Raw genomic sequence first — 57,671 nt, forward strand, 5'->3', positions numbered from 1 at the left:
CGGGACCGCGAGCATTGAAGCGGACCACCCACGGGACCGCGAGCATTGAAGCGGACCACCCAGTCGCGCACGATCTGAACTGTCACACTGCCGAGCCGAGCGGCATCGGCGCGTGAACCGCCGTCATAGATCGATGCGAGCGAAAGAAGCCGCCGCGCCTGATCGGCATCACGCGTCTGACGAGCTAGCCGCCGCAACCTGACCCCGTCGAAATCCGACCGCAATGAAAGCGCTGAACCCATCGCAAACCTCCTGTTTGCTCCACAGATTCAGATTCGTCCGTCGTTGGGAATCCCCAAGAGAGTCAGTCTTACCGACGACTGGTATAACGTGGCTTATGCGGGTAGCAACAACCGTAGTGATGGCATACGACGCCCGCGGCCACCCTTTGGAAAAACGACCTTCAGGGCTCGTTGAAGGCTGAAACATAGAGAATGATCCTGCCTCTGGGATCATTTTTGAAAATCAGGCCGCCTCGCGCCTTTGATCTTCCAGGAACATAGTCCATTACGGTGCTGGCTCTCTCGACGATATCGGAACCATCACGGATCTCGCCGTTGACAGCGACCTGCGATGCGGTTGCGCTTGCAACATTCGAAACTTCGAAAGACACCTGAAACCCGTTGCTGCGCTGTTCAGTGATGACTACGGTTGCGGTGAGGTCAGGTGATGTATCCTGATCTTTAAACGCGTCTTTTGCGATCCAGAAAATCACCACGAGTACGATTACTGCGGATACCAGTCCGGTGACCCACTCGACCCAGTGCGGATGGTTTGCCTCGAGACGTTTGTCGCCGATTGTTTTGGTCATGAAACCCTCAAAGGATAAGTCGAGCGGCAGCCGCTCCGATCGCACCGGGAAAACTCAGGATGACGATCGCCATGAGCACCTGCGTGGAACCCAAGTCGTCAGTGCGGTGGAACGTCCAGAGACAGTAGGCGCTGATGGATCCTGCTATCACGTAGCCAGGTAAGGTAAAGCGCACAAAAGCATGCCAACTTGGCGTACCCTCCGCCAGATCGTGGCTTCCATGAAATGACAGCGCGTAAACGAATCCATGCATGACGATTAGCGACGCTGCGATGATGACAAGGCCGTGCCAAGGCGTCATCTTAAACGAAAGCAAGATCATCTCCTCGGTGGGCGCCACGTTCAGATTTAAAAACAGCGCACCAACCGCCATCAGAAAGAGCTCGCCGCCATAACTTGTCTCGCGATTTTGAACTGGATCATCGTCATCCTCAGTTTCTTCATCGTCAGATTCGCCGCCCAGTTGGCTCCTGCCCAACATGGCGCCAATGCTCGCCGGCACCCCTAGCAGAGCAATCATGCCCACAATCTCATGTGAGGTTTGACCAGTCCGCAACACGCCTATGGAAGAGAGGATCAACGTGCTCGCTACCATACCCAATGCATAGGCGATAACAGCATCTCGGACAGATTGCCCCCAACCCGAAGTCTGCTCAAACCCTATGCGGCGAGACAGGACTATCAACAGAGGCAAATTGATCAAAAGAAGCAGCAACAGTCGGGTGCGATCCATGTAGAAGCCAAGCTCCCACATTTCCATCGTCATAAACATCGGCAGAGCGAACAGAAGAGCGCCCGCAACGCCGCGCGCGATTCCAGCGAGAAATTTGCTTGTATCGAATCCACCACTTGCGCCGACTTTCAAACCCAATCTCGTTCTCCACAGAATGACTCTGGTCATGCGCGAGGACCGGATCGTCGCAATGCCGAACCTTAACAGCATCGAAGAGTGGACGCGACGACAATCACGTCACGCTAATCAAAGACTTTTCAATATCCAACCCTCCTGATAGGTTCTGACTTTGTTCGCGGTCATTTTTGACGCATCCATCGCGGTATATGGAGCTTCGTCTATACCGAATTTAAAGTAGGCGCACATCAAGGATAACGGCATGGCGGTTGCCTATCTGGAAAAACTGAACGAGCAGCAGCGCAAGGCCGTCGAGCATGGCGTTGGGCTGGCTGAGGGCAACACGGCAGGGCCTCTGTTGATCATTGCTGGTGCAGGCTCCGGCAAGACGAACACGCTCGCACACCGGGTGGCACATCTCATCGTCAATGGTGCGGACCCGCGCCGCATTCTCCTGATGACCTTTTCGCGCAGAGCCGCCTCGGAAATGGCCCGCCGCGTCGAGCGCATCTGCCGCAATGTGCTGGGTGCCAATGCCGGTGTCCTGACAGACGCCCTTGTCTGGTCCGGTACATTCCACGGTATCGGTGCGAGACTGCTGCGGATGTATGCCGAGCAGATCGGTCTCAACCTGGACTTCACAATCCACGACCGGGAAGACAGCGCTGATCTGATGAACCTCGTGCGGCACGAACTCGGATTTTCCAAAACAGAAAGCCGCTTTCCGACCAAGGGCACCTGTCTTGCGATCTATTCACGCGCAGTCAACTCGGAGACGCCGCTGAACGAGATCCTGCGCCAGCATTATCCATGGGTCGCCACATGGGAAGAACAATTTAAGGAATTGTTCGGAGCTTATGTCGAGGCCAAGCAGGCGCAGAACGTGCTCGATTACGATGATCTCCTGCTCTACTGGGCGCAGATGGTCAGCGATCCCGATCTCGCCGACGATATCGGCAATCGCTTCGACCATGTCATGGTCGACGAGTATCAAGATACCAACAAACTCCAGTCGTCTGTCCTGATGGCGCTCAAGCCCGGCGGGCGTGGCCTGACCGTCGTCGGCGACGATGCCCAGTCGATCTATTCGTTCCGGGCAGCGACCGTTCGCAACATTCTCGACTTTCCAACATCTTTCAGCCCTGCCGCCGATGTCATCACACTCGATCGCAATTACCGCTCGACCCAGCCCATTCTGGCGGCAGCCAATGGCGTGATCGAATTGGCGCGCGAGCGTTTCACCAAAAACCTGTGGACCGAACGGGAGTCGCTCGAGCGACCCAAACTCGTGACCGTCAAGGACGAGACCGAACAGGCCAATTTCATTGTCGAGCAAGTTCTGTCCAATCGTGAGACTGGCATGACGCTGAAACAACAGGCGGTCTTGTTCCGGACGTCCAGTCACAGCGGTACGCTCGAAGTCGAACTCACCCGTCGCAATATCCCCTTCGTCAAGTTCGGTGGCCTGAAGTTTCTCGACAGCGCCCACGTGAAGGACATGCTGGCCGTGCTGCGCTTCGCCCAGAACCCGCGTGACCGGGTTGCGGGTTTCCGTCTTCTCCAAATGTTGCCGGGCATCGGTCCCAAAAAAGCTGGCACCATTCTCGACACGATCGCCTCCGACCCCGAACCGCTCCTAGCACTCGCGGAAATTCCACCACCACCGAAGACAGGCGAAGACTGGACATCATTCGTTCAATTGTTGGGAGGGCTTCGCAAAACGCAGGATGGCTGGCCGTCGGATATCGCGCAGGCCCGTCTCTGGTACGAACCCCATCTCGACCGCATCCATGAAGACGCCGATACTCGCAAGGCCGATCTCCTGCAGCTCGAGCAGATAGCCAGCGGCTATCCCTCGCGCGAACGTTTCCTGACCGAGCTGACGCTCGACCCGCCGGATGCCACCAGCGATCAGGCGGGCGTACCATTGCTCGACGAAGACTATCTGATCCTGTCGACCATCCACTCGGCCAAGGGACAGGAATGGCGTTCCGTCTTCATGCTCAACGTTGTCGATGGCTGCATACCGTCGGACCTGGGGACAGGAACGACGCAGGAGATCGAGGAGGAACGGCGTCTGCTCTATGTCGGCATGACGCGGGCCAAGGACAGCCTGTCGCTGATCACGCCGCAACGATTTTTCACACATGGTCAGAACTCGCAGGGCGACCGGCACGTTTATGCATCTCGGTCCAGGTTCATCCCCGCGACATTGCTGCAATATTTCGAACCGATGGCTTGGCCGAAGGTCTCGGCCGCAGCATCTGAACGCAGTGCCCAGCAGATCCGCATCGATGTCGGGGCACGCATGCGCGGCATGTGGAAATAGGAGCGACCGATGTGCAATCTCTATAACGTGACCACGACACGTGACGCAGTCCTGCAGTTCACTAAGGCATTCCGTGATCTGGCAGGGTGGAACGAGGCGAGCTTCGACGTCTATCCTGGCTATCAAGCTCCGGTTGTCCGCGCCGCTGCGGACGGAGTTTAAAAAGCGCTTGCAAGCGCGACGAAATTCCCAACTTGTGAATTGATAAACTTCCCAATCAACTCCCTTGATCGCTCGGCCACTCCGAGCAGCTTCCTGGTCGACGGTTGAATGCTTCCAGTCAAGTTTTTTCTGAGCGTGAAGCGTCAAGCAAAAGAATTGGTATGATCATTGCGCATTATCGAAATTCATCATACATATTTGCAAGGCCTACACTTGGCTGATTTCGATTTATGGTGACCGACGTGCCCGAAAAGCAAAAACGTAGCAAATCATCCGGGTCTCTTGTCACCAAAGTCAGTGTGAGCCTGCGACAGGCTATTGCGTCTGGCCAATATGGGCCCGGCGACCGCTTGCCCAGCGAGATCAAGATGACGGAAACTCATGGCGTTAGCCGCACCGTCGTTCGGGAGGCGGTGACGGCTTTGCGTTGTGATGGATTGGTGGAAGTTCGTCAGGGTGCGGGCATTTTCGTTCTTAGAAAAGAAACAGATCGCTCTTCGGTAAAGATCGACAAGGCGAGATTGTCGTCGGATCTCGAAGTACTGGAAATTCGTACTCCACTTGAAATCGAGGCTGCAGGGCTTGCCGCACTTCGCAGGTCGCCGTCCCAGGAAGAGGTGATCTTCGATTGCCATGCCAAGGTGCTGGACTGTATTGAGAACAATCAGTCAATCCGCGAGGCGGATCTGGCACTTCATTTTGCGATTGCGGCAGCGACCAACAATCCTCTGTTCACGCAATTTCTGGAACTGCATGGGCAGGCGGCCATTCCGCAATCTCGCTTCGTTCCCAAGCAGCAGGAGGTTGACCAGACCACCTATCGACAGCTGATCCACAGAGAGCATGAAGCGATTATCGTTGCGATTTCAGACCGCAACGATCAGGCGGCAAAGCTTGCCATGCAGGAACATCTGCGCGGCAGTCAACTCCGCTACCGCGAGATGATGCGCGATCTGCGCGGCATCGCTGCGAACTAAAACACATCCGTACCCCAGACCTCTAATTGCGTGAGCGCCGGAAAAGGCGATGGATCGTTTGCTTTTTTCAGGTCATGCAGCCGTACCCATTCCACAGTGCGCGGCGGCATGGCGAAGGCTTGAGCAGCGCCGGATTTGACCAACGGGATTGTCAGCACGTAGCCATCTGAAAACGTCATGCTAGCCTCGTCCCACCAGGAATCGTGGGGAAAATCTGCCCTCAGATACAGCGTGACCTGATCAATGAGCACGTGTCGCCCGAATGCCAGAGTAAGCGTTGCCGCCGGGTCTTGATTGATGCCCCAGCTGGTATAGGGCCAGAAGCCGTGATCCGTATTGGCCTTCTCACCATCTATGGCGTTGCGGGCTGCAAAGACGGCCTCGCCGCGCGTTTCCACATTGGCTTTCGCATGGGGAAATAGCGTCGTATTGTCGTGGTGATCGAAGGGATTGAACGCCAGGTTTCGGCGCGTCAAAGCCTCATCCGGGTGGGCGCGACAGGCGGAGATGCGGTGGAGATTTCCCAGAAATGCCTGCGGCGGATAAGTCTTGCGCGTTAGGCCGAAGGGAACAGGCAGCGAGAAATCCGTGCCAGCCATAAAGACGCGCGCGGGCGGCACGCCGGCATCAAGGCAGAGCTCGATATGGCCAGGCTCTGCCGCTTCGACCACAATCCTGTCGCCTTCAGCGTATTCATCGCGATAGACCAGAAAGACCTCGTCGTCGGACCTGGCTTGCGACAGCACCTTGCCTGATACGTTGATAACTTTGAGTGTGAGCTTCATTGGCATTCTCCCTTAGCGGATGACGAGGCGAAGGCGCTTGCCCTTGAGCGGAATGAGTGTTCGGTGGATGGTGTCAGGCCATGATTGGCGCAAGCGCGGATCATCGATCTCAATCAATTCGATGGTGGGGACCTCCGCACCTTCGATATAGATGGAACCGAGGTCACCCAGAACCAGCGTGTTGCCAGCAATGCGAGGTTTTTCGACCGTCATTAGAGACAAAACGGCATCGCGCTCGCCATCATAGTCATCAATGATCTCAACATGCTGACCACGGATGAGCCTAATGGTCCTGGTGTAGCTTCGCACAGCGGCCTCGGGCGGATAGGCACCTCCGAGCTCCAGCGAGATTTCGGCATGCGTTTCAGTGAAATCGACGCAGAAATCGCGGGCTGCAAAGCCCTCGCCATCCTTCTGCATCATACCACCGAAGCTCGGCAAAGTGTGGAACGCCGACTGCATCGTCCAGATGCCGTACCGCTGCGGCGAGAAGGTTTTGGCCGTATAGGTTTCCACGCCGACATCGATGAGGAAGGGGCGTCCTTGCTTGTAGAGCGTGATGCTGCCGACATCGTTGTGGTTATGGCTTTCGCCATTGTTGCCGCCCTTGACGGCGAGATCGAAGATATCGTCGCGGGCGATGGCGAGTTCTATGCCGGGGTAAAACATATCGACTTTGGCGGGTGGCGTAAAACGAGCCTCGGTTAGTTCCTTTTCTGCCAGAACCGTTTGCACACGATACCATAGGTTCCATTCATCCTGCATCAGATGCTTGGACGAGCGCTTCCAGCGATCTACGGCGAAAGCCTGAAGCGACGGCGATGCAATGGTTTTGCCGACGAGATACTCACGAAGGCCGCTGGTTTCAAACCGCGCCGGGGCGTCTGCAAAATTGAAGAACTGGTTATCGGCCACATGCATGTGCCGGATGAATTCGGCCATGTTGCGGAGCTTGTTTTCGCGCAAAAGCGCGCCTGTCACGCCGGGCGCCGCTTCTTCCAGAACTGCCAGTCCTGTGAACTGGCACAGCGTCGCATGGCCATAGTAAAGAGCGCCCTCTTCGCATGCTCCATCATCCGCATAGTCTTTTTGGAAAGCGTCGAGACTTTTCAGGGCCTGTTCGACAACGGCACGACGGGTGGACTGATCGGTCGGGCGCAGGAATGTCGACAGAAGGACGTTCTGCGTGATCCACGCCGTCCAGTTGTTCATCCGCTCATCGCCATTGCCCATCCACCAGAAGTGGCGCGAAAGGTAGGGCTTTATGATGCGATGGTCGATCTCGCTGGAAATCCGTGCCACAAGGATGGCGTCCAGTTGGGAGGCGAGCAGGTCCGAGACGAGTGCCAGGTTGGCGGCCGTCTCGGCTGCGAAGAGATCGATAATCGGTTTTTGTGGGTCCGGTAGCGGAGTACGCGGACCGCCACGGACATGGGAATTATGCGCTGGCAGCTGCCAGCCGCTTTCCTCGCAGATGAGCCACAGGCCGTCGATGATCTCGGCTAAGAAACGCCCCTCGCCCTCCATACATTCACCCAGAACCAGCGCGTTCAGCTTCAGGCGGCGCGCGAAATAGAGCGCTTCGAAGCGCGAGCGGTTGCCGTTTTTTGTGTATTCCAGATAATCGCTGGCAAAAATGGTGGACCACGGTTCATCAAGCGCGCGTGTGGCGACATCGATCAGCTCCGCGCGACTGGCCTGCGACGCGGAGCGACGAATGCGCTCGACCGTGACATCGGCTGCAAAATCACCCAGCCTATCTGGCAGGAGCGGTATCAGTTCTGCAAACACGCCCTTAACCTCCCGCGCGTTCGATCTTCGATACGAAGCCTCCTATCATACGTCTTTTCAAATCTCCAGATAATTTGTCTGACTTTAGGTGAAGTTGTTTGACCAATACAGATTTTGTGTTATCAAAACGGCTGGAGGCATCGGGTGAAAATCTGATTGCAGGAGATGTTGCAGCCGGTCTGCGCCGATCATGACGACGGCCGGCCGACAATGGGAGGAATGCCGTGGCCATTGTGACCGCGTCCGACACACAGGCGGCCCCATACCGCAAGAAGAAGGTGCGGATCGTTTCCAAGAGACGACGCCGGATCGAAAATGCGCTGATCGCCTATTCCTTCATTGCCCCGAATTTTCTCGGCTTTGCCATCTTCACGCTCGGCCCCATTCTCTTCGCATTCGCGTTGGCCTTCATGCATTGGGATGGCTCCAATGCCATGAGCTTTGCGGGGCTGGATAATTTCTGGCGGCTATTCGAAGACAAGGCGTTCATCTCGGCCTTCTGGAATACGATCGTCTACACCGTCGTTTCCGTGCCTGCCACGCTAGCCTGCGCGCTGGGACTGGCCGTCCTTCTCAATCAGAAAATACTCGGGCGGGATTTCTTTCGCACGGCGATGTTCTTTCCCTATGTCGCGTCGCTTGTGGCCGTGGCTGTCGTCTGGAACATGATTTTCAACCCCGAAATGGGGCCGGTCAACATGCTGCTCTATACGCTGGGCATGGACCCGGCGGATATGCCCGGCTGGGCGGCGGACCGGCATTGGGCCATGGTCACCGTCATTCTCTTCGGCATCTGGAAGAGCATGGGTTACTACATGGTGATCTATCTCGCCGGACTTCAGGGCATCAACTCCGAGCTTTACGAGGCGGCGGGGCTGGATGGCGCCAATGCCTGGCAGAAGTTCATCCACGTCACACTGCCGCAACTGGCACCGACGACGTTTTTCGTCACCGTCATGCTGACGATCCAGTCGTTCAAGGTTTTCGATCAGGTCTATATGATCACGCAGGGCGGACCTGGCACATCCACGCTCGTTCTCGTCTACCACATCTACAACGAAGCCTTCATTTCCTGGGATCTTGGCTATTCCAGCATGATTGCGCTCGTTCTGTTCTTCCTCGTACTGGCCGTTACCGTCGTCCAGTTCAAACGGCAACGAGAGGACTGAGGCGATGCGCATCATGGGCCGGAAAGTCACCGTGGGAACGATTGCCGTCTATGCCACGGTCATCGCGATCACTATCGTCATGCTGCTGCCATTCGCATGGATGCTGTCGGCATCGCTCAAGCTTAGCCGCGATGTGTTCGCGTTCCCCATCGAATGGATACCGGCACAGCCACGCTGGGAAAACTACACGGAAATCTGGACCAAGATTCCGCTGGCTCTGTTCATCTACAATACATCTAAGCTGACAATCATCGTCACCATCATGCAATTGCTGACGTCCAGCTTCGCGGCGTACGCCTTTGCCAAGTTGAACTTTCCCTATAAGAACACGCTGTTTCTGGGCTATATCGCCACCATCGCCATGCCGTGGCAGGTCTATATGGTGCCGCAGTTTCTGTTAATGCGCGAATTCGGCCTCAACAACACGCATCTGGCGCTGATCCTGCTGCAGGCCTTTACCGCGTTTGGCGTGTTTCTAATGCGCCAGTTCTACATGTCGATACCCAACGAGTTGTGCGAGGCTGCGCGTATCGACGGCATGAACGAATACCAGATCTGGGCGAAGATCATGCTGCCGCTCTCCAAGCCCGCTCTGTCGACGCTGACGATCTTCACCTTCGTCACGACATGGAACGACTTTCTCGGGCCGATGATCTATCTGACGAAAACCGAGCTGAAGACCATCCAGATTGGGCTCCGCATGTTTATTTCGCAATATTCGGCGGAATATGGGTTGATCATGGCCGCCTCCGTGGTGGCGCTGATCCCGGTTCTGATCGTTTTCCTGGCACTGCAACGCTTCTTCGTCGAAGGCGTCGCTTCCTCCGGGATCAAGGGTTGATATCATGCTGAATTTTACCAACACCCAACCAAATCCGATCACCTCTGCCGAAGTCGATGCGGCGATGGCCACAGCCGTTGAACAGGTGCGACGCAATCTGCTGGAATTTACCTACAAGGCGCAGAACCATTCCAGCGTCGGCAATTTTTATCCAGCCGTTGCCAACGACCAGTGGACCGCCGGTTTCTGGCCAGGGCAGATATGGCTGGCCTTCGAGCACACGGGCGACAAGGTTTTTCAGCATGCGGCGCAGATACAGGTGCAAAGCTTTCTGCACCGGATTGAAAACCGCATCGAGACCGACCATCACGATATGGGCTTTCTCTATTCGCCCTCCTGCATCGCTGCGTGGAAATTGGTCGAGGATGAGGATGGCAAACGCGCAGCCCTGATGGCTGCCGACCAATTGATGGAGCGGTTTCAGCCCATCGGACAGTTCATTCAGGCATGGGGCCGCAAAGGCAACCCGAATGAATATCGCTATATCATCGACTGCCTGTTGAACCTGCCGCTGCTCTATTGGGCGGCCGAACAGACGGGGCGCGAGGACTACCGCGATGTTGCGCTGGCCCACGCCCGCACGACGCTCGCCCATTCCGTACGAGCGGACGATTCCACCTACCACACCTTCTACATGGACCCGGAAACCGGCGCGCCGGTTCGCGGCGTGACGAAGCAGGGTTATAGCGATGAGAGCTATTGGGCACGCGGCCAAGCCTGGGGCATTGCAGGAATGGCGTTTTCCTATCGCTACGAGCGCCTACCCGCCTATCGCGATGCGTTCGAGCGGCTACTGGCCTTTTATCTGAAGCGCCTGCCGTCCGATCTCGTGCCCTATTGGGACCTCGTCTTCACGGAGAAAGACAACGAGCCACGCGACAGTTCGGCAGCGGCCATCGTTGCCTGCGGCTTGTTGGAAATGGCCGATCTGGAAGAGCCTGAGAAAGCCGAGCAGTATCGCGACCTAGCCCGGCGCATGGTGAACAGTCTTGTCGATAGCTATTCGGTCAAGGACCCCAAGATTTCCAACGGGCAGCTTCTGCACGGCACCTATTCGAAGAAAACGCCGCACAACACCTGCCGCGGCGAAGGCGTCGATGAGTGTGTGTCGTGGGGCGATTATTATTATCTGGAAGCCCTGACGCGATTGTCGCGCAACTGGGCCTCCTACTGGTGAGCGCGTGAGGACGATATGGCAAGCATTTCGCTGAAAAAACTCAACAAGACCTTCGGTGCGCTCAAGGTTGTCCACGATATCGATCTGGAGATTGCCGACAAGGAATTCATCATTCTGGTCGGCCCTTCCGGCTGCGGCAAATCCACGACGCTACGGATGATTGCCGGGCTGGAGGAAATCTCCGGCGGCGAGCTTCGTATCGGCGAGGACGTGATGAATGACGTGCCCTCCAAGGACCGCGACATCGCCATGGTGTTCCAAAACTATGCGCTTTATCCGCATATGACGGTGTATAAAAATATGGCATTCGGGCTGCAACTCAGAAAAGCGCCACGCGAGTTCATCGATGAAAAGGTGAAGGAAGCCGCCAATATTCTCGACATCACCCATCTTTTGAACCGCAAGCCGAAAGCGCTTTCCGGCGGGCAGCGGCAGCGCGTCGCCTTGGGCCGCGCCATGGTCCGCAACCCGGAGGTCTTTCTTCTCGACGAGCCGCTGTCCAACCTCGACGCCAAGCTGCGCGGCACGATGCGTGCTGAAATCAGCAAGCTGCACAAGCGGCTGGATGCGACCTTCATCTATGTGACGCATGATCAGATCGAAGCCATGACGATGGCCGATCGCATCGTGGTGATGAAGGACGGACACATTCAGCAGGTGGATACGCCACAGCAGCTTTACGACCGGCCTATCAATATGTTCGTTGCCGGCTTTATCGGCGCGCCGCAGATGAACATGCTGCCGGTGACGTTGAAGCGCAACGGTGAGCGTTTCACCGCCGTCTTCGATGGGAAGCCGATGCCTTTGCCCTCTAGTATAGATGCCGAGAGGCTGCGCCCTTACGAAAACAAGGACGTTATCCTTGGCATTCGTCCGGAGAATTTTCACGAGTTTGCACCTGCCGATATAGACGCAGCCAATACCGTACCATTCAATGCCACGTTGGAACTGGCCGAGCCGATGGGATCGGAGGTTCACTTAAACCTCGTCGCAAGCGGCAAGGCGCTGATCGCGCGCGTCTCGCCGCGCTTCAAGGGCAGACTGGGCGACGATATCACCCTCATTGCCGATCTGACCGGCGCGCAGGTGTTCGACCCGGAAACGGAACGTTCCATTCTCTACTGAACCGCTGGGAGGCGCATGATGCAATGGCTTGAGGGACTATGGACAAGGGAGGGAGCCGGGATCGACAAGGATGCCCCGCGTCCCACCGGCCTTGCCCTGTTCTTCGATATTCTGAAACGGGAATGGTGGGAGCTGGTGAAGCTCAATCTTCTGTTTCTGATCATCAGCCTGCCGTTGGTCACGATCCCTGCGGCGACGTTCGCCATGGCGCGAGTGTCCCGCTCCATCGTATCGGATGAAAACACTTATCTGCTGCGCGATTTTGTTGAGGCTTTTCAGCACTACGCTTGGCGCGGCACGGTGCTGATGCTGGCCATTGCAGCCATGATGGCCGCGAGCACCTATGCCGTGACAACCTATGCAATAGCGGTGCCGGATGCGCTGATCTACAGCCTACCATTGGCGATCAGCGTCGTCGTGACGCTGTTTATCAGCCTCGTATCCGCCTACGCCATCGTGCTGACGGTGACACGTGATGTGTCGCTTGTCAGTTTGTTTCGGCAAGCGGCATTGCTGGCGCTGGTAAAACCGCTGCCGATGCTGGCAGCACTGGCTTTCGTCGCCGCTCTCTGGCTGGCCCATATCCTGTTCTATCCGGTGTCGGTGTTCATGCCCGCCACCATCAATTTTTCGCTTGGCATCTTCGCCATCTGCTTTGCAGCACGGCATATCGAGACCTTTGACCTCAAAGGGACGCGCTACCGATAAGATCAACAAACCACACACAGTCCGGGAGGAAACCGACTATGAATTTTAACACGACACGACGTGCATTCGCTTTGGCCACCGCAGGCATTGGTCTTGCCATAGGTATGGGAGGGGCAGCGTTTGCGCAAAGCGATGCGCCGGTAACCCTGAAATGGGCGCTGTGGGATCTTGACAAAGGTGCCTATTTCAAACCGCTGATGGATGCCTACAAAGCCAAGCACCCCAATGTGAGTTTCGAGCCTGTCGATCTGGGTTCGCAGGACTACACGCAGATGATTTCGACGCAACTGACCGGCGGCTCGAAAGACATCGACATCGTCACCATCAAGGATGTGCCGGGTTACGCCAACCTCGTGCGTGCGGGCAACATCACCGATCTCAGCAGCTACATGAAGGATCAGAAGATCGACCCCGCCAGCTATGGCGGGCTGATCGAGGAACTGACGGTAGACGGCAAGATCTACGCCTTGCCATTCCGTTCCGATTTCTGGATCGTCTATTATAACAAGGACGTCTTCGACAAGGCGGGCGTCCCCTACCCCACCAACGACATGACGTGGGCGCAGTTCGATGAGATTGCCACCAAGCTCAAGGGCGGCATGGGCCAGAACCGCACCTACGGCGCGCTGTTGCACACATGGCGCTCTACCGTGCAGCTTCCCGGCATTCAGGATGGCAAGCAGACGCTGGTCGATGGCAAATACGAATTTCTGAAGCCCTGGTACGAGCGGGCGCTCGCACTGCAAAAGAGCGGTGCGATCCCCTCCTATGCATCGCTGAAAACATCCAACACCCATTATTCCGCGCTGTTCTTCAATGGCACCATCGGCATGTTGCCGATGGGAACGTGGTTCATGGGCACGCAGATCGCCAAGGTAAAGTCAGGCGAATCCAAGAGCGCCAATTGGGGTATCGTCAAGTTCCCGCATCCCGATGGCGTTGAGGCTGGCACGACGGCAGCGCAGATTTCCGGCCTGTCGGTCAATTCCAACTCCGCGCATAAGGAAGCGGCGCTTGATTTTATCAAGTTCGTGACCGGCCCAGAAGGGGCAGCCATCGTCGCCTCGACCGGGACCTTCCCGGCGCTGAGATCGGACACGGTTGCACAGACCATTGCCGCTCTTCCCGGCTTTCCGCAGGACCAGAACAGCAAGGATGCGCTGAAAGCCGGTAAGGCCTATCTGGAAATGGCCGTCAATCCGAATGCTGCTCGCATCGAGGTCGTGCTGAACCGCGTCCATGATGCGCTGATGACAGACAACATCTCCATCGATGACGGCATCAAGGACATGGACGACGGTGTCAAAGCCATCAAGTAAGCATCAGGCGGTCGCAGGTCTCTTGCGACCGCCGTTTTTATGATCTGTTTTTGGAAGACATGCCGTGCATCACGATAGCGCCAAGGCCAACCCGCTTTTCAACAATCCGCTGCTTACGAGAGACGACCTTGCTAAAGCGGTAATGGATTTGTTCAACCCGCTTCTTCCGTATTTTTCCGAGGGCGGGGCGCGAGTCCGGCTAAGCGCCACGGGTGCGATCTTCGATTATCCGGCAGCGGAACTGGAGGGATTTGCAAGACCGCTTTGGGGCATCGTTCCACTGGCAGCGGGCGGATATGACTTCCCGCATTGGGACCTGTACCGGCGCGGTCTGGCGAATGGTACCAATCCTGATCATGCCGAATATTGGGGCGATGTTGCCGACCGCAACCAGCGGCTTGTAGAACTGGCGGCCATCGGTTTTGCACTGGCCATGGTGCCTCAGCACATCTGGGAGCCATTGGACGAGGCCGACAAAGAGATTGTCGCCGCCTACCTGCTGGCAGCGCGGGAACGGGAATTCGTAGATAATAACTGGAAGTTTTTTCGTGTTCTGATCGATCTTGGTCTAGAACGGGTGGGCGTGGCCTTCGACACATCCAAAACGCATGCCTATCTCGATGAGCTCGAGGCTTTCGACATTGGCGATGGCTGGTATCGCGATGGACCGGTGCGGCGGGTCGATCATTACGTGCCCTTCGCCATGCATTTCTACGGGCTGATCTATACGGTGCTGGCCAAGGGCGATGATGCGCGCAAAGCCCGGGTGCTTCTACGCTCCAAACGCTTCGCCAGCGATATCCGCCATTGGTTCGGCCCGGATGGCGCTTCGCTCGCCTTTGGCCGCAGCCAGGCCTATCGTTTCGCAGCGGGTGGCTTCTGGGGCGGGCTTGCCTTTGCCGATCTTGAGGCGCTGCCATGGTCTCAGGTCAAAGGCTACTATATGCGCCACATCCGTTGGTGGGCCAGGCTGCCGATCTGTGATCGCGACGGCGTTTTATCAATCGGTTACGGCTACCCCAACCTGTTGATGAGCGAGAGCTATAATTCCCCCTGCTCGCCCTATTGGGCGCTGAAGTTCTTTCTGCCACTGGCACTATCCGCCGACCATCCATTCTGGACAGCACAAGAAGAAGAGCCTGAAACATTTGACGAACCGATACCCTTGCCACAACCGGGCATGGTCGCGTTCCACACGCCCGGCAACGTCGTCATCCTCTCCTCCGGCCAGCAGCACGACAAGATGCGCGGCGCGCAGGAGAAATATTCGAAATTCGTCTATTCAACCCGTTATGCCTTCAACATCGAAGCAGACGACAGGCATTTTGCGGCGGCCAGTTTCGACGGAATGCTGGGACTTTCGGACGATGGTGTGCACTTTCGCACGCGTGAGACGATGGAAGAGGCGTTGATTGCAAGGGACTTCCTGTTCTCGCGGTGGAGGCCATGGGCGGATGTCGACATCGAGACGTGGCTCGTGCCACAAAACCCTTGGCACATCAGGTTGCACCGCATCCGCACCCCGCGTCCGTTGCACACATCCGAAGGTGGATTTGCCATAGAACGAGCCGATTTCAACCGGGACCGAACAGAAGAGGGAGAAGGCCGTGCCGTCTGCTACGGACAGAGCGACACAAGCGCCATTCTCGATCTATCGACTGGCATCCGGCGGACAGGGCTCTGCCATCAGGCAATCGCCAACACCAATCTCATTCACCCCAGAACCCTTGTTCCGCAATTACGAGGCACCATCCCGACAGGCGAGACGCTTCTTGTAACAGCCTGTGTGGCGCAACCCGCCACCAAAGCAGCGGAATCGGCATTGGCCACATTGCCCCTTGCTCCTGATGTATCAGAGTTGGAAGAGATGTTCAGGCGCGATGGACGGCGGGTTCCAGCCTTCGCCCTCAACGAAAATCGCGAAGGTTGATGCAGATGACGGACGAACCGCCGGTGATTTCCCAAAGGTCTGATCGGCTGGATATCGTGACCTGGGAACGGACACAGGAGGATATCGACACTCCCGACCATCAGGCACGTTTGCAAGGCTTGAAACACTCCGCCAATGCTCATTTCGGGTCTGGAGTTTACATCGCCGCCAAAGCCGAGGTGCATACCGACAGACTGACGATGGGCGCGCAGTCGTGGATTGCCGGTCATGCCATCGTGCGCGGTGACATTGAACTGGGCGAAAACGTATCGATTAATCCCTACGTCTGCATTTCGGGAAAGGTCACGATCGGCAATGGTGTGCGTATCGCCTCACATGTCAGCATTGTCGGTTTCAACCATGGTTTCGATGATATCGAGACCCCCATCTACCGCCAACCGCTGACCTCGATTGGCATAGAGATCAGCGATGACGTCTGGATCGGTGCCAATGCGGTTGTGTTGGACGGCGTGAAAATAGGACGCGGCGCGATTATTGCCGCTGGTGCCGTGGTGGCGAAGAACATTCCTGCTATGGCCATTGCAGGTGGTGTCCCCGCCCGCGTTTTGAGATATCGTGGAGAAAAGGCAGCGCAGGCTTCCAAACCGCCAGAAACCGATCGCCTGCTACGTGAAATCGGCGAGAAAATCGCAGGTGATTGGCAGGCTGTCATTCGCTTCTATGAAAAAGACGGAATCTATCGTTCAGCCGATGCATCCGGGAATGACGTCGAAAGTGTCAGGCATATGTGCGATGCCATCGAGATCGCCGCCGCTTTCGGGCAACAAGAGACCGCTTTTGATGCCGAAAAAACCGTGGCCCACCTTCAGGCTATGCAGGAAACCGAAACGGGGCTGTTTTTCTCCGCCAACCAACGCCACTCTCTGCCGCCGGAACAGGACCCGGATGTCCTCTACAATATTTTGGCTGTCGGATATGCGCTCGAATGTCTCGGTGCTGCCCCGACAAAACCTATTGCTTTCGTTGAGGATATGAGTGCTGACGATCTCATTCATCTTCTCGAAACCCTGCCTTGGGGAAGCCGGGCATGGCACTGTGGTGCCACCCTAGACGCCCTCGCCACAGCGCATTATTTCAACAGGCGCTACTTTAGCTCCGGCAACAACCTCGCCGGTCTTTTCGGTTGGCTGGCAATGAATGCCAACAAAACCACTGGCCTATGGGGCGATCCGACCGCCGCACAGGGTCTGCTGCAACCGGTCAACGGCTTTTACCGGCTAACCCGCGGCTCCTACGCTCAGTTCGGCTTGCCCGTTCCCTATCCGCAGACGACAGTCGATTCAGTTATCGCCAATTATCACGCCTATGGCACGTTTCAGGGAAAGGACTACAATGCCTGCAACCTGCTCGATACGATCCATCCACTTCTTTTGTGTCTGAAGCAGAACGATCACAGGCAAGACGAGGCAAAAGACATTGCCCGCGAAACGATAAGACGAACCAGTAAAACCTGGCAAAAATGCAGGGGATTTGCCTTTGCGGAGGGTCATCCTGCCGGATTACAAGGCACGGAAATGTGGATGTCTGTTCTTTGGCTTTCTGCGAAGCTACTGGGTAATGAACACTTGTTGCCGTTTCAACCAAGGGGTATTCATCGCTTCGAACCAGCGACCATCGTCGGCGAGTTTCGTGATGGCAAACGGCATCTTCCAAAGCGAATTTAAGTTACATGAATTGACCCCAGTTATTATGCGCCGCACCGTTAGGAATTCTTGCCTGACCTGCGCAATTTAGAATTCTGCGACCTTGCCCCAGACAGAGGTATTCAGCCGTCCAGGTTGGTATGGAACCGGGTCGACAATGGGTGTTGCCCCGGTCACGATATCGGCGACCAGATGCCCTGCCCCCGGTCCGATGCCGAAACCGTGGCCGCTGAACCCGGCCGCCAAAATGAGGCCGGGAACGGTTTCGACCTCGCCAATCGCCGGTACGCCATCCGGTGTGCTATCGATGAAACCGGCCCAGCTGTTGGCAATCGTTGTCTTTCGCAATTCCGGCAGCAAATCCTGGGCGCGACGAAAGGTTTCGTTTATTTGCACTTGGTCGGTTTTAGGGTCGAGAATACGGTTCTTTTCCATCGGAGTGATTGCATCCAGATGCCATTTCGTCAGCGTCTCATGGCCCGCCTTCCAGCCTTCCAGCCCACCGAGGGCCAAGCTTTTGCGGCGCTTGAGAAACATCGGCACGAACTCACGGGAAAAGCGAAGCTGCTGGGGCGTGGGATCAACCCGTGCCCTGCCGCTGATCGCCAGTGTATAACCGCCATCGCCACGGCTGGTGATGGAAACATCCGCCGTGTGCAAAGCATCAGGCAGACCTTGCGCACCCGGCGTGACCGATAAAATAGAAGAGCGGATAGCGGCTTGCGGAAAGCGGACGCCAAGCTGGTGGCAGAATGACGATGCCCATGCCCCGCCAGCCAGAACCACGGTTTTCGTACCGATCGTTCCGTGTTCGGTCACGACACCGGAAACCTTGCCTGCTTGCAACTCCAGACCGCGTGCGGCACACATCTGATGGACGGTTCCGCCCAGTTGGATGAGCGCGCTCGCCACTACGGGTGCGGCCCTTGATGGGTCGGCTATGCCGTCTGTCGGTGAAAATACGCCGCCTTTCCAATCCCGGTTGGTGGCGCGGCCTCGTTCTTTTGCTTCATTCGCACTCAGCATATGGGTGGTTACACCGACGGTGCGGGCAAAATCACGCCAACGCGCCCAGCCCTCGAGCTCAGCCTCATTGTTGCTCAGATAGAGCAACCCGCAGCGCCGAAAGCCGGTCTGTTCGCCCGTTTCCTGGCCGAAACGCTCCCAAAGCGCCAAGCTGTGCGTCGACATTGGCAACTCTCGGGCATCCCGGTTCTGCTGGCGGCACCAGCCCCAATTGCGGCTGCTTTGTTCGGCACCGATCAATCCCTTTTCGACCAGCGCCACCTTCAAGCCGCGCTGTGCCAAATAATAGGCGGAAAACACGCCCGCCACCCCGCCGCCAATGACGACAACATCAGCTTCTTTAGGCAATTGTGATGTGGTCTCGATGCGGTATAGCGGTGCGGGCATTGCGTTCTCCTGAAGACGCAACAATACTACTCCAAACGCCTCTTCGCACCTGCTGCAAGACGCCAGCTGAACAGAATTTTATTCTGTAGCGTCTTGCTCCGCCACATCTATCTGCCAAATTTGCCGTTGCACCTGCGGAAACACTGGCATTCCGGTAGTTTTACTTGCGCTGTCAATTGTGCCGCATATTATGCTGCGTGACGAGAACGCAGCAGGATTTTTGGCGCTATGAAGCTTGACCGGATCGATGTAAAAATTCTCTACGAACTTCAAAAGAACGGCCGCATTACCAACGTCGAACTGGCGGAACTGGTGAACCTGTCGCCGAGCCCGTGCCTGATGCGCGTCAAGAAATTGCAGTCGGAAGGGTTCATCACCAGCTACTCGGCGCAGATCAATATCGGTAAGCTCGGCCAGACGTTGACGGTCTTTACCGAAGTGACCTTGAAGAACCACCGGCAAATCGATTTCGCACGCTTTCTCGCCGCCGTCGAAAAGCTGGATTCCGTCATCGAGTGTCACCTGGTGTCCGGCGGTTACGACTATCTTCTGAAATTCGTCACCGGCAGCATTGGCGAATATCAGACGATCATGGAGCGCCTGATCGACATGGATATCGGCATCGACAAATATTTCAGCTTCGTCGTGCTGAAATCGCCCATCGTCAAACCGCATATGCCGCTGACGAGCCTGTTCCCAATGTAACCAAGCAAGTGTTTAGCGCTGCGCGAAGGCCCGAACCAATTCTGGGTCTCGCTCCAAACCGTCCAGCCAACCGGTATCGAGTTTGGGCACGGACGAAAATAGAAGCTTGGAATAGGGGTGCGCGTTAGCATTGCCGATAGCCGATGGAGGCATCTGCTCGACCTTTTCGCCCGCATACATGACCGCAATCTCATCGCAAATCGCTTGCACCACCGACAAGTCATGGCTGATGAAGATGTAGGAGAGCTTTAACTCGCGCTGCAGCTCCTTCAACAGATCAATGATGGCAGCAGCCACGACTGTGTCGAGCGCCGATGTAATCTCGTCGCAGAGAATGATTTTTGGATTAGCAGCGAGTGCGCGGGCCAGATTGATGCGCTGCTTTTGTCCGCCGGATAATTCACCAGGACGCCGGAACTTCATGGCACGAGGCAGATGCACCATGTCGAGTAACTGGTCCACACGCGCCTCGCGTCCGCTTCGGTCCATGCCATAGTAAAAGGCAAGCGGACGTTCCAGAATATCTGAAATCGACTTTGACGGGTTGAGAGCGGTATCGGCAAACTGGAAAACAATCTGCAATTTGCGCAGCTCTTCGCGCTGACGATCTCGTGCATTTGGCGCCAGTTCGCGACCGTCAAAAATGACATGGCCCGACACTGGTGGCAGGATGCCGGCAATGGCGCGGGCCAGCGTGGATTTTCCGCAGCCGGATTCGCCGATAATGCCGAGATTGCGGCCTTCTTCCAGCGAGATGTCGACCGATTTCAGGGCCACTGCCAATGGCATTCCGTTTGGCTGGATAGGACCATAACCCGCAACGATGCCCTGGGCTTCCAGCAACGGTTTTTTACTGACCACAGCGTCTGAATTTGCAGTGCTTGCATGGACGCGGGGTTTGAAGGCCGCCAGCAGCTCTTGCGTATAGGGGTGTTTCGGGTGATTGAGGATCTGATCGGTCGTGCCGATTTCCTGGACTTCCCCACCTTTCAACACAACGATGCGATCAGCAATCTGTGCAACGACGGCCAGATCATGCGAGACGTAGACGCCGGCCAGATTACCGGCCTTCATAACCGATTTGAAGGCGCGCAGCACCTCGATCTGGGTGGTTACGTCAAGGGCCGTCGTTGGCTCATCGAAAATCACAAGACGCGGATTACCGATCAACGCCATGGCAGCCGAAAGTCGCTGCAATTGTCCACCGGAGACCTGGTGCGGATAACGCTCGCCGATCGTATCGGCATTGGGCAGAGCCAGCGCACGAAACAGCTCGACTGCTTTCGTTTTGGCCTCTGCATCGCTCATCAGCCCGTGAATGCGAACGACCTCGATGACCTGATCCATGATGCGCTGTGCGGGATTGAAAGCGGCAGCAGCGCTTTGCGGGACGTAGGCAACATCTGTACCGCGCAGCTTCGACAAGGATTTTTGTGATGCTACAGCCATATCCGTTGCGCCAACCCGAACGGAGCCACCGACGATTTTGCAGCCCGGACGCGTGTGCCCCATCATCGTCAGCGCAATCGTGGTCTTACCGGAGCCGCTCTCACCAATCAGAGCGACGATTTCGCCATTGGCAATATCGAAACTAACGCCGCGAATGATCTCCACGATGCGGCCGGTATCGGTTTTGGCCTCGACCTTCAGGTCACGAACTTCAACGAGATTGGCCATCACGCACTCCGGTCACGAATTTTCTGCGGCAGGTTGTCGATCAGCATGTTGACGCTGATGGTAAGGGTGGCGATCGCGACTGACGGGAACATCACCGCCGGTGCACCAAAGGACAGGCCGCCGATATTTTCTCGCACCAGTGCGCCCCAGTCTGCGTTGGGTGGCTGAACACCGAGGCCTAGAAAGGATAGGCCGGAGAGGAGAAGGACGATGAAGACGAAGCGCAGCCCGAAATCCGCCAGCACCGGGCCCAATATGTTCGGCAGGATTTCGGCACGGATGATGTAGAAGACCCCTTCACCACGTGCCCGCGCCACGGTCACGAAATCCATGGTGTTGATATTGACCGCAAGCGCTCGGGCAAATCGGTAGGACCCCGGCATATAAATGATGGCCATCGTCATGATCAAAATCGGGATGGACGGTCCCAGCGCTGCGACAATGACCAGACCGAACAGCTTGCTGGGAATGGAAATCAAGGCATCGAGGAAGCGCGACAGGCACTGATCAAACCAGCCACCCGCCACCGCGGCACACATGCCAAGCGTTACGCCGGAAAAGCAGGCAATGGCGACCGATGCGAGCGAGATGCCGACCGTATACCGCGCGCCCATGAGGATCCGCGAGAAGATGTCGCGTCCCAGATAATCCGTACCCATGATGAACTTTTCGGACATGGGGCCGAAATAGTCGAAGTCGACGATATCACCGACCGGATAGGGAATGAGCAGGGGCGCGAAGATGGCAATCAACGCCCATAGGAGAATGACCGTCAGTGCAGCAATGCCGATGGCATTGAAGCGATAACCGAAGCTGCGGGGAGAAAGCGCGATACGGGCCATGATCAGCGAAGCCTCGGATTTGCGACGATGGCGATGATATCGGCGATGGTAATCAGGACGAGATAGCCGAGGCAGAAAATCATCGAGCATGTCTGGATGAGTGGCAAGTCGCGGGTCGAAACGGCATCCACCATCAATTTGGCGATGCCGGGATAGTTGAAGATGGTCTCAACGATGATGACACCGCCGAGCAAGTAGGACACAGACAGGGCCACCGCGTTGACGATTGGGCCGAGCGCATTGGGAAGTGCATGCCGCAGCACCATGCGGGAACGCGACGCGCCCTTTAACAGTGCCATTTCCACATAGGGTGTATCGAGCGTTTCGATCACGGCAGCACGTGTCATGCGGATCATCTGGGCTGATATGACGAAGCTCAGGGTGATGACGGGCATGGCGAAAACCCGCAGCAGCTCTCCGAACGAGTGGACCTCATTGGCAAAAGCAAGCGCTGGCAGCCATTTCAGGTACACTGCGAAAATCAGAACGGCAGAGGTCGCGACCATGAATTCAGGCACCGAAATTACGGCAATCGTCATTGTTGTGACAACGCGGTCGTAGACCGAGCCACGCATGATGGCAGCAGTGATACCGAGTGTCAGTGCGATTGGGATGGAAAAAAGCGCCGTGACGGCAGCCAGCTTCATTGTATTGGCGAGACGCCCGCCAATGAGATCGGCAATGGCCATGTTGTTCGCATAGGATTTGCCGAGATCGCCCATGGCGAGCCCACCCAGCCAGCGCAGGAATCGTAGAATAGCCGGATCATCCAGATGCATCGCCGTGCGAAGGCCCGCAACCGCCTCCGGTGTGGCGGATTGCCCGAGCAATATCTGCGCGACATCTCCGGGCAGCATTTCGGTGGCGAAAAACACGGTGAAGGAGACGATCAGCAGGGTGATGATCGCGATAAACAGCCGGTTCACCACAAGTGCAAAAACATGTTTGTTCATGCGGCCTCTCTTTCGGAAACGATCTCAGCTCCCATTATCTGCATTGTCCGGCCAAAGGCTTTGGATAGCAATGCGTGGGACAGACGGGACATTTGCCCGCCGCATGTTGCGACGGGCAAAGTTCCGGGATCAGGCTTCAAGCCATACATGTTCCGCGAAGGCGTAACCCATCATGCCGCCAAGCGGGCTGGGTTTGAGGCCTTTCAACTTTGAGGAAATGCCGTCGACGTTGGAGATATAAACCGGGACAATCGTGCCAGCTTCTTCCGCGATCATCACTTGCATCTCGTTGTAGATGGTCTTGCGCTTTTCAATGTCGAGCAGGCCACGCGCCTCTACCAACATTTTGTCGAACTTCTCGGACTTGTACTGGCTTTCGTTCCAGGGCGCGTTGGACGCGTAGAGGAGCGAGAAGAGAATATCAGGCGTCGGGCGTGGATTTATGTTGCCGAAATGAACCGGTGCCTTCAGCCAGTAATTCGACCAGTAGCCGTCAGACGGCACGCGCTGAACATCGAACTTCATGCCAAGCTGCGCACCTGCGGCCTGCACCACCATCGCCATGTCGATCGATGATGCTGCGGCTTCTGAAGCGACGATCGGGATCGACTGGCCGATGAGGCCGGCCTTTTCGAAATGGAACTTCGCCTTATCGGGATCAAAGGCTTTCGGCTTCAGATCCTTGTTGTGATACATATTTGCGGGCGAAACTGGCTGGTCGTTGCCGATTTCGGCAAGACCACGCAGCACGGACTTCTGAATCTGCTCGCGATTGACGAGGTATTTCATGCCCTGCACAAAATCGGCCTTGTTGCCCGGTGCCAGGTCGAGGCGCATGTTGAGGTTGGTGTAGTTGCCGGAGGTCGTCTTGGAGATGACGACGTTCGATTGACCTTCCATCAAGCGGATGGCGCGTGGGTTGACGGCGGCGGCAAGTTGAATATCACCTGCAAGAAGCGCGTTGACGCGAGCCGTGTCGTCTGAAATGGCGAAGAACTCGAAGGAGTCGAGATAAGGCCCCTCAGACTTCCAGTAGTTCTTGTTCTTCGTGGCAACAGAGCGGACACCCGGTTCGAAAATTTCGCACACGAAAGCGCCGGTGCCGTTTGCCTTGGCAAAGTCCGTTGTGCCATCGGCAATGATCATGAAGTGGTGCAGCGCCAGAATGGTCGGCAAGTCGGCATTCGGGTTTTCGAGCGTGATCTCAACCGTCAGGTCGTCAACGGCTTTAAAGCCGGTCATCTGCTTAGCGATGGAGTTAACCTTGGAGCCCACGGCGGGGTCCAGATGGCGCTTAAGCGAATATACAACGTCCGCAGACGTCAGCGATTTGCCGTTATGGAACGTAACGCCCTTGCGCAGCTTCACCGTCCAGACCTTGGCGTCCTTGCTATCGATGCTTTCGGCCAGCTCCATCTGCGTCATGCCTGCCTCATCGATAGTCGACAGACGATTATAGAAGGCGCAGCAGCGAACATAATCGGTGGAAAGCGATGCCTTGGCCGGGTCAAGCGTATCGGCGGTGGAGGATGACCAACCGGCCGCTTTCAGGGAGCCGCCGGACACAGGTGTGGCGGCCAGCGCCTGACCGGCGCGTCCGAGAATGGCAGAGCCGGCGGACATGGCAATGCCACCTGCCATCAGCATCTTAAGAAGGTCGCGACGGCTTGCACCGCGGCGAATGGCATTTTCGACCATTGCATCGTCGGCGGATGTCCAGTTCATCATGGAATTATCGGTCATGTTCATTCCCCTTTTTGTTGAGTTCATGCGGGTCGAACGGCTTATGACGCCGCTTTTACCCATTGAGGGCAGTTCAGGCGTCACTTTTCTCTTCGGCGGCATCAGCAAGTGCGGCCATGGAGGTGAAGTGGAAATCCGGCTTCGTGAAGTTTTCAGGCTCGATCGTTCCGCCATAGCCCTTTTGCGCATGGCGTCGTTCGATCCAGCAGTTGGTCATGCCCAGCTTTCGGGAAATCCCGATGTCGTGGTACTGGCTCTGGGCCACGTGCAGAATATCGTCTTTGCTGTTGCCTTCAGACTGAACAAATTCGAAAACATAGTCGAAAAAGGCAGGGTCGGGCTTTTCGGTGCCGGTGTCGTCAGCGGTGAAGCCCTGATAGAACGGATTTCCAAGCTCTTCGGAAAAGCATTCGAAAGCCCAACGCTGTGCGTTCGTCATCGCGATCAATTTGTAGCGTTTGGCAAGCTGAGCCAGTGCCTGCGCGCTATCGGGAAATGCCTTCCAGCTTTTTGCGGAATCCCGAAGCCGATCACCGAGAGCACGTTCAGAGGGCAGTCCGAGGTCCGGCGCGATGACCAGGTAGACACGAACGAGATCATCCGGAAACAGACCGACATCAGGCAGATAACGAGCCTTGCGGTAGAGCGTCAGCGCAGCCTCGCTATCGATCGTGACGCCGTGCTCTTCGCCGATCTGCTTCAGGCACGTTGTAAGCCCGCTCTCAAAATCGATCAGCGTTCCAACCACATCGAAGCTCAGATATTTGAAGTCTGCTAAACTCTTCGGCATGTTGTGCTCCTGTTAAAAGCGGATCGCGGATGTGTTGGATGGGCTTTGCAGAATTCTATGCTGTCAGTTTTTATCCGATATCGCTGTATCCCGTCTTCTTTCGCTTATAATCGCAACAATCACTCGCGGTATCAGCTGAAAGACCGAACCCCTGCGGCACAATATTCCGAATATGCCGTCAAAGCGGTATTTCCAGCGCAGCCCTTCACGCCATGACTGAACGCACGTCCGGGTCTTCCAACGTCTGATCCAGCGTCATCCGGGTGCGCTCGATGATAGCGTCGATCTCACTTTCCGTGCAGCAGAGCGGTGGCGCGTAGCCCAGAACGCCATTGCCGAAGGCGCGGATGACGAGGCCATTGTCCCAGGCGCGGTCGAAAATACGGCGGGATGGGTCAGCAGCGGCGGGCAACGGGGTTTTCTTCTGTTTGTCCGTCACCAGCTCGATAGCCGCCAGCATTCCGCGACCGCGTACATCCCCGACAAGCGGGTGGTCTGCAAGGCTCTCAAGCCCGGCCATCAATCGCGCACCCGCCTTGACGCCGTTGTCCAGAAGTCCGTTTTCATACAGTCTCAGCACTTCCAGACCCACAGCGGCGCTGACCGGATGGGCTGAATAGGTGTAACCGTGTCCTATAGCGGCGCTGCCTGCACCATCTGCAATGACATTGTACACCCTGTCGGACATGAACACAGCACCCATCGGCACGTAACCGGAGGTCAGGCCTTTCGCCGTGGTCATGAAATCCGGAACGACATCATCTTCCGAACACGCAAAGAGCGGACCGGTGCGACCAAAGCCGGTAATGACTTCGTCAGCCACCAGCAGCACATCGTATTCTTTGCAAACCGCATGCATCGCCTTCAACCAGCCATCCGGCGGCACAAGAACGCCACCCGAGCCTTGGATCGGTTCGACATAAAAAGCTGCGACGCGCTCCGCGCCAATTTCTTCGATCTTTGTCCGCAACGCCGAGACGGAGGAAGCAATAATGGCTTGCGGGTCGGTACCAACCGGGTTGCGATAGGCATAATGCGACGGAATTTTGTGCTGCCAGTCGAACGGCAGACCGAAGCCTGCATGAAATATCGGAAGTGCCGTGAGGCCAGCACCGACCGTGCTCGAACCGTGATAGCCCTGCTCGAGTGAAATGAACTGGTCTTTCTGCGGCGTGCCGAGAGAATGGTAATAATAACGGATGAGACGCACCGTACTATCTACGGCATCGGAGCCGCCAAGCGTGAAATAGATATGGTTGAGATCGCCTGGCGCGCGATCTGCCAGTTCCGATGCTAGACGGATCGCAGGTTCCGAACCGAGGCTGAAATAGCCCGTCGCGTATGGCAACTCGCGCATCTGCTTGGCAGCGGCTTCAACGATGCTTTCGTGGCCGTAGCCCGCATTGACGCACCACAGGCCAGCGAACCCATCGATCATTTGATGGCCGGTCATGTCGGTGACGGTGGCACCCTTTGCAGACTTCAAAACCCGGACGCCGAGTTTTTCATGGCCTCTATAGGATGCGACCGGATGAACCAGGTGCGCGCGGTCGAGTTCGATAAGGGAATTGCTGAGCATAACGATCTCCAGGATCAACCAAGGGCCTGACTGGCCAATGCAAATGTTTGAACGGTAGTGTTTGAGGAGGGTTTCACATCGCGGACCATGGCGATGCCGCCGCCGACATGGGACAAGCCAAGCTCCGTCAGCCACGATGCGAGGCCGCTTTGCTCACTCGTATCGACGCGCAGGAATTGCCCCTCACGCCCGGCCATAAGAAACGACAGCAAGTTTTTCGCATCCGCAGCATTTTCTGCGACGATCGGACCTACAACTTCCCCGCGTCCGAAGTGGCGGATTGCGGCAAAGCCGGCAACTCGGCCATCGCGATGAATGACGGCAAGGCGGCCATTGCTGGCGAGATACGTGATGAGATCGCGCCGATCCATGCCACAGGCCGCAAGGTCAAGGCGCGGACATTCTGCCGCGTCTTTCGCATCTGCCCACGCCACCCCTTCGCTAGGCTGTATGGCGGAAACAGGACCCTGATGCTGAACGATGCGATGCGTTTCCCGGAAACCGAGCTTTTGATAAAGCGGCAGCCCGTCTTGCGTGGCGACCAGCCGGCATTCGCGGCCGCTGGCGGCATTCAACGCAAAATCCATCAGACGCTTGCCGATGCCAAGCCCACGCATGGCTTCATCGACAATGACCATATTAATGGTCGCAGCATCATCCCCATAAAGCGTGGTCATCGCTGTTCCGAGAACACGACCCTTGTGAACAGCGGCTACACCTTTGCTGATCGCAAGAGCCATGGCCCAGTCTTCGATCCGGTGCGGCCATTGCGCCTGCTGTGAGAGCGCCAGTGCTCCCTCAAGATGGTTGGCTGTTAATTCAACGAGATCGATCTGGCTCGCCAGCATGGCGTTTCCCTCGCGGCAGTTTGCTTTTCTTATTCATAGCCGCTCACACAAAGTAGATCGTCCTGACCTGGATAGAGGTTTAATCAGTTTGCGCTGTCTGGAATGGCAAGTGCCGCATCTTATGCTGCGGACCGAGAGTCGGAGGTCCCCGAGTAGGCATATCGCTGTGCTTAGCGGAACTCTCTGCCAAAGCTGCCTGTCTATACGCAACAATCTGCTTCGCTGCATGGTGATTGCGGTGCGTGCAGCCGAGTTCCCGCGACTATGATGTTCTCCATGAGCAGCGTAGCCGTATGGCCAATCCACAAGGACAAACGACATGACCCAGTTTCGCCCGAAATACATCACCTTCGATTGCTACGGCACGCTGACGAATTTCCAGATGGCCGAAGCAGCACAGACGCTCTACGGCGAGCAGTTGGATGCTGAAAAGATGGCGCAGTTCATCAAGAACTTCGCCGCCTATCGGCTGGATGAAATTATGGGTGACTGGAAGCCTTATAATGAAGTTGTCCATAATGCCGTAGAGCGCGCCTGCCGCAGGAATAACGTGACCTTCAAGGACGAAGACGGCCGTTTTGTTTATGAGCAGGTGCCAAGCTGGGGTCCGCATTCGGATGTGCCTGCCGGGCTTGCAAAGGTCGCCAAGGAAATTCCACTGGTCATACTATCGAACGCCATGGATGAACAGATCATGCACAATGTGGAGAAGCTGGGCGCACCCTTCCATAAGGTCTACACCGCGCAGCAGGCCAATGCCTACAAGCCGCGTTTCCAGGCGTTCGAATATATGTTCGACATGCTGGGCTGCAATCCGGAAGACATTCTCCACGTCTCCTCATCGTTCCGCTACGATCTGATGTCGGCGCATGATCTCGGCATCAAGAACAAGGTCTGGGTTAACAGAGGCCATGAACCGGCCAATCCATATTACGGCTACACCGAAATCAAGGATATCTCGGGCTTGCCGGGCGTCGTTGGGCTTTAACGCATTTCATAGAGGGGAATGAGGACGATGCAGTTCAAATCCTACTGGCACGATACGGCCCCCGTCTTCACCTCAGCGGCACCGGGACAGGTCGAAGGCACCTTCGATGTCGCTGTCATCGGCGGTGGTTTTACCGGACTTTCGGCGGCGCGAAGTCTAGCGAAGGGCGGCGCGAAAGTGGTGGTGCTGGAAGCCCAACATGTCGGCTTCGGCGGCTCTGGCCGCAATGGCGGGCATCTGAACAACGGCATCGCCCACAGCTTCATCTCGGCGAAGGGACATTTGGGGATAGAGCGTGCCAGCGCGCTCTATCGCGCCTACGACGCGTCAGTGGATACCATCGAGGCAATCGTCGCTGAAGAAGGTCTCGATTGCAACTTCAGACGAGCTGGCAAGCTGAAACTGGCCTCCAAGCCCGGCCATTTCGACGCGATTGCCAAAAACTTCGAGGTCGTCAACCGAGAGATAGACCCTGACACGGCGCTTCTTTCCAAGGGCGATCTGAAAAATGAGATCGGTTCGGATAATTTCCATGGTGCGATGCTCTCGAAGAAAAGTGGCATGATGCATATGGGCCGTTTCGTCCATGGCATTGCGGAAGCCTGCGTGCGCCACGGCGTGACGATTTTTGAAAAAGCACCGGTGACGGATCGCAGTGAACAGGGCGGTGTCCACCGGCTAACCACACCGCGCGGCACTATCGAGGCGCGCAATGTCATTGTTGCCACCAACGCCTATACGGCGGGGCCATTCGATTATTTCAAGCGCCGCATTATCCCCGTCGGCAGCTTCATCGTGGCAACGAGACAACTGAGCGATAACGAGGTCGCCTCTGTCATGCCCGGCAACCGCACTTGCGTGACCTCCATGAATATCGGCAACTATTTCCGGCTATCACCAGATAACCGTTTGATCTTCGGTGGGCGGGCACGATTTTCTGCGACGTCCGATGCGCGTTCAGATGCGAAAAGCGGTGAAATCCTCAAGAGTGGACTGGCCGACATCTTCCCGCAATTGCGCAGCGTCGATATCGATTACTGCTGGGGCGGTCTGGTCGGCATGACCAGTGACCGGTTTCCGCGGGCAGGCGAAGTCGAAGGCCTGAATTTCGCCATGGGCTATTCCGGCCACGGCGCGCAGATGTCGATCCATATGGGAACGCTTCTTGCAGACAAACTGCTTGGCAAACCGGACCGCAACCCGCTGAAGGGACTGGATTGGAACGCGGTGCCTGGCTATTCCGGCAAACCGTGGTTCCTGCCTGTCGTCGGCTTCTATTATAAGATGCTCGACAAGTTCCAGTAACGGTGAGAGGCCCGCTTTTGCGGGCCTCTTCGTTTCAGTTCAGGCCGCCAATATGGAAGGCCTTGGTTTCCAGATATTCCTCGATCCCGCACTCCGCGCCCTCACGGCCTAGGCCGGATTGCTTGACGCCGCCGAAAGGCGCGACTTCCATGGATACCGAACCCGTGTTCAGCCCCACCATCCCGAATTCCAGTGCTTCCGCCACGCGCCATGAACGCTTCAGGCTTTCCGTGTAGAAATAGGCAGCAAGGCCAAACGGCGTACCGTTGGCGATGGCGAGCGCCTCTTCTTCTGTCTCGAAGCGGAACAGCGGTGCGACGGGCCCGAAGGTTTCTTCTCCCGCCAGCAGCATGTCGGTCGTGGCACCGCCCAGCACGATTGGTGCTGTGAACTGGTCACCGTCAGGCAATTTCGGTGGCGTCGACAGGATTTCCGCACCTTTGGAAAGTGCGTCTTCGATATGCCGGTTGATCTTGTCGATGGCGGCAGCGTTGATCATCGGGCCGATATCGATATTCGCCTCCGTACCCGGGCCAACCTTCATGGCGGATACCCGCGCCGATATCTTGGCCGCGAAGGCATCATATACACCAGCCTGCACCAGAATGCGGTTGGAGCAGACGCAAGTCTGCCCGCCATTGCGGAATTTGGACGCGATGGCACCGTCGACGGCGAGATCCAGATCAGCATCGTCAAACACGATGAAGGGCGCGTTGCCGCCAAGCTCAAGGCTCAGGCGCTTGATGCTGTCAGCCGCGCCGCGCATTAGAAGCGAGCCGATGCGGGTGGAGCCGGTGAAGGATATCTTACGGACCGTTTCGTTCGACAGCAGCTCGTTGCCGATCTCAGTCGGCATGCCGGTAACGATGTTGATGACGCCTGACGGAATTCCCGCCCGTTCTGCCAGAACTCCCAGTGCTAGCGCGGAATAGGGCGTGAATTCGGACGGCTTGATGACAACAGTGCATCCGGCGGCAAGCGCTGGCGCGACCTTGCGGGTGATCATGGCGTTGGGAAAATTCCACGGCGTGATGATGCCACAAACACCAACCGCTTCCTTAAGAATGACGATGCGGCGGTCTGTGGTGGGGGAAGGAATGGTGTGGCCGTTGATACGCCGGGCCTCCTCGGCAAACCATTTGACGAAGGACGCGCCATAGCGGATTTCACCCTTGCCTTCGGTCAGAGGTTTCCCCTGTTCCATCGTCAAGAGGAGCCCGAGATCGTCCTCGTGCTCGATCATCAGCGCGTACCATTTTTCCAGAAGCGCTGCGCGCTCCGCATGGGTCTTGGCTTTCCATGGCGCAAAGGCTTTTGCGGCAGCATCGATGGCTGCACGGGTTTCATCGCCGCCCATGTCCGGTACGCTACCCAGCGCTTTTTGCGTGGCGGGGTCTATCACCTCAACCGTTTTGCCGCATGCCGCATCCAGCCATTGACCTCCAATGAGGCCCTGCTGCCGAAACAGATCCTGATCTTTAAGAAAACTCATTCCGTTCTCCTCCGTTTTAAACCAGCGCTGCCAGCACGGCGGCTGTAATGGTGTCCGTCTTATCCTTGCCGGGTACCGTACCGATGCCCTTGGCCGTTGCGGCTTCGATTGCCGAGATAATATCGGCGGCGGCTTGGCTCTCTCCGAGATGATCGAGCATCATCGCGCCAGACCAGATGGCCGCGATGGGATTGGCAATGCCGAGATGCGCAATGTCGGGAGCCGAGCCATGCACTGGCTCGAACATCGAGGGTGCCGAACGATCCGGGTTGATATTTGCCGATGCCGCAAAGCCAAGCCCGCCCTGAATGGCCGCACCGAGATCGGTCAGAATATCGCCGAACAGGTTGGAAGCGACGACAACATCCAGCGTTTCCGGTGCCATCACCATGCGCGCCGCCATGGCGTCGATGTGATAATTCGTCACCTCCACGTCGGGATATTCGGCGGCAATTTTCGCGGTCATCTCGTCCCAGAATACCATAGAATATTTCTGGGCATTGGACTTGGTGACAGACGCCAGTTTTTTACGACGGGAGCGTGCCTGCTCGAAACCGAAACGCAGAATGCGCTCCACGCCCGCGCGGGTAAAGATAGAGGTTTCGACAGCAACTTCGTCCGGTGTGCCGACATGGACGCGACCACCAGCGCCGGAATATTCCCCTTCGGTGTTTTCACGGATGCAAAGGATGTCGAAGCCTTCTTTCCTCAGGGGACCCTCGACACCCGGCAGCAGACGGTGGGGGCGGATATTGGCATATTGCACGAAGGCTTTACGGATCGGCAGCAGCAGGCCGTGCAGAGAAACGGAATCCGGCACCTCGGATGGCCAACCCACGGCACCCAATAGTATGGCATCGAAACCACGCAGGGTTTCTATTCCATCCGCTGGCATCATCGCGCCCGTTTCCTTAAAGAAGGCACAGGACCACGGAAATGTCGTCTCGCTAAGAGTGAAGCTGCCCTGCTTTTTCGCCGCTGCCTGCAACACGGCCCAGGTGGCGTCGATGACGGCGGTGCCGATGCCGTCTCCGGGAATGAGTGCGATGGAATGATTTTTCATATGCAATATCCGCTTTAGAGATCGATGAGAACGCTTTTGGACTTCCGGTTCGCCACATAGGCCTCTCGTCCCAAATCCTTGCCGATACCGGAGCTTTTGTACCCGCCGGTCGGCAGAATATGATCGCGAGAGCGGCCATAACGATTGACCCAGATCGTGCCAGCCTGCAACCGTCTCGTCACGCGAATGGCCCGCGACAGATCGCGCGTGAAGACGCCTGCTGCTAGGCCGTAAGTGGGATGATCGGCCAAGGCCAGAGCCTCTTCCTCATCCTCAAATGTCTGTAGCGTCAACACTGGCCCAAAGATTTCCTCGGTCACGGCAGGGGAATCCTGCCTGACGTTGCCAAGCAGCGTTGGAGCGTAAAAGTAACCGTCGCGATCCATGATCTGCCCGCCAGTCAGGCACTCTGCGCCTGCACCGATGGCCGCACGCACGATGGCGTCGATGCGTTCAATCTGCTTTTGCGAAATGATCGGGCTGTATTGGGTTTTCTCATCCCATGTCGGACCGGTCTCGACGCGACGCATGATGGTGGTAATCGCAGCAATCAGCTCCTCTGCAATCTCCTTGGCAACGATCAGGCGTGAGCCTGCCACGCAGGCTTGTCCGGCATTGGAGATAATGCTCTGAGCAATTGCTTTAGCCGTCCGGTCGATATCGGCATCCGCAAAGACCACCTGCGGACTTTTACCGCCGAGCTCCAGCGTCATCGGTTTGATACCGGTGCGCGCGACATTCTGCATAATGGCGGCACCGGCAGCGGTTGAGCCGGTGAAGCTGACTTTCGAAATATCCGTGTGGCCGGTGATAGCATTGCCCGTAACCATGCCGTCGCCCAGCACGACATTGATGAGACCGGCAGGAATACCGGCCTCAACCGAAAGCTCGGCAATGCGCAATGTCGAAAACGGCGTCATTTCGGAAGGCTTCAGCACCACGGCATTGCCTGCGGCAAGCGCCGGGCCCAGTTTCCACCCTGCCATAGACAGGGGAAAATTCCATGGGGTGATGGCACCGACGACACCGTAAGGCTCGGTCATGATCATGCCGAGGCTCGCATCGGACGTCGGCACCAGATCGCTGCCTTCCTTGTCTGCAAACTCAGCGAAGAAACGGATTTGTTCGGCGGTAACCGCGATATCTCCCGCGACCAGATGCCCGACGGGTCGGGTGGATGACACGGCCTCCAGCTTCGCCAAATACTCGGCATCTTGCTCGATCAGATCAGCCCAGCGGTGCATCGCGCGGGTGCGGTCGCGCGGTCGCACGCCACCCCAGTTGCTGCTTTTGAGCGCCGTTTTGGCCGTCTGAACTGCTCGATCCACCAGATCGGCGCTGGCCACAGGGCAGTCGCCAAATGCAACGCCGTCCGAGGGGCGTCGCATAGCAATGCCCTCGCCTGCATCCACCTTTTCACCACCGATGAAATGATAATGCGGCAGCGAAATCGTGTCTGGATCGAAACTGAGCGTCATCGCCATGTCGTCCCCTATGCCGGGTCGGTTACTGTCACATAAATCTTGCGAACGGTCTCGATGGTGCGCCAGACGCCAACGAAGCCTGGCTTCATCATGAAGCTGTCTCCGGCACGGTAGGTAACAGTGTCGCCATCTTTTTCCTCGAGCTCGATGACGCCGGAAATAATGTGGCAGAATTCGTAGGTCGTGCCTTTGATGGAATGGGTTTCCCCGGGTGTTGCTTCCCAAATACGGGTATGAACGGTGCCATCACGGCAATCGTCCAGCGCCCATGTCTTGAAGGAGGGATTGCCGGAAATAAGCCGTTCAGGTGTAGGCAAAGCTTCTTTCGGCGTGGTCTGCGGGTTGGTGTCGATACGGGTGATGAGTGACATGAAATGTCCTTTCTGTGCAGTTCAGTAGCCACGGCTGCGGTCAATGAGGCCGATTGGGTCGAGGCCGTTTGTGTGGCGGCGGATATTGTCGATCACGGCCATCGCTGCCGTTTCCGGCTGCGTGACGGACGCGATGTGCGGGGTGATGATGACGCCGGGATGCTGCCAGAGCGGATGGTCTGATGGCAGCGGTTCCGGGTCGGTCACATCAAGCACCGCACCGGACAGATGGCCGCTGTGGAGAGCTTCAATCAACGCCAGTTGATCGAGCTGCGGCCCACGGCCTGCGTGGAACAGTGCTGCGCCGGATGGCAGTTTCGAAAAGAGGTTGGCGTTCAGAAACCCGCGCGTCTCCGGCGTCAGCGGCAGCAGACAAATGAGGATATCGGTGGTTGCTAGAAAGCTGTCGAGCTGATCTGCCCCATGATGGCATGTGACACCATCGATTTTATGGGCGCTGCGGCTCCAGCCAGACAGGGGAAAACCGAAAGGTTTCAACCGCTCAAGAACCGCTTTGCCGAGATGACCGAGGCCCAGTACGCCGACACGCCGCTCATGCGCCTGCTTCACGGGCTGTGCTTTCCACTCGGCTCTCGACTGTTGCGCTAGATACTCGGGCAAGCGACGGTGGAGTGCAAGAACGCCGAGCGTCACGTATTCCTGCATCATCCTGATAATGCCGTCTTCCACCATGCGCACCAGTTTGACGTGGGTGGGCAAGACCGATGTATCGAACTGGTCGATACCGGCACCGATGGAAAACAGGATTTCCAGATTCTTATAGCTGGCAAGGTCCGCAGGGGCAGTCCAGGTGATGAGATAGCGCACGCTTGCAGGATCGACAGACGCCGGATCGGACGCAAATGGCACGTCTGGTAATTCTTGCGCAAAAAGCTCAGCGAAGATTTTCGCCCGCGCTGCGTCGGAATTGAACAGAAATGTCATGCGCCAGCCCTCGTCTTCGGTCACTTGAAGTTGGCGTATTTCACACGGCAGGATGCACTGAAGCGGCAACGGATCGCAGCACATCTGACTGATTTGTGGGCTCAAGCGCTCAAGCGCGCTCCCAGGTTTACAAGCATGCTGCGACATGCAGAAAGTTCGTCACGGGTGATAAACTCGTTTGCCCTGTGGACGCGTGCGATATCGCCGGGACCGCAGATAATGCTGTCGATACCTGACGCCTGATATAGCCCGGCTTCGGTGCCGTAACTCACCGCAGCCAGCAGCTCGATACCGGTCAGGTCACGCATGATGGCGGTGAGCGGAGCATCGACTGCTAGCGATAGAGCTGGATATTCGCTCAACATCTCGAATGTCGTTTCGAAGCCGTGCAGGTTTAGGGCCTCGGCTGCCTCACGCAGTGGCTCCAGTAGCCCGGCGGGCGAAACGCCTGAAATCGCTCTTGCCTCGATGTCCGCGACGCAAAGGTCGGGAATAATATTGACCGCCTGTCCGCCACTGATCTTTCCCACCTGAAGCGAGGAGTAGGCCGGCTCGAAACTGCTGTCGAATGGGCCATGGGTCAGTGCGTTGGCTGCATTCACGGCACTGGCCAGGATTTCGCTCATGGCATGAATGGCATTCAAACCCTTATCAGGCCGCGACGAATGGCCGGATCGTCCACGGACGGTGATCCGTGCGGCGGCTTTTCCTTTATGGGCGCGAATGGCGCGCAGGCCACTCGGCTCACCAACGACGCACATATCTGGGAGAGCACATAGCGTGGGAATGAGCTTGATGAGGTGCGGCACGCCCTTGCAACCGGCTTCCTCATCATAGGAAAAAGCAAGATGTATGGGCCGCTTCAATGGCATTTTCGCATATGCGGAAAGGACGGTGAGTGCGCAGGCCAGAAAACCTTTCATGTCGCTGGTGCCGCGTCCATAAAGCGTTTCACCATCGGCGCGCAAGGTGAAGGGGTCGCTCGACCATTCTGCTTCGCCAGCCGGAACGACATCCATATGGCCGGAGAGAATGACACCCGGCACGTCCCGCGGGCCGATGGTGGCGAACAGGTTATAGCGGTCGCCTTCCGGCCCCAAGGCGGTCGTCACCTGTGCGCCTTGGCTTCGAGCGTAATCGGCAATCCACTGCACGATATCCGCATTGGGCTGCCCCACCACTGAAGGAAAAGACACCAGTCGTTCGAGTATGTCGAATTCCGTCATCCCAGCCTCATGTTCTTTTCAGATAAAATAGAGCCTTTGGGACCCAGAAGCCGCTGAAAGCCTCCCTGTTTTAGTGGATACTGCTGAAAGACCGGCAAATTCGGCTGAAATATTTGGTGCCGATGCCGTAATTCTGGAAAACGGAATGATAACATGCAGGAACGCTCCTTGCGCACGGAGCCTGTACAAGGGGGCGCGGTGGATCATCACGACACCATACAGCTTGAAGCTTTTGAACTGACGCTTGAGGATATCGCGAGGGCCGATATTGAAAAGCTGCATGCTCTGTCTGTCGGCGTTGGCTGGCCTCACCGCCCCAAGGACTGGCACATGCTTCTTGAAAACGGCAACGGTGTCGTTGCTGTCGATTCCATTGGACGGCTTGCAGGCTCGGCCATGTGGTTTGATTTCGGACAAAGCTTTTCCACGATTGGTATGGTCATAACGCCACCGCGGCTTCAGGCCAGAGGAGCCGGAAGTTGGATGATGCTGCATGTTATGCAGCAGGCTGGCAAGCGGCAGTTCGGGCTGAACGCCACCCGTGCCGCCAAGCGTCTTTACCAGTCCATGGGTTTCATGATCGAAAAGACGGTGTTTCAGTGTCAGGGTGAGGCAACACCCATCGCTACCCCTCGACTTCCAGGCGGCACTACCCTGCGCGCGCTGACATCAGGCGATGTCGATGCAATCCTAACGCTTGATGAGAAAGCCTTCGGTGCCAGTCGTAAGACGCTGTTTAAGTCATTGCTGCCGGTTTCCAAAGGTGTCGTGCTGATGCGAGAGCAACGCATCGCGGCTTTCTCTCTCTGTCGTCGTTTCGGGCGCGGCGCATTGATCGGCCCGGTCGTCGCCTTCAACGAGGCTGATGCCATCGCCGTCACGCATCCGCATGTGATGGATCATGCGGGCCAGTTCCTAAGGCTTGATACGCGAGAGGAAAGCGGCAATTTCCCGCAATATCTCGCGCGCTCCGGTATAGCCGTTTTCGATACGGTCACCACCATGTCGCTTGGCGGGTCTTGGATGCGAGAGAGCGGCGGCCAGCAGGGTTTGCAGCCGAAGACCTGGGCACTTGCCAGCCAAGCGTTTGGTTGAGTCAATTTCGACGCTGTTAAAAAATGGTAAGCTCGCGCTGGGCACGAAATCCTCAATTTTCACAATGCGAAATGGCTGAATCTGGAGCATCGTTGCTACCGCCTGAAAGACCACGGTTCTCACGGCTTGGCCAGCCGCCTCAACCGCGCTTGGCAGCCCTATCTATTCCATGCGATGTTGACCATATCTTCGGTTTACTCCGAATACATTGATCGGAAATGGCAGCACCTTCGATGAACCAAACAAACGGATGGTCCTGGGAATCTCTACGTCGGAACTATCTGACGATCCCTACTCTGCTGCGCTCGATACCCGTCGGCATCGTCATCGCAGCGGGGGTGCTCGCGACGACGTGGACTCATACCCTTCTTAGTGACCACCAGGATATGGTCGTTCACACCTACGAGGCAATCGATACAACAAAGGATGTGCTCATCGCTCTCGACGATGCAGAGACCGGGCAAAGGGGCTATCTGGTCAGCAGTGACCGGCAGTACCTCGCGCCCTACGAAAAAGCACTGGGCCGACTACAAACGCTGCGCGCCGATTTGTTGACCAGGATATCCGACAATGAAATCCAAGTGACTAGGGTCAAGCAGCTCGGTGTGCTGATCGACAAGAAGCTGGGCGAATTAAGTCAGTCCATCACGCTCCACGATACCGCTGATGCCGATGCGGCGCGTGCGCAGGAGAGCAAATATATGGCAGAGGCGACGATGGATCGTATTCGCGACGTCATCGGCGACATTACCGTCCATGAACGCGGTTTGTTGCAGGTCCGGCAGGCCGAGGTCGAATCCGATGAACTTCGGATAAGGATTGTCGCTATCGCCATTGGACTGGCATCATTTCTGACCCGGGCTGGCGTCGAAATGTACCTGACAAGGACGCGACGATCGGAGCCAGAGGACGTAAAGCGGTCATGACCACCGATGGCGTCGCGCAAAAATAGAGCCTCTGAACCAAAATCTTCGGCGTGCGTTATTCTGCTAAATTTTGGGAGTGGCAGGCATGAGAAGACCTTGGGTTCAGTGGCTTGCCTCCTCTGGGACGCAGTTTTGCAGCATTGCCTTTTGCAGTTTTTTCGCACTCCATACCGGGGCTTCGGCCGCAGATGACGCGCCGGCAATCCCTGTGACCGCCTACAAGGCGCAGATCGAAACCATCAATCGTGTCATCAATGGAATAGGCACCGTTTCTCCACTGCAAACCGTGACCGTGCGCCCCAGAATCGACGGTCAGGTCACAGAGATCGACTTCGTGGAGGGGCAAATGGTGGAGAAAGGCAGCGTCCTGCTCAAGCTCGACGACCGCGAACTTTCCTCGGCCTTAGCTTCATCCAAGGCCAAAAAAGCGCAGGACGAAGCGCAACTCAACAGCGCACGCACTGATGCGCAGCGCTACGCGACATTGGCGGAAAAGGGCGTTGCTTCAGCATCCACACTCGAACAGAAAACCGCAGCAAGCGAGCAATACGCTGCGGCCGTTCAGTATGATGAGGCGATGATCAAAAGCGCAGAGACACAGCTGGGCTTTGCGACGGTTATTGCGCCCATATCCGGACGAACCGGGTTCAAGCAAGTCGATGTCGGGAGTGTCGTCAGCGCAAGCTCGACGGATGGGATCGTCACGATTACGCAGATGGATCCGGTCGCGGTATCGTTCGTGGCACCCGGAGACACATTCGGCGAAATCCGCGAAGCACTGAATCGCAGTGTCGCTCAAGTGACGCTCGTCACGACCGATGGCACTCGCACCCTGGCGAAGGGCAAACTCACGACAATGGACAACGCCGTCGACGCCTCGAACGGCTCCATCCATCTCAGAGCGACATTCAACAATGCGGATGGCGCATTGTGGCCGGGCTTACCCGTTGCGACCATCCTGACAGTCGAACAGAAACAGGGTGTCGTCGTACCGGACAAGGCGCTCGCCCGAGGGCGGGACGGCCTCTACGCCTATGTCGTCGGTGCAGGTGACAAGGTTGAGAAACGTGCCGTTAAAACGGCGTTCGTAACAGCGGCGCGGGCACTGGTAACCGAGGGCATCCAAGAGGGCGAACAGGTCGTCATGGACGGTCAATCGCGGATTGGTGACGGCATGAAAGTTTCGGTGACACCGTGGACCGGATTGCCGACCGGCGAGCTTGCGGAGAAAGCCGGACCATGACCGACAACCGTCCCGAAAGCGAAGCGAAGACCTCCGGTTTCTTCGACTTTTTCATCGTGCACCCGGTGGCAACCAGCCTGATCATGGCGGGCATCTTCCTCGTCGGTGCTATCTGCTATCCCTTCATGCCCGTCTCGGCGCTGCCCCAAATCGACTTCCCGACGGTCCAGATTGCCGCAAACCTTCCCGGGGCGTCGCCGGAAACGATGGCCTCCAGCGTTGCCCAGCCTATCGAGGAGGCTCTGTCGCGCGTCAGCGGCATCACTGAAATGACATCCAACAGTTCGCTTGGGACAACGTCGATTACCGTCCAGTTCGGGTTGGATCAGGATATCCAGACCGCAGCCAGTGATGTTCAGACGGCAATCAGCGAGGCGGCAGGACAACTTCCAAAAGACATGACCTCGTTGCCGACTGTGCGCAAAGCGAACCCGGCCGATGCTCCGATCATGCAATTATCCGCCAGCTCCGATATTTTGACGCTGCCTCAACTCGATGAATATATCGAGCGCAACGTCGCGTCCAAGATTGGACAGGTTTCCGGGGTGGCCTTCGTCAATATTGGCGGCAAACAGAAACCAGCAATCAGGATTGCCGTCGATCCGGGTCGTCTTGCACAGGCCGATGTGGCTTTGGAAGACGTCAGAACGGCAATCGGCAATCTCAGTTTAAGTGCGCCGAAGGGCAACATCGATGACCCGACACGGACGTTTCCGATCTACACCAACGACCAGATCGGCAGTAGTGCCGAGTGGAACGATGCCGTCATCGCTTACCGCAACGGCGGCCCTGTCCGCATCCGCGATATTGGTCAAGCAACGGATGGTGCCGAAGATAACAAGATGGCCCATTGGACAAACGGCGAGCGCGGCATAGCGCTGGATGTTTTCCGCCAACCCGGCGCTAATGTCATTGCCGTTGTCAATGCCGTGAAGGAGCAGCTGCCAGCGCTACAGGCATCGCTGCCCAAATCCGTCAAACTTGAATTGGTGACCGACCGCACGACCACGATCAGGGCATCGGTCGATGATGTGCAGTTTACGCTGATGTTGACGATCGGCCTCGTCGTCGTCGTTATATTCCTGTTCCTGCGAAATGTTCGCGCGACCATCATTCCGGTTCTGACCCTACCGATCGCACTCGTAGGCTCGCTGGCACCCATGTGGCTTCTCGGTTTCAGCCTCGATAATCTGTCTCTCATGGCGCTCGTCGTCGCTGTTGGGTTTGTCGTTGATGACGCAATCGTCATGCTCGAAAACATTTCGCGTCACATCGAGGATGGAGTCGAGCCACGCCAAGCGGCGTTGATAGGTGCAAGGGAAATTGGCTTTACTATTGTTTCAATCAGCCTTTCTCTGATTGCCGTTTTGATCCCTATCCTGCTGATGGGCGGTATTGTCGGTCGGCTGTTCCGAGAGTTTGCGGTGACTCTAACGGTTGCCATCATTATCTCCGCGATCGTATCGCTGACGCTCACGCCGATGCTGGCTTCGAAATTCATACGACCCGTGGGTGAGCATCAACGCGGACGTTTCTACAAAGCTGGGGAAGCTTTTTTTGATTATCTATCATCGCTTTACATGCGCAGTTTAAAGCCCGTCATCAGGCATCGTTTCTTAACACTCGGGGTCTTTCTGGCGACTATAGCTGCGACCGCCTACCTGTTCATCATCGCGCCGAAAGGTTTCTTCCCAGAGCAGGATACGGGCTTTATCGCAGGTCTGTCGCAGGCATCGCCAGACATCTCTTTCACTGAAATGGCAAAGCTGCAGGAGCGGGTCAGTGAAATCATCATGAAAGACCCGGCCGTATACAGCGTGTTCATGGACGTTGGCGGCGGTAATGGCGGGAACGCCCTCAATCAGGGGCACGTCAATATAACGCTCAAGCCGCTGGAAGATCGGGACGCTAGCGCAAAAACGGTCATAGATCGGCTCGGAACGGCTCTGAATGCACAACAGGGCATCAAGCTCTTCATGCAGTCGGCGCAGGATATCAATATCGGAGCGCGTCCGGCGAAAACGCAGTACCAGTTCACGCTTCAGGATGCCGACATCTCGGAACTGAGCGACTGGTCCGCCAAAGTCACAAGCAAGCTTCAAGGGCTTTCCGAACTGCGTGATGTCGGAAGTGATCAGCAGGCAGAGGCTCCCAATCTCACCATCAAAATCGACCGAGCTGCCGCAACGCTTTACGGCGTTCTTCCATCAACGATCGATGAGACCCTGTATGACGCGTTCGGGCAACGACAGGTGGCCTCCTTCTCGACCCAGACCGATACATTCCGTGTCGTCCTCGAAATTCTCCCCAGCCTGCAACGGGATATCGCGACCCTTGATCGGCTATCCGTTCGCGCAAGCAACGGAACACTCGTTCCACTTTCTGTCGTTGCCAAGTGGACGACAGACGGCACTGCACCGGTATCGATTTCTCATCAGGGCCAATCCCCGGCAGTTACGATCTCCTTCAATCTTGCCTCTAACGTTGCGTTGGGCCAAGCGACGCAAGCAATCGAGACGACGGTGGCGGACATGCACCCTCCAGCATCACTCCAGACAAGTTTTTCAGGCAGCGCAAAGGCGTTCAAGGACAGTTTGGGGACCATTCCACTCCTAATCCTGGCATCGCTGGTGGTGGTCTACATCATTCTAGGTGTGCTCTACGAAAGCCTGACCCATCCGCTGACGATCCTGTCGACGTTGCCATCTGCGGGGCTTGGTGCGCTGTTGGCTTTGCAGGTGGCGGGCTTCGATTTTGGCTTGGTGGCAATGATTGGCGTCATTCTTCTGATCGGTATCGTCAAAAAGAACGGGATCATGCTGGTCGATTTCGCGATCCAGGCCGAGCGGGACGAAGCGCTGAGCAGCGAAGACGCCATCTTGAAGGCCGCACATATGCGCTTCAGGCCAATCCTGATGACGACCATGGCCGCACTTCTGGGAGGTTTGCCGCTTGCTATCGGACACGGCTCAGGCTCGGAACTACGACAACCCCTCGGCTATGCGATCGTTGGTGGACTGCTCGTCAGCCAGTTGTTGACCCTCTACACCACACCGGTCATCTATCTTCTGCTTGATAAGCTTCGCCACCGAGATAGTGCGAATATTGAAGTTCAACCTGCGGCCTGATCGGCCACATTTGCTTGTCTGACGGACATCAATGCGACGCCATCTGTCGTCGCAACTGCCACCAGATCATCATAGTTTACGAAAGTTCGATGCGCTGTCCCATGATCAACCGAATGGGTCGCGGTGACGACAACAACGTCGGAGCCGGCGCGTTCACCAGCGAGAATTCCGGCGGGCGCATCCTCGAACACGAGGCAGTCGTGAGGATCAAATCCAAGCCTTTGAGCGCCAAGGCAATAACCTTCTGGGTCTGGCTTACCACTCACGACATCCTCGGCAGTAACGAGCACTTTCGGCAACGGAATACCGACAGCCTCAAGGCGCAGTAGAGCCAGCTTTCGCGGTGCCGAAGTCACGATTGCCCAACGATCTGACGGCAGCGATGACAGGAAGGCGCTAACGCCGGAAATGGCGACGATGCCTTCGGTCGTCGACATCTCTTCCTCAAGCAACATCGCTGAGTCTCTTGCGGCATCGACGCCGGGCAGGTTCAGTGCCGTGATCGCATCAATGGCCCGCACACCGTGGATTTTCGTCAACAGGTGGTCCGCATCGACACCACGCAGATGCGCCCAATTCCGCCAGACCCGCTCCACCAATGCGATGGAGTTGAGCAGCGTGCCGTCCATGTCAAACAGAAAGGCGTTATAGGTTTTCGTAAAGGGTATTGGTTGGCTACCGTCTGGCATGATCGTCTCAATGTCACTCGTTCATATCGATAGAAGCTTCATCACGACGCATCCAGCCGCTGGCCGCTTTCATCGAAAAGATGGAAATCTTTTGCTACGGCAGAAATGGCCAAGGTCTCGCCGATCTGGATACGCGAACGGCCGGGAACGCGGAAAACGATCACGGAGCCGTCGGGGAACGCGCCATGTACATAGCTTTCCGCGCCGACGAGTTCAACCGCATCCACCCGCACCTCTCCGCGAAATCCGCTTGTGGTAGCACTTTGATCCGCCACCGTGATATCTTCCGGGCGAATGCCAAGCGTGCGGACATTGCCGGGAAGCGATGTGCTATCGGCCAGCGACCATCCGGCACCAGCCGCCTGCCCGGTAACATGTGGCAACAGGTTCATCGACGGCGAGCCGATGAAGGTGGCGACGAAAGTCGTGGCCGGGCGCTCATACAGGTCTATAGGGCTGCCGATCTGCTCGATCCGCCCAGCATTCAGCACCACCAGCCGGTCGGCCAACGTCATGGCTTCCATCTGGTCGTGGGTGACATAAACGCTGGTCGTGGCAAGCGCGCGCTGAAGCCGGCGGATTTCGACGCGCATCTGTACGCGTAGCTTCGCATCCAGATTGGACAGTGGCTCATCGAACAGAAAGGCCGCAGGCTTACGGACGATGGCACGGCCCATGGCCACGCGTTGGCGTTGGCCGCCGGAGAGTTGGCGGGGTTTGCGATCTAGAAACTGCTCGATCTCAAGCGCCTTGGCGGCTTCGTCGATGCGCCGGTCGATCTCCTCTTTCGGCGTGTTACGATTTTTCAAACCGTAGGACAGGTTCTGGCGCACGCTCATATGCGGATAGAGCGCATAATTCTGGAACACCATGGCAATGTCGCGTTCGGCCGGTTCCAGATCGTTGACGACGCGGTCTCCGATTGAAATCTCACCGCCGGAAATGCTTTCAAGCCCGGCAATCATCCGCAACAACGTCGATTTCCCGCAGCCCGAGGGGCCGACCAGAACGATCAACTCGCCATCGGCAATATCCATCGATACTCCCTTGATGGCCTCGACAGAACCGCCATAGACCTTGCGGACATCCTTCAGGACAATTTTTGCCATTATTTTTCGGTCTCCACCAAGCCTTTGACGAACCAGCGCTGCATCAGCACGACGACGATAATAGGGGGAATGACAGCCAGGATCGCGGTGACCATCACGTAGTTCCAGGGGGTCGAGGCATCGGTGAAATCCACCATGCGCCTCAGACCGATGATGATCGTGTTCATCTTGGCGTCATTGGTGACCAGCAGCGGCCATAGATATTGGGTCCAGCCATAGATAAACAGGATCACGAAGAGCGCTGCGATATTGGTCTTCGACAGCGGCAGAAGAATATCGCGCATGAAGCGGAACGGCCCGGCATTGTCGATGCGCGCCGCTTCAACCATTTCCCCGGGTATGGTCAGAAAAAACTGCCTGAACAGGAAGGTCGCGGTGGCAGATGCCATCAACGGCAGGGTCAGTCCCGCATAGGTATCGATCAGGCCGAGATCGACGATGACCTTGTATGTCGGCAGGATGCGCACCTCCACCGGTAGCATCAGCGTGATGAAGATCATCCAGAAGAAGCCCATGCGAAACGGAAAGCGGAAGAAGACAATCGCGAATGCCGAGAGAAACGAGATGACGATCTTGCCGATGGCGATGGCCAGCGCAACAACGAAGCTGTTGAACAGCAACCGCTCAAGGCTGACGCCGACGACGCGCTCGACACCGGTGGACATGGCCTCGCCGTAGTTCTCCGCCAGATGCCCGCCGGGCAGCAGCGACATGGGTGGACGGATGATGTCGTTGGAGGTCATCGATGACGCGATGAAGGTGTAGTAAATCGGGAAGGCAACGACGATGATGCCGAGGATCAGCATCAGATGCGCGACCAGCTTCGCGACGGGGCGATTTTCGATCATGGTCTCACCTCAGCCGTAATGCACACGCTTTTCCACGAACCGAAACTGGAACGCGGTGAGCGCAATGACGATGATCATCAGAATGACGGATTGCGCCGCCGACGAGCCGAGGTTCAGGTTGACGAAGCCATCATTATAAACCTTGTAAACCAGCGTTTCCGTGGCCTTGGCCGGGCCGCCGCCGGTGACGGAATGGATGATGCCGAAGGTGTCGAAGAAGGCGTAGACGGTGTTGACGACCAGCAGGAAGAACGTCGTCGGTGCCAGAAGCGGAAAGACGATGGTCCAGAAACGGCGGCTGCCACGCGCGCCATCGATAGAGGCTGCCTCAAGCAGCGATTTCGGAATGGCCTGCAGACCGGCAACGAAGAACAGGAAATTATAGCTGATTTGCTTCCAGGCAGCAGCGGCTACCACCAGCAGCATTGCCTGATTGCCATCCAGCAGCGGATCCCAATCGATACCGTTGCGGCGCAGCAGATAGGCGAATGTGCCCATTGCCGGATTGAACATGAACAACCAGAGCATGCCGGCAACCGCCGGAGCCACGGCATAGGGCATGATCATGAGCGTGCGATAAAAACCTTTGCCGCGCACAACGCGGTCAGCAGCGGTGGCCAGCAACAGTGCCAGCCCCATGGAGACCAGCGCTGTGAACAGGCTGAAGACCACCGTCACCCTCAGCGCATGCAGATAATTCGGATCGGACAGGACCGCCGAAAAATTCGCCATTCCAACGAAATTGCTGGAAAGCCCGAACGGATCTTCGCGCATTGTTGACTGGTATAACGCCTGACTGGCTGGCCAGAAGAAGAACACCACGGTGAGAACGATCTGCGGAGCGACCAGCAAATACGGTAGGACTTTGTTGGGAAAGATGACGCTTTGCACGGCGATCTCCTGAACGGACGGACGGTTTCGCCCGCATCGTCACGATGCGGGCGAAGGAAGTTCGGCTTCGTTATTTGCCGATTGCCTGCTGAATGGCCGCGTTGCCGCGTTCAACTGCCTTGTCGAGGGCGGCTTTCGCGTCCTGTTTGCCGGCCAGCATGGACTCGAATTCCTCGTTCATGATGTCGCGGACCTGCGGCAGGTTGACGAGGCGAACACCCTTGGAATTTTCCGTCGGCGGCTTGCCCATCATCTGCAACAGCGGCGTTTCACGACCCGGGTTCTTGTCGTAGAAGCCGGACTTCTTGGTTTCATCGTAAGCCGCGATCGTCACCGGCATGTAGCCGGAGACCTGGTGCAGGCGAGCCTGAATCTTGGTCTGCGAGAGGAAGTTGAAGAACTCCGCAACACCCTTGTATTCGGCATCGCTCTTGCCACCAAACACCCACAGGCTGGCGCCGCCGGGAATGGTGTTCTGCGGTCCGTGGCCTTCGTAATAAGGCAACTGGCCGATACCGTAATTCATGCCGGTCTTGACGATATCGCCAAGCCCGCCGGAAGACTCGGTCAGAATGCCGCATTCACCAGACATGAACAGTTGCTTGGCTTCGGATGTTCGTCCGCCATAACGGAACACGCCTTCCTTTGCGAGATCAGCAATTGTCTGAAAATGCTCAACGAACAACGGCGCATTGAAAGCAAGCTTCACATCCGTGCTGCCGAGGCCATTCTCATGGCTGCCGTAAGAGACGTTATTCCAGGCGGCAAAGTTCTCCGTCTGGATCCATGTCAACCATGTCGAGGTAAAGCCGCATGCGGAGGCACCGCTGCTCTTGATCTTGCGAGCGGCTGCAAACACGTCCGGCCAGGTCTTTGGCGGATTTGCCGGATCGAGCCCGGCTTTCTGGAACGTGTCCTTGTTGTAATAAAGAATCGGCGACGACGAATTATAGGGGAAGGACAGCATGGTGCCGTCGGGCTTAGAATAATAGGCAACGATACCGGCCAGATATTTCGACTTGTCGAACTCGTATCCACCCACTTTCAGCACATCGGCTGCCGGTTTGATGGCACCTTCCGCTCCCATCATCACGCCACTACCAGCATCGAATACCTGAATGATGGCCGGAGGCTGTTTGGCGCGGAAAGCGGCAATGCCCGCATTCAGCGTTTCAGGATAGGTGCCCTTGAAGACCGGGACGATCTTATAGTCCTTCTGACCTTCATTGAACTCCTTGGCCAGATTATCGACCACTTCGTTATTGGCACCGGTCATGGCATGCCACCATTGAATTTCCGTGGCGGCGAAGGCGGTGGATGACATCAGCGCTGCGGCAGCAGTCGCGAAAATGGATGCGTAAAAGCGTTTCATACGTGTAGTTCCTCCCTTGATGCCGCCGGTGCTGTCTGCCCGGCTGGCTTGCCAACTCCGGAATCCTCCTCGATCCCGCATTTTCTCTTTCGTAGTCGATCATAGTCTCCATGAGCAATGACGAAAATAACTTTCACGCCTCAGCCTTGCCGGTCAACCCCGCGATACGACTAAGGTCATCAATGGCACCCGGTGCTGCGGCAATGACCGGGGCACCCTTGGTCAGTTTCTCGCCCTCAGTCGGGAATGGATGAAACCAGCCGCCTGCCTCCCGAACGAGGCAGAAACCCGCCATGCAATCCCACGCATGCATGTAGGGCTCGTAATACCCGACGAGCCGACCGGCGGCGACATAGGCCAGCATCAGCGCGCCGGAACCGTTGCGGATAAAGTTGCCGCCCGAAGACAACAGGTCTTCGATCATGCTCGCAACGAAAGCTGGCGTCACGTAATTATTGGCACCGATGCCGGTGACCGAATTGCGGATGGTGCGTGTGTTGTCGAGCATCAGCGCTTTACCATTCAACGTCGCACCCATGCCCAGAGCACTGCTGTAGATTTCGCTGTGACACGGCGCATTGATGACACCGACCACAGGTTCGCCACCGCTGATCACCGCAATCGAAACACACCAGTTTGGCATGCCGTTGACGAAGGGGCTGGTGCCATCGATGGGATCGACCACCCACGTAAACGCAGACGTACCGGCGATCAGACCGTATTCCTCACCCAGAAATCCGTCTTGGGGAAACGCCTTCGCAACACGGTCGCGGATGAGGTTTTCGACTTCGCGGTCGGCAATCGACACGACGTCCTGTGGATCACGCTTGGTTTCGATCACCAGTGCATCGCGGTTGTTGAAATAATCGAGCGCCATGGCACCCGCTTCCAGCGCCATTTCCTGTGCCAGCGTCAGCCGGGCCTCGATATCCTGTTGTGTGGATTGCATGAATGGATCTCTCAAAACTAAGGCCTATTGTGAAATGATGGCGATGCCGCGCTCTTTGAAGCCAATCGCGACATCCGTTGCGGGATTGATCGGCCTCTCCACCGAAGGATCGACAACGAACAGCGCGCCGGCATCCGTCTCGACTTCATATTCGATGTGGTCACCGAGATAGGCGGCACTGGTAATTCGTCCGCGAAACTCCGCTTTCGTCGCTGGCGAGAGAGTGACGGAATTTGGGCGCACCGCGAGTTGTCCGGGGCCGGGCGTTACGCCGCGGCTCGGCACGCGGTGCACCAGATCCTGCACGCGAATGACGGCCTGATCGCCTTCGATGCCCAGAACCGTGCATGGCACGACATTGGCCTCGCCCATGAAATCGGCGATGAAGGCCGAGGCGGGGCTTTCATAGAGATCGCGTGGCGATCCTTCCTGGGCGACGTACCCATCCTTCATGACGATGATGCGATCCGAGACGGCTAGAGCTTCGTCCTGATCGTGGGTCACATAGACGGCGGTGAACTGCAAACGCTGCTGCAACTCGCGAATTTCGGTGCGCACACGGCGACGAAGACGCGCATCGAGATTGGACAGCGGCTCATCCAGCAGCAGCACCTGCGGCTCCAAAACCAGCGCGCGAGCAACAGCGACGCGCTGTTGCTGGCCGCCCGAAAGCTCAGCCGGAAGCCGTTGTCCCATACCGGCGAGACCAACCAGTTCGAGGCCGCTTTCCGCCTTCTGCCGGGCTTCCTTGCGGCTGAGGCCTGATGATTCCAGACCATAGGCCACATTGTCCAGCGAGCTCATATGCGGGAACAGGGCATAAGATTGGAACACCATCGAGACATCGCGCTCGTTGGCTGGCAACATGGTCACATCCTTGCCGCCGATCAGGATGCGGCCGGAGGTGGGGTGTTCGAGGCCAGCCAGCATGCGCAGCGTGGTGGTCTTGCCGCAGCCGGAAGGACCGAGCAACGTGACAAGCGTGCCGGGGTCGATGGTCAGCGACAGATCGTGGATGGCGGTAAAGGCACCGAACTGCTTGCGGATATTCTGGAGGACGACCGAGCCGGGACGGTGGTTCATGTGGTTTTCTCCTGCGTGGCAGAGGTTGCTATCGGAGCTGAGATGGGGCTTACCGCGGTGACGGCGATGCCGTGGACGCGGTTTTCGCGACGTAATCTGCGTTCGCCGACCAGCAACTGAAAGCCGGTGATCACGGTAATCATCACCACGATCAGCATGGATGAATAGGCGATCGCGACGCCGTACTCACCGTTCTCCACCAAGCCAACGATATAGGACGTCGCCATGTTGTATTGCGCGCTGACGAGGAAGATCACGGCGCTGATGGAGGTGATGGCGCGTACGAAGGAATAAACCAGCGCAGCGGTGATGGCGGGGCGCAGCAGCGGCAAAATGACCTTGCGGATGGTGCGGAAACTGTTGGCGCGCAGCGTCATAGATGCTTCATCCAGGCTCTTGTCGAGCTGGCTCATCGCCGCAATGCCGCCGCGCACGCCAACCGGCATGTTGCGGAACACGAAGCAGGCGACAAGGATCAGCGCCGTGCCAGTCATTTCCAGCGGTGGCAGATTGAAGGCCATGATGTAGCTGATGCCGATGACCGTGCCGGGAATGGCAAAGCTCATCATCAGCGCGAATTCGAATAGCCCTCGCCCGGCAAACTTCTGCCGCACGATGACATAGGCCGTGGCTAGACCGACGGCGGCCGTCAATGGTGCGGAAATCAGTGCGATCTCCATCGTCGTCCAGAACGAGTTCCAGGCAACGCCCGTCCAGGCAATGCCGCCATCGCGGATACTGAACGAAAAGGCACGCGCGTAGTGGTCCAGCGTCAGCGAATTGTCCAGACCCCAGGTTTTGACGAAGCCGCCGAAGGCAATCATGCCGTAAACCACTACGGTGAAGATCATCCATGGAATGACCAGTGCATGGACAAAGATGGACAGTGATTTCGGCAGCGCGATATGCGATCCGGAATCCCCTTTACCTGTGACGGTGGCGAAATTCTTTCCAGCCAGCCAGAAGCGTTGCGCCAGAAAGGCAGAGAGCGTGAAGCACAGAAGAATGAAGGCGAGCACAGCGGCACGCGATGGATCGTTCTGCGAGCCAACAACGGCAAAGAATATCTCCGTCGATAGCACGCCATGGCTGCCGCCCAGCACCAGCGGATTGCCGAAATCCGCCATGCTTTCGATGAAGCCGATCAGGAAGGCATTGGCCAATCCGGGCTTCATCAGCGGCAGCGAGACGCGCCAGAAGGTGCGCCAGCGATCCGCACGCAGCGTCTGCGATGCTTCCTCCATTGATGGGCTGACGCCTTCGACAACGCCAATCAGCACCAGAAACGAGATCGGCGTAAACGACAGTACCTGAGCAATCCAGATGCCGGTCAGGCCGTAGAGCCAGCGGCTGGGTTCAATTCCGAAGAGGTCTGAAAGCCCCGTCGTCACCATTCCGGCGCGCCCGAACAGCAGCGTCAGCGCCAGACCGATTACGAAAGGCGGCGTGATGATCGGCAGCACGGTCAGCAACCGCAAGCCCTTCTTGAACGGAAAGCGGGTGCGGGTAGCGACCAGTGCGAATGCAAGACCAAGCAGCGTCGAGCCCGTCGCGGTCATGATCGCCAGCCACAGGGTGCGCCAAGCCAATCCGCAGCGATCGCCACCGATCACGCAACTCAGGCTCCAGATGGACGGATCCTGAATGTTGCGGGCGAAACCCGTTGCATTGAACGAGCCGTCGAAATCCTGAAACCCACCGACGAACATGCTGCCGATCGGATAAAAGACGAAGATCGCCACCAGAAAAACCAGCAGCGATATGGTGGCGACCACGAAGGCATCGCCCTTCATGACGCCGCGCTCCGCAAGCCCGAACGAAAAGATCAGCACGAAGAGGAAGGCCGACAGCATGGCCCCCGCGCCCATCGCCGGCTGACCATTTGCAAGCGTGCCGAACAGGGTTTCGGTGATTGTCCAGTTCCATCCGGAAAAGCCGATCGCCAACCCTTGCAGCGCCAAAAAGACCACGCCTGTACCACCTGCAAAGGCGAGGATTTTTCCGCGCAGCATGGGATTGGCAATGAACCGCGCAGCGATTGCCGCCAGCAGCGCCAACAGCGCAACCGCCAGCCATAACCGTCCGTGGCTGAAAATCTGCAACAGGCCGGGGCCATCGGCTGCGTCACTGAAGAAACCGGCAATCCATTTGAATGACAGAAAGCCGCCTTCGATCCGGTACCAGGGCAGGATGAGGAAAGCTGCACTGCCAGCAGCCAGCGTCAGGTCCAGCCTTCGGTTGCGATTGTCCATAGCGGTCGCGCATCCTTCGATGTCAATTTGAGCACAATGTTGGGAAATGCGCGGCCGCCAGTTCGTGGCCGCGCAGTGATGCTATTGTGAGCAGCAATCAGTTGGCTTTGGCACCGATCTCGGTGTCCCAGCGGCCCAGCAGTTCTTTGCGCTTTTCAGGATCGCCATAGGTCTTGAAGTCGTAATCGATCAACTTGATATCCTCGAACTTCGGTGCCTCTTTGGGAATTTCGGCATTTTTGTTCGAGGGCAGCTGGAAGGACTTGGCGTCCTTCATATGCGATTGGACGTCTGCCTTCAGCGCCCAGTCATACCAGATCTTGGCATTTTCCAGATTGCGCGCACCCTTGACGATCGACATCGAGCCGATCTCGTAGCCTGTGCCTTCACAAGGGGCGATTGACTTGACCGGGAAACCTTCGGCTGTCTGCGCAACGGCATCATGCATGAAGACGATGCCAATTGCCGTTTCGCCGCGTGCAGCGGCCTTTACGGGTGCGGAACCGGACTTTGTATATTGGGAAATATTGGCGTTGAGCTTACCGAGATAGTCGAATGCCTTGTCCTCACCCATGATCTGGACCAGCGACGCGAGTGCCGTGTAAGCAGTCCCTGACGAATTCGGATTGGCGATCTGGATCTCGCCCTTGAAGGCAGGATCGAGTAGGTCTGCCCAGCACTTGGGCTCCTTGTATCCCTTGGTCTTGAAAATTTCGGTGTTGTAGCCCCAGCCGAGTGCACCGGCGTAAACACCGACCGTCCTGTAGCCTGAACTTTCGGCCTGCTTCCTCGCCCAGTCCTGCAACTGATCGAGCATCGGCGATTTGTATTCCAGCGTCAGATTTTCCGATGCGGCCTGGAGATGCGGGTCGCCTGTTCCTGCCCACCAGACGTCGGTCTTGGGGTTGCGAGCCTCGGCGCGGATCTTGGCATAGGTCTCGCCTGACGACAGGCGGACCATATTGACCTTGATGCTGTTGTCCTTCTCGAACATATCCTTCATCTGCTCGCAGATGACGACGTCGGCCGAGCAGATGAGATTGAGATCGCCAGCTGCCAGAGCCGTCGATGCACTAAAGGCCAGACCAGCAGCAAAGCCAGCCGCGACAATATGCGCTGCACCCATGATTCTTCCTCCCATTTTGGAATGACGCCTCCACGCCATACGCTTTGCAAGCGTGTGCAAAGACTTGATGATCATGGCCGTAATGTCAACCAATAATCTGCGATATCGCTAATTCTGGGGGGTATAAGCTTGTCATCACCCTGTTGCACACAGTTGCAATGATGTGCAATGAATGCACAAGCGAGGTTGTGATGGGTGAGCGTAAGATTTTTGTCAGTGCCAAGGATGTCGCAGACCGCGCAGGCGTTTCACGCTCAGCGGTGTCGCGAACATTTACCGCGGGTGCCAGTGTTTCGGAAGAAACCCGCCGCAAGGTGACAGAGGCGGCAGAGGCGCTTGGTTATCACGTTAACCACCTCGCCCGTGGGCTGATGCGCAACGAAAGCGGCATCGTCTGTTTAATCGTGTCTGAACTCGATACGCCCTACCGCGCCGGGTTGATCAAGGCTCTGACCCAGCAGTTGCAGGCCAATGCAAAGGTTGCGATGCTGATCAATACTGACCGCTCGGATGACAGCGTCGAGCTGGCACTGCGGCAAGCCATTCGCTACCGTGCCGATGCCTCGATCATTCTTTCGGGCATGCCGGACAAGTCGATCACCGACCTCTGTCTGCGCAATGGTCAAAGACTTGTGCTGATCAACCGCGCCGATGAACAGGCCGGTCCGCTGCGCATCAATCTTGACGACCGGGAAGCGGCGCGGCGCGCCTTTACCGCTTTCCTACGCGCCGGTTGCCGCGAGTTCGGATTTGCCAATTCGCAGGCGATGACCCCAAGTCTGATGGCGCGTGAAGAAGGCTTTGTGGCCGCCGGTCTTGAACACGGCATTGTGGTCAGCGTCGAACGGTTCGGCCCGACCTCATACCAGAGCGGCACTGTTCTGGCACAACGCTTCATGACTCGCGCCAAGCGACCGGATGCCGTGTTCTGCGCCACCGATCTTCTGGCCTGCGGCTTCATGGATTCCGCCCGCCACCAGTTCAAGATCGACATCCCGTCAGAACTCTGCGTCATTGGCTTCGATGACATCGAGCAAGCATCTTGGGCATCCTATGACATGACGACATTTGCGCAGCCGGTACAGGTCATCGCCCGTGAGGCTGTTGCGTGGCTCAGCCAGTCGGCGGAGCCGGCAGATGCGAAGCACCTTTCCAAACTGGCACCGGAATTGATATGGCGCGGATCGGTGCGCGGAAAGTAAATCTGAAACTTCGTGCTGACCGAGAAACCAGGTCAACAACCGCTATCAGCTAACATCGCCCTTATGACTGCCGCCTCGCCCATGTTTCCATCGATATGGGCGAGGCGGAAGTGAAATCAGTTTTTCAGCTGCTTGAGAACCTCTCGTGCAGCATCAACAACAGCTTCGGTCGTGATGTTAAACTTCTTGTAGACGTCTTCTATCTTTCCAGACGCACCGAAGCGATGCATGCCGATGAACTTGCCATCGAGGCCGATATATCGATCCCAGGAATCCTGAACGGCCGCTTCAACGGCAACACGCGCGCGGGTTTTGCCGATGACGGAACGTTGGTAAGCATCGTCTTGTCTTTCAAACAACAGCCTGCACGGCATGGACACGACGGCGGTTGGCACGCCCTCTTGCTGAAGAATATCCCGGGCCTTCACGGCTAGTTGCAGCTCCGATCCGGATGAGAAAATCGTCAGTTTGCGCTCACCACCCTCCGCATCCAGCAGGACATATCCGCCCTTAGCCGAAAGATTGTCACGTCTCGCGTCTTGTCTGAGCAAAGGCAATGGCTGTCGAGAAAGGGCAATGAGCGCCGCTTGTCTGGGCGCCTCAAGAATGGATTCCCAGCACTCCGCTGTCTCGACCGAGTCGCCGGGACGATAGACCGCAAGTTGCGGTATGGCGCGTAGGGCGCTCAGATGTTCTATTGGCTGATGCGTTGGCCCATCTTCACCAAGACCGATGGAATCATGAGTCATCACGAAGATGGTGCGGATTTCCATCATCGCAGCCAGACGAATCGAAGGACGGCAATAATCCGAGAATGTCAGGAATGTGCCGCCGTAGGGGATAAGACCACCATGGAGGGCGATACCGTTCATGATCGCCGCCATTCCGTGTTCGCGAACACCGTAATGGACATAGGACCCGGAAAATTCTCCCGGAACGATCTCGATCTGGTTTTTTGCCTTGGTGTTATTGGACGGTGTCAGATCGGCGGAACCGCCGAGCATTTCGGGTACCGCATCAAAAAGGTGATTGAGCACAACACCGCTGGCTTGACGGGATGCAAGGTCCTTTTCGCTCTGTAAAAGTTCAGTCTTCGCATCCGCTATGGCATCACGCCATCCCGCAGGGATTTTACCCTCCAGACGCCGTTTGAAGGCGTCACCCATTTCACCCTTTGTTTCAGCAACCCGCTCCGACCACTCAAGCCTCTTTGTGCGGCCTTTCGCGCCAATCTTGCGCCAGTCATCGAGCAAATGCTGCGGAATTTCGAAAGGTGGCAAACGCCAGTCCAACAACTGGCGGGCGCCCGCTATTTCTTCCTCGCCCGGCGCGTCACTATGGGCTTTCTGTGTGCCGGCTTTCGTTGGAAAGCCGAAACCAATGATGGTGCGGCAGGAAATGAGTGTTGGCTTGTCGGTAACACTTCTGGCTTCGATGATGGCCGCCCTTATAGCATCCGTATCGTGACCATCGATTTCCACCACGTGCCAATTGGAGGCTCGGAAACGGGCGGTTTGGTCATCGGATTCTGCAAGCTTGGTAGCACCATCGATGGAAATCGAATTGTTGTCGAAGAATGCAATCAATCGTCCGAGCTTGCGATGGCCAGCAAACGATATCGCCTCTTGGCTGATACCCTCCATCAGACATCCGTCACCCAGGAAAACATAGGTGAAGTGATCGACGAGATCATCTCCGAAGGAGGCATTCATAATTCTTTCGGCAAAGGCAAAGCCAACCGAATTCGCAAGCCCCTGCCCCAGCGGCCCGGTCGTGGTCTCGATGCCCGTTGCGTGATGATATTCAGGGTGGCCTGCTGTGCGGCTGTCGATCTGACGAAAACGCTTGATCTCATCCAGCGTCATGTCTTCGTATCCGGTGAGATACAGCAGGCTATAGAGCAACATGGAGCCATGACCGTTGGAAATGATGAAGCGGTCCCGGTCGAACCAATGGGGCTCCTGCGGATCGAACGTCATGAATTCAGAAAACAGCACGGTCGCAATATCTGCCATGCCCATCGGCATACCGGGGTGGCCGCTTTTTGCTTGCTGTACGGCGTCCATCGACAAAAACCTGATACAATTGGCAAGCTCGCGCAAATGCGGATCACGCGGTGGCGGAACGGATTTATGAGTGGGAACAGTTGATTGATCCGGCATTGGGATACTCCTCGACATGCGCGCTATTGCGGCGTCACCGTTAAAAAGGGCATCCCACCACTAAATGTTCCAACACTCAGACGTGTTCTTTATTTATCGGCTGACAAATCGGCACACAGTCCGACATGAGCGCCGTTGATATGCCGCAATTGCTCATGAGGTTTGGCTCAACTGCTTCATGGCAGCCGCAGATTTAAACTCGTGATCACTGTATCATTCAGCGCTGCTGGAACCTCCGCGGGTTATATGTGATTTATTCTGACGAACAGTGCGCCCAAAAGGATAATCCTCAAGTTGTCCCAACAGGCCACACATCTGAACACACCGAAACATCTCGAAATCATCGACTTCACCATAAGGAAAATCACATGCAGATCGGAATGATGGGACTGGGCAGGATGGGCGCAAACATGGTCCGGCGCCTGTTGAAGGGCGGCCACGAGTGCGTCGTTTTCGATATCAACCCAGCAAGCGTTGCAGCCTTGGTCGCCGAAGGCGCAGTGGGTGCGAGTTCAGTCGAGGACTTCGTTTCCA

At 56.8% G+C, this 57,671-nt stretch carries 47 protein-coding genes and 2 pseudogenes (1 of these 49 running past the window's edge); 20 read left to right on the top strand and 29 right to left on the bottom strand.

Going from position 1 to position 57,671, the window contains the following annotated elements:
* The 3 genes and pseudogenes from DSM25558_RS16955 to DSM25558_RS16965 form a co-directional block, all read right to left on the bottom strand.
* Positions 1–242 (bottom strand): annotated as a pseudogene (locus DSM25558_RS16955) (IS630 family transposase); the annotation flags it as partial.
* 161 nt (positions 243–403) lie between these two features.
* Complete coding sequence (locus DSM25558_RS16960; protein WP_077105879.1) at positions 404–811, bottom strand: TIGR02588 family protein; 408 nt, start codon at positions 809–811, stop codon at positions 404–406.
* 7 nt (positions 812–818) lie between these two features.
* Entirely contained in the window at positions 819–1,712 is an 894-nt protein-coding gene (locus DSM25558_RS16965; RefSeq protein WP_083716545.1) for a TIGR02587 family membrane protein, read from the bottom strand.
* Between the two features lie 211 nt (positions 1,713–1,923).
* Between DSM25558_RS16965 and DSM25558_RS16970 the strand changes: the two genes are divergently transcribed.
* The 3 genes and pseudogenes from DSM25558_RS16970 to DSM25558_RS16980 all read left to right on the top strand — a co-directional run bounded on the left by DSM25558_RS16970 (position 1,924) and on the right by DSM25558_RS16980 (position 5,129).
* The gene (locus tag DSM25558_RS16970) at positions 1,924–3,990 is read left to right on the top strand and encodes an ATP-dependent helicase (RefSeq protein ID WP_077105881.1); all 2,067 of its coding nucleotides are present in this window, start codon (positions 1,924–1,926) and stop codon (positions 3,988–3,990) included.
* Positions 3,991–3,999: 9 nt separating this feature from the next.
* A pseudogene (locus DSM25558_RS16975) lies at positions 4,000–4,146 on the top strand (SOS response-associated peptidase); the annotation flags it as partial.
* A 236-nt stretch (positions 4,147–4,382) separates the two neighbouring features.
* Positions 4,383–5,129, top strand: a complete 747-nt coding sequence (locus DSM25558_RS16980) for a FadR/GntR family transcriptional regulator (RefSeq protein WP_077105882.1) — start codon at positions 4,383–4,385, stop codon at positions 5,127–5,129.
* On the opposite strand, the gene DSM25558_RS16985 is transcribed toward DSM25558_RS16980, so the two are convergent.
* Positions 5,126–5,914 carry a DUF7402 domain-containing protein gene (locus tag DSM25558_RS16985; RefSeq protein ID WP_077105883.1) on the bottom strand — a complete coding sequence of 263 codons (789 nt, stop codon included), beginning with the start codon at positions 5,912–5,914 and terminating at the stop codon, positions 5,126–5,128. The two genes, DSM25558_RS16980 and DSM25558_RS16985, sit on opposite strands and share 4 nt — an antisense overlap.
* A gap of 12 nt (positions 5,915–5,926) precedes the next feature.
* Positions 5,927–7,705, bottom strand: a complete 1,779-nt coding sequence (locus DSM25558_RS16990; protein WP_077105884.1) for a heparinase II/III domain-containing protein — start codon at positions 7,703–7,705, stop codon at positions 5,927–5,929.
* Positions 7,706–7,929: 224 nt separating this feature from the next.
* On the opposite strand from DSM25558_RS16990, the gene DSM25558_RS16995 reads away from it, so the two are divergent.
* The 8 genes from DSM25558_RS16995 (at position 7,930) to DSM25558_RS17030 (ending at position 17,659) form a co-directional block, all read left to right on the top strand.
* Positions 7,930–8,874, top strand: a complete 945-nt coding sequence (locus DSM25558_RS16995) for a carbohydrate ABC transporter permease (RefSeq protein WP_045231937.1) — start codon at positions 7,930–7,932, stop codon at positions 8,872–8,874.
* A gap of 4 nt (positions 8,875–8,878) precedes the next feature.
* A complete protein-coding gene (locus tag DSM25558_RS17000) occupies positions 8,879–9,715 on the top strand; it encodes a carbohydrate ABC transporter permease (RefSeq protein ID WP_077105885.1) in 837 nt (278 codons plus the stop codon).
* A gap of 4 nt (positions 9,716–9,719) precedes the next feature.
* The gene (locus DSM25558_RS17005) at positions 9,720–10,892 is read left to right on the top strand and encodes a glycoside hydrolase family 88 protein (RefSeq protein WP_077105886.1); all 1,173 of its coding nucleotides are present in this window, start codon (positions 9,720–9,722) and stop codon (positions 10,890–10,892) included.
* A 15-nt stretch (positions 10,893–10,907) separates the two neighbouring features.
* Positions 10,908–12,017: an ABC transporter ATP-binding protein gene (locus DSM25558_RS17010; RefSeq protein ID WP_077105887.1), complete on the top strand. Its 1,110-nt coding sequence runs from the start codon at positions 10,908–10,910 to the stop codon at positions 12,015–12,017.
* A 15-nt stretch (positions 12,018–12,032) separates the two neighbouring features.
* Positions 12,033–12,725 (top strand): DUF624 domain-containing protein, encoded by a 693-nt coding sequence (locus DSM25558_RS17015; RefSeq protein ID WP_244554237.1) that lies wholly within the window; start codon positions 12,033–12,035, stop codon positions 12,723–12,725.
* Positions 12,726–12,763: 38 nt separating this feature from the next.
* The gene (locus DSM25558_RS17020; protein WP_077105889.1) at positions 12,764–14,044 is read left to right on the top strand and encodes an ABC transporter substrate-binding protein; all 1,281 of its coding nucleotides are present in this window, start codon (positions 12,764–12,766) and stop codon (positions 14,042–14,044) included.
* A gap of 64 nt (positions 14,045–14,108) precedes the next feature.
* Positions 14,109–15,974 (top strand): DUF2264 domain-containing protein, encoded by a 1,866-nt coding sequence (locus DSM25558_RS17025; protein ID WP_077105890.1) that lies wholly within the window; start codon positions 14,109–14,111, stop codon positions 15,972–15,974.
* 5 nt (positions 15,975–15,979) lie between these two features.
* On the top strand, positions 15,980–17,659 hold the full coding sequence (locus DSM25558_RS17030) for an acyltransferase (RefSeq protein ID WP_077105959.1): 1,680 nt from the start codon (positions 15,980–15,982) through the stop codon (positions 17,657–17,659).
* Positions 17,660–17,725: 66 nt separating this feature from the next.
* Here DSM25558_RS17030 and DSM25558_RS17035 read toward each other — a convergent pair whose 3' ends face one another.
* Positions 17,726–19,051 carry an NAD(P)/FAD-dependent oxidoreductase gene (locus DSM25558_RS17035; RefSeq protein ID WP_077105891.1) on the bottom strand — a complete coding sequence of 442 codons (1,326 nt, stop codon included), beginning with the start codon at positions 19,049–19,051 and terminating at the stop codon, positions 17,726–17,728.
* A 228-nt stretch (positions 19,052–19,279) separates the two neighbouring features.
* Between DSM25558_RS17035 and DSM25558_RS17040 the strand changes: the two genes are divergently transcribed.
* The gene (locus tag DSM25558_RS17040; RefSeq protein WP_077105892.1) at positions 19,280–19,756 is read left to right on the top strand and encodes an Lrp/AsnC family transcriptional regulator; all 477 of its coding nucleotides are present in this window, start codon (positions 19,280–19,282) and stop codon (positions 19,754–19,756) included.
* Between the two features lie 12 nt (positions 19,757–19,768).
* Here the strand turns inward: DSM25558_RS17040 and DSM25558_RS17045 are convergent, their stop codons facing one another.
* From DSM25558_RS17045 to DSM25558_RS17075, 7 genes are all read right to left on the bottom strand, one after another.
* Positions 19,769–21,433, bottom strand: coding sequence for an ABC transporter ATP-binding protein (locus tag DSM25558_RS17045; protein ID WP_077105893.1), 1,665 nt, complete (start codon positions 21,431–21,433; stop codon positions 19,769–19,771).
* Positions 21,433–22,275, bottom strand: a complete 843-nt coding sequence (locus tag DSM25558_RS17050; RefSeq protein WP_077105894.1) for an ABC transporter permease — start codon at positions 22,273–22,275, stop codon at positions 21,433–21,435. Before DSM25558_RS17050 ends, DSM25558_RS17045 begins: the two co-directional genes overlap by 1 nt.
* Positions 22,276–22,277: 2 nt before the next feature.
* On the bottom strand, positions 22,278–23,228 hold the full coding sequence (locus tag DSM25558_RS17055; RefSeq protein WP_077105895.1) for an ABC transporter permease: 951 nt from the start codon (positions 23,226–23,228) through the stop codon (positions 22,278–22,280).
* 129 nt (positions 23,229–23,357) lie between these two features.
* Positions 23,358–24,971: an ABC transporter substrate-binding protein gene (locus DSM25558_RS17060; RefSeq protein ID WP_077105896.1), complete on the bottom strand. Its 1,614-nt coding sequence runs from the start codon at positions 24,969–24,971 to the stop codon at positions 23,358–23,360.
* Between the two features lie 73 nt (positions 24,972–25,044).
* Positions 25,045–25,761, bottom strand: coding sequence for an HAD-IA family hydrolase (locus DSM25558_RS17065; protein ID WP_077105897.1), 717 nt, complete (start codon positions 25,759–25,761; stop codon positions 25,045–25,047).
* 205 nt (positions 25,762–25,966) lie between these two features.
* Positions 25,967–27,340 (bottom strand): aspartate aminotransferase family protein, encoded by a 1,374-nt coding sequence (locus DSM25558_RS17070; protein ID WP_077105898.1) that lies wholly within the window; start codon positions 27,338–27,340, stop codon positions 25,967–25,969.
* Positions 27,341–27,354: 14 nt separating this feature from the next.
* A complete protein-coding gene (locus DSM25558_RS17075; RefSeq protein ID WP_077105899.1) occupies positions 27,355–28,188 on the bottom strand; it encodes a GNAT family N-acetyltransferase in 834 nt (277 codons plus the stop codon).
* 319 nt (positions 28,189–28,507) lie between these two features.
* Here DSM25558_RS17075 and DSM25558_RS17080 point away from each other — a divergent pair, with 319 nt between their 5' ends.
* A complete protein-coding gene (locus DSM25558_RS17080) occupies positions 28,508–29,176 on the top strand; it encodes a haloacid dehalogenase type II (protein ID WP_077105900.1) in 669 nt (222 codons plus the stop codon).
* 27 nt (positions 29,177–29,203) lie between these two features.
* A complete protein-coding gene (locus tag DSM25558_RS17085) occupies positions 29,204–30,481 on the top strand; it encodes an NAD(P)/FAD-dependent oxidoreductase (RefSeq protein WP_077105901.1) in 1,278 nt (425 codons plus the stop codon).
* Between the two features lie 34 nt (positions 30,482–30,515).
* Here DSM25558_RS17085 and DSM25558_RS17090 read toward each other — a convergent pair whose 3' ends face one another.
* The 6 genes from DSM25558_RS17090 to argE all read right to left on the bottom strand — a co-directional run bounded on the left by DSM25558_RS17090 (position 30,516) and on the right by argE (position 37,062).
* Positions 30,516–31,973, bottom strand: a complete 1,458-nt coding sequence (locus DSM25558_RS17090; RefSeq protein WP_077105902.1) for an NAD-dependent succinate-semialdehyde dehydrogenase — start codon at positions 31,971–31,973, stop codon at positions 30,516–30,518.
* Positions 31,974–31,989: 16 nt separating this feature from the next.
* The gene (locus tag DSM25558_RS17095) at positions 31,990–33,036 is read right to left on the bottom strand and encodes a tartrate dehydrogenase (protein WP_077105903.1); all 1,047 of its coding nucleotides are present in this window, start codon (positions 33,034–33,036) and stop codon (positions 31,990–31,992) included.
* A 14-nt stretch (positions 33,037–33,050) separates the two neighbouring features.
* Positions 33,051–34,514, bottom strand: a complete 1,464-nt coding sequence (locus tag DSM25558_RS17100) for an aldehyde dehydrogenase family protein (protein ID WP_077105960.1) — start codon at positions 34,512–34,514, stop codon at positions 33,051–33,053.
* A gap of 14 nt (positions 34,515–34,528) precedes the next feature.
* On the bottom strand, positions 34,529–34,891 hold the full coding sequence (locus tag DSM25558_RS17105; protein ID WP_077105904.1) for a cupin domain-containing protein: 363 nt from the start codon (positions 34,889–34,891) through the stop codon (positions 34,529–34,531).
* A 21-nt stretch (positions 34,892–34,912) separates the two neighbouring features.
* Positions 34,913–35,836 carry a 2-hydroxyacid dehydrogenase gene (locus tag DSM25558_RS17110; RefSeq protein ID WP_077105961.1) on the bottom strand — a complete coding sequence of 308 codons (924 nt, stop codon included), beginning with the start codon at positions 35,834–35,836 and terminating at the stop codon, positions 34,913–34,915.
* A 101-nt stretch (positions 35,837–35,937) separates the two neighbouring features.
* Positions 35,938–37,062 (bottom strand): acetylornithine deacetylase, encoded by a 1,125-nt coding sequence (argE, locus tag DSM25558_RS17115; RefSeq protein WP_077105905.1) that lies wholly within the window; start codon positions 37,060–37,062, stop codon positions 35,938–35,940.
* Positions 37,063–37,215: 153 nt separating this feature from the next.
* On the opposite strand from argE, the gene DSM25558_RS17120 reads away from it, so the two are divergent.
* The 4 genes from DSM25558_RS17120 (at position 37,216) to DSM25558_RS17135 (ending at position 43,454) form a co-directional block, all read left to right on the top strand.
* Positions 37,216–38,157 carry a GNAT family N-acetyltransferase gene (locus DSM25558_RS17120; RefSeq protein ID WP_077105906.1) on the top strand — a complete coding sequence of 314 codons (942 nt, stop codon included), beginning with the start codon at positions 37,216–37,218 and terminating at the stop codon, positions 38,155–38,157.
* A gap of 233 nt (positions 38,158–38,390) precedes the next feature.
* Positions 38,391–39,083: a CHASE3 domain-containing protein gene (locus DSM25558_RS17125; protein WP_077105907.1), complete on the top strand. Its 693-nt coding sequence runs from the start codon at positions 38,391–38,393 to the stop codon at positions 39,081–39,083.
* A gap of 208 nt (positions 39,084–39,291) precedes the next feature.
* Positions 39,292–40,326, top strand: a complete 1,035-nt coding sequence (locus DSM25558_RS17130; RefSeq protein WP_244554238.1) for an efflux RND transporter periplasmic adaptor subunit — start codon at positions 39,292–39,294, stop codon at positions 40,324–40,326.
* Positions 40,323–43,454: an efflux RND transporter permease subunit gene (locus DSM25558_RS17135; protein WP_077105909.1), complete on the top strand. Its 3,132-nt coding sequence runs from the start codon at positions 40,323–40,325 to the stop codon at positions 43,452–43,454. The genes DSM25558_RS17130 and DSM25558_RS17135 overlap by 4 nt, the downstream gene beginning before the upstream one ends.
* On the opposite strand, the gene DSM25558_RS17140 is transcribed toward DSM25558_RS17135, so the two are convergent.
* The 9 genes from DSM25558_RS17140 to DSM25558_RS17180 form a co-directional block, all read right to left on the bottom strand.
* A complete protein-coding gene (locus tag DSM25558_RS17140; protein ID WP_077105910.1) occupies positions 43,439–44,143 on the bottom strand; it encodes an HAD family hydrolase in 705 nt (234 codons plus the stop codon). The genes DSM25558_RS17135 and DSM25558_RS17140 overlap by 16 nt on opposite strands.
* 41 nt (positions 44,144–44,184) lie before the next feature.
* Positions 44,185–45,252: a sn-glycerol-3-phosphate import ATP-binding protein UgpC gene (locus DSM25558_RS17145; RefSeq protein ID WP_077105911.1), complete on the bottom strand. Its 1,068-nt coding sequence runs from the start codon at positions 45,250–45,252 to the stop codon at positions 44,185–44,187.
* Positions 45,252–46,100, bottom strand: a complete 849-nt coding sequence (gene ugpE, locus DSM25558_RS17150) for a sn-glycerol-3-phosphate ABC transporter permease UgpE (RefSeq protein WP_045232774.1) — start codon at positions 46,098–46,100, stop codon at positions 45,252–45,254. The genes DSM25558_RS17145 and ugpE overlap by 1 nt, the downstream gene beginning before the upstream one ends.
* Before the next feature lie 9 nt (positions 46,101–46,109).
* On the bottom strand, positions 46,110–46,991 hold the full coding sequence (gene ugpA, locus DSM25558_RS17155; protein WP_045232773.1) for a sn-glycerol-3-phosphate ABC transporter permease UgpA: 882 nt from the start codon (positions 46,989–46,991) through the stop codon (positions 46,110–46,112).
* Positions 46,992–47,061: 70 nt separating this feature from the next.
* A complete protein-coding gene (ugpB, locus tag DSM25558_RS17160; protein ID WP_077105912.1) occupies positions 47,062–48,363 on the bottom strand; it encodes a sn-glycerol-3-phosphate ABC transporter substrate-binding protein UgpB in 1,302 nt (433 codons plus the stop codon).
* 133 nt (positions 48,364–48,496) lie between these two features.
* Positions 48,497–49,312 carry an inositol monophosphatase family protein gene (locus tag DSM25558_RS17165; RefSeq protein WP_077105913.1) on the bottom strand — a complete coding sequence of 272 codons (816 nt, stop codon included), beginning with the start codon at positions 49,310–49,312 and terminating at the stop codon, positions 48,497–48,499.
* 24 nt (positions 49,313–49,336) lie between these two features.
* A complete protein-coding gene (locus DSM25558_RS17170; protein WP_077105914.1) occupies positions 49,337–50,395 on the bottom strand; it encodes an ABC transporter ATP-binding protein in 1,059 nt (352 codons plus the stop codon).
* The gene (locus tag DSM25558_RS17175; protein WP_077105915.1) at positions 50,392–52,647 is read right to left on the bottom strand and encodes an ABC transporter permease; all 2,256 of its coding nucleotides are present in this window, start codon (positions 52,645–52,647) and stop codon (positions 50,392–50,394) included. Before DSM25558_RS17175 ends, DSM25558_RS17170 begins: the two co-directional genes overlap by 4 nt.
* Positions 52,648–52,744: 97 nt before the next feature.
* On the bottom strand, positions 52,745–53,773 hold the full coding sequence (locus DSM25558_RS17180; RefSeq protein ID WP_077105916.1) for an ABC transporter substrate-binding protein: 1,029 nt from the start codon (positions 53,771–53,773) through the stop codon (positions 52,745–52,747).
* Between the two features lie 191 nt (positions 53,774–53,964).
* On the opposite strand from DSM25558_RS17180, the gene DSM25558_RS17185 reads away from it, so the two are divergent.
* A complete protein-coding gene (locus DSM25558_RS17185) occupies positions 53,965–54,975 on the top strand; it encodes a LacI family DNA-binding transcriptional regulator (protein ID WP_077105917.1) in 1,011 nt (336 codons plus the stop codon).
* A gap of 116 nt (positions 54,976–55,091) precedes the next feature.
* Here the strand turns inward: DSM25558_RS17185 and tkt are convergent, their stop codons facing one another.
* Positions 55,092–57,137 carry a transketolase gene (gene tkt / locus DSM25558_RS17190; RefSeq protein WP_077105918.1) on the bottom strand — a complete coding sequence of 682 codons (2,046 nt, stop codon included), beginning with the start codon at positions 57,135–57,137 and terminating at the stop codon, positions 55,092–55,094.
* Between the two features lie 368 nt (positions 57,138–57,505).
* Between tkt and gnd the strand changes: the two genes are divergently transcribed.
* Positions 57,506–57,671, top strand: the 5' end (the start) of a protein-coding gene (gnd, locus tag DSM25558_RS17195) for a phosphogluconate dehydrogenase (NAD(+)-dependent, decarboxylating) (protein ID WP_077105919.1). The gene runs 851 nt beyond the window's last position; 166 of the gene's 1,017 nt are visible here — the first part of the coding sequence; it begins with the start codon at positions 57,506–57,508; its stop codon lies beyond the right edge, outside the window.

The sequence above is a fragment of the Agrobacterium sp. DSM 25558 genome (assembly GCF_900100825.1).
Lineage (GTDB): Bacteria > Pseudomonadota > Alphaproteobacteria > Rhizobiales > Rhizobiaceae > Agrobacterium.

Excerpts from the sequence above, each read along its gene's own strand:
- DSM25558_RS16960 (WP_077105879.1), bottom strand. The coding sequence starts at position 811 with ATGACCAAAACAATCGGCGACAAACGTCTCGAGGCAAACCATCCGCAC.
- DSM25558_RS16965 (WP_083716545.1), bottom strand. The coding sequence starts at position 1,712 with ATGACCAGAGTCATTCTGTGGAGAACGAGATTGGGTTTGAAAGTCGGC.
- DSM25558_RS16970 (WP_077105881.1), top strand. The coding sequence starts at position 1,924 with ATGGCGGTTGCCTATCTGGAAAAACTGAACGAGCAGCAGCGCAAGGCC.
- DSM25558_RS16980 (WP_077105882.1), top strand. The coding sequence starts at position 4,383 with ATGGTGACCGACGTGCCCGAAAAGCAAAAACGTAGCAAATCATCCGGG.
- DSM25558_RS16985 (WP_077105883.1), bottom strand. The coding sequence starts at position 5,914 with ATGAAGCTCACACTCAAAGTTATCAACGTATCAGGCAAGGTGCTGTCG.
- DSM25558_RS17000 (WP_077105885.1), top strand. The coding sequence starts at position 8,879 with ATGCGCATCATGGGCCGGAAAGTCACCGTGGGAACGATTGCCGTCTAT.
- DSM25558_RS17005 (WP_077105886.1), top strand. The coding sequence starts at position 9,720 with ATGCTGAATTTTACCAACACCCAACCAAATCCGATCACCTCTGCCGAA.
- DSM25558_RS17010 (WP_077105887.1), top strand. The coding sequence starts at position 10,908 with ATGGCAAGCATTTCGCTGAAAAAACTCAACAAGACCTTCGGTGCGCTC.
- DSM25558_RS17015 (WP_244554237.1), top strand. The coding sequence starts at position 12,033 with ATGATGCAATGGCTTGAGGGACTATGGACAAGGGAGGGAGCCGGGATC.
- DSM25558_RS17020 (WP_077105889.1), top strand. The coding sequence starts at position 12,764 with ATGAATTTTAACACGACACGACGTGCATTCGCTTTGGCCACCGCAGGC.
- DSM25558_RS17030 (WP_077105959.1), top strand. The coding sequence starts at position 15,980 with ATGACGGACGAACCGCCGGTGATTTCCCAAAGGTCTGATCGGCTGGAT.
- DSM25558_RS17035 (WP_077105891.1), bottom strand. The coding sequence starts at position 19,051 with ATGCCCGCACCGCTATACCGCATCGAGACCACATCACAATTGCCTAAA.
- DSM25558_RS17040 (WP_077105892.1), top strand. The coding sequence starts at position 19,280 with ATGAAGCTTGACCGGATCGATGTAAAAATTCTCTACGAACTTCAAAAG.
- DSM25558_RS17045 (WP_077105893.1), bottom strand. The coding sequence starts at position 21,433 with ATGGCCAATCTCGTTGAAGTTCGTGACCTGAAGGTCGAGGCCAAAACC.
- DSM25558_RS17050 (WP_077105894.1), bottom strand. The coding sequence starts at position 22,275 with ATGGCCCGTATCGCGCTTTCTCCCCGCAGCTTCGGTTATCGCTTCAAT.
- DSM25558_RS17055 (WP_077105895.1), bottom strand. The coding sequence starts at position 23,228 with ATGAACAAACATGTTTTTGCACTTGTGGTGAACCGGCTGTTTATCGCG.
- DSM25558_RS17060 (WP_077105896.1), bottom strand. The coding sequence starts at position 24,971 with ATGACCGATAATTCCATGATGAACTGGACATCCGCCGACGATGCAATG.
- DSM25558_RS17065 (WP_077105897.1), bottom strand. The coding sequence starts at position 25,761 with ATGCCGAAGAGTTTAGCAGACTTCAAATATCTGAGCTTCGATGTGGTT.
- DSM25558_RS17070 (WP_077105898.1), bottom strand. The coding sequence starts at position 27,340 with ATGCTCAGCAATTCCCTTATCGAACTCGACCGCGCGCACCTGGTTCAT.
- DSM25558_RS17075 (WP_077105899.1), bottom strand. The coding sequence starts at position 28,188 with ATGCTGGCGAGCCAGATCGATCTCGTTGAATTAACAGCCAACCATCTT.
- DSM25558_RS17080 (WP_077105900.1), top strand. The coding sequence starts at position 28,508 with ATGACCCAGTTTCGCCCGAAATACATCACCTTCGATTGCTACGGCACG.
- DSM25558_RS17085 (WP_077105901.1), top strand. The coding sequence starts at position 29,204 with ATGCAGTTCAAATCCTACTGGCACGATACGGCCCCCGTCTTCACCTCA.
- DSM25558_RS17090 (WP_077105902.1), bottom strand. The coding sequence starts at position 31,973 with ATGAGTTTTCTTAAAGATCAGGATCTGTTTCGGCAGCAGGGCCTCATT.
- DSM25558_RS17095 (WP_077105903.1), bottom strand. The coding sequence starts at position 33,036 with ATGAAAAATCATTCCATCGCACTCATTCCCGGAGACGGCATCGGCACC.
- DSM25558_RS17100 (WP_077105960.1), bottom strand. The coding sequence starts at position 34,514 with ATGACGCTCAGTTTCGATCCAGACACGATTTCGCTGCCGCATTATCAT.
- DSM25558_RS17105 (WP_077105904.1), bottom strand. The coding sequence starts at position 34,891 with ATGTCACTCATCACCCGTATCGACACCAACCCGCAGACCACGCCGAAA.
- DSM25558_RS17110 (WP_077105961.1), bottom strand. The coding sequence starts at position 35,836 with ATGACATTTCTGTTCAATTCCGACGCAGCGCGGGCGAAAATCTTCGCT.
- argE (WP_077105905.1), bottom strand. The coding sequence starts at position 37,062 with ATGACGGAATTCGACATACTCGAACGACTGGTGTCTTTTCCTTCAGTG.
- DSM25558_RS17120 (WP_077105906.1), top strand. The coding sequence starts at position 37,216 with ATGCAGGAACGCTCCTTGCGCACGGAGCCTGTACAAGGGGGCGCGGTG.
- DSM25558_RS17125 (WP_077105907.1), top strand. The coding sequence starts at position 38,391 with ATGAACCAAACAAACGGATGGTCCTGGGAATCTCTACGTCGGAACTAT.
- DSM25558_RS17135 (WP_077105909.1), top strand. The coding sequence starts at position 40,323 with ATGACCGACAACCGTCCCGAAAGCGAAGCGAAGACCTCCGGTTTCTTC.
- DSM25558_RS17140 (WP_077105910.1), bottom strand. The coding sequence starts at position 44,143 with ATGCCAGACGGTAGCCAACCAATACCCTTTACGAAAACCTATAACGCC.
- DSM25558_RS17145 (WP_077105911.1), bottom strand. The coding sequence starts at position 45,252 with ATGGCAAAAATTGTCCTGAAGGATGTCCGCAAGGTCTATGGCGGTTCT.
- ugpE (WP_045232774.1), bottom strand. The coding sequence starts at position 46,100 with ATGATCGAAAATCGCCCCGTCGCGAAGCTGGTCGCGCATCTGATGCTG.
- ugpB (WP_077105912.1), bottom strand. The coding sequence starts at position 48,363 with ATGAAACGCTTTTACGCATCCATTTTCGCGACTGCTGCCGCAGCGCTG.
- DSM25558_RS17165 (WP_077105913.1), bottom strand. The coding sequence starts at position 49,312 with ATGCAATCCACACAACAGGATATCGAGGCCCGGCTGACGCTGGCACAG.
- DSM25558_RS17170 (WP_077105914.1), bottom strand. The coding sequence starts at position 50,395 with ATGAACCACCGTCCCGGCTCGGTCGTCCTCCAGAATATCCGCAAGCAG.
- DSM25558_RS17175 (WP_077105915.1), bottom strand. The coding sequence starts at position 52,647 with ATGGACAATCGCAACCGAAGGCTGGACCTGACGCTGGCTGCTGGCAGT.
- DSM25558_RS17180 (WP_077105916.1), bottom strand. The coding sequence starts at position 53,773 with ATGGGTGCAGCGCATATTGTCGCGGCTGGCTTTGCTGCTGGTCTGGCC.
- DSM25558_RS17185 (WP_077105917.1), top strand. The coding sequence starts at position 53,965 with ATGGGTGAGCGTAAGATTTTTGTCAGTGCCAAGGATGTCGCAGACCGC.
- tkt (WP_077105918.1), bottom strand. The coding sequence starts at position 57,137 with ATGCCGGATCAATCAACTGTTCCCACTCATAAATCCGTTCCGCCACCG.